Source organism: Streptomyces sp. NPDC053542, assembly GCF_044544685.1.
GTDB lineage: Bacteria > Actinomycetota > Actinomycetes > Streptomycetales > Streptomycetaceae > Streptomyces.
In genome coordinates, this window is the sequence record NZ_JBITXL010000007.1 from 169477 (window position 1) to 224381 (window position 54905).

The following is a 54905-nucleotide window of genomic DNA, read 5'->3' on the forward strand; positions in this document are numbered from 1 at the left end:
CGAGCTGTCCAGCACCTCCGAGACCACGGTCAACCTGCCCTACATCACCGCCTCTGCGGAGGGGCCGCTGCACCTGGACGAGAAGCTGACCCGCGCCCAGTTCCAGCAGCTCACCGCCGACCTGCTGGAGCGCTGCAAGGGCCCCTTCCACCAGGCGGTCAAGGACGCCGGGATCAAGGTGTCCGACATCAACCACGTGATTCTGGTGGGCGGTTCGACGCGGATGCCGGCGGTGACCGACCTGGTCAGGGAGCTCACCGGCAAGGAGCCGCACAAGGGCGTCAACCCGGACGAGGTCGTCGCCATCGGTGCGTCGCTGCAGGCCGGTGTCCTCAAGGGTGAGGTCAAGGACGTCCTCCTGCTGGACGTCACCCCGCTGTCCCTCGGTATCGAGACCAAGGGCGGCATCATGACCAAGCTCATCGAGCGCAACACCACGATCCCGACCAAGCGGTCCGAGACCTTCACCACGGCCGAGGACAACCAGCCCTCGGTGGCCATCCAGGTCTACCAGGGCGAGCGCGAGATCGCGGCGTACAACAAGAAGCTCGGGATGTTCGAGCTGACCGGTCTGCCGCCGGCCCCGCGCGGCGTCCCGCAGATCGAGGTCTCCTTCGACATCGACGCCAACGGCATCATGCACGTGACCGCGAAGGACCTGGGCACGGGCAAGGAGCAGAAGATGACCGTCACCGGCGGCTCCGCCCTGCCCAAGACCGACATCGACCGCATGGTGCGCGAGGCGGAGCAGCACGCCGAGGAGGACCGCCGTCGGCGCGAGGCCGCCGAGACCCGCAACCAGGCCGAACAGCTCGTGTACCAGACCGAGAAGCTCATCAGGGACAACGCCGACAAGGTCCCCGCCGAGGCGAAGAGCGAGACCGAGAGCGCGCTCGCGGAGCTGAAGGAGAAGCTCAAGGGCGAGGACACCGCGGACATCCGGCAGGCCATGGACAAGGCCGCGGCTGCCGCGCAGAAGATCGGCAGCGCCCTGTACGCACAGGGCCGGGCCGACGGTGAGACGGCCGGAAAGCGCGCGGAAGGCAGCGGTCCGGAGTCCGGTACGGAGGAAGAGGTGGTGGACGCCGAAATCGTTGACGACGACCGTTCGCAGGCGGGTTGACGATGAACCGCAGCCAGCTGTCGCCCACGGAACTGCAGCGGCTGCTCGACGAGCGGACCGGTGATCTGCAGCGGGTGAAGGCCGAGTACGACAACTACCGCAAGCGCGTACAGCGGGACCGGATGGCCCTGCGCGAGATCGCCGTGGTCAACGTTCTGCGGGCGCTGCTGCCCGTGCTGGATGCCGTGGACCGCGCCCGCGCCCACGAGCCGATGACCCCGGGCCTCAGGGAGATCATCGACACCCTGGGAACGGCGCTCGGTTCGCTCGGGCTGCAGTCGTTCGGCGAGGAGGGCGACGCCTTCGATCCGGCCCGGCACGAGGCCCTGACGCACCACGTCGTCACCGACGCCGACCGCCTGACCTGCACGGAGATTCTGCGCCCGGGGTACCGGATCAGAGGCCGCCTGCTGCGCCCCGCCCAGGTGGCCGTCACCGGCCCGCCACCCGCTGTGGAGCCGGGTGGTGCCGGTGAGCAGCGGGAGTACGCTGAAATCATCCCCCTGAGAGAGAGGCGGTGAGGCGGCCATGGACACCGGTATCGCCATCGCCGTTATCCTCGCGATGATCGTCCTGGGGGCGTTGCTGATCCACCGGCTGAACGACCAGACGACCGGACGAATCGCGGCGCACCCGCACGGCCACCGCCCGCACAGCCACCGGGACGTGCCGCGTCACCGGCGGCTCCATCGGCGGTGACGTCCCGACGGCCGCCCCTCACCGACGGGCCCCCACCCCCTGAAGCACATCCGTAGTTCCGCCGGGTCAGTCCCCCGCAGGGCGGGCGGCCCCGATCGGCGGCGGGGTGCCGACGGTGCGGCCGAAGTAGTCGGTCTTGCCCGGGTCGGTGCCGAAGCGCTTGCGCAGGTCCAGGCCCTTGCCGCGCAGGGTGTCGCAGTCGGGGACGAGCAGCCGCGCGTCGGCGGCGGAGCGGATGTCCGGCAGCGTGCCGCCGGTGAAGCAGGGACGGACGGCCAGGCCGGTGGGATGGTTGTTGATGGTTTCCTGTGAGGTTGCGGTGCGCCAGGGCGCGAGGCCGAAGTACGTACGGCCGGCCCAGTTCACGGCCCACTCACCCGTGGGCGCGCGGTAGTTGTTGCCCTGCAGGATGACGTCACGGGGGTCGAGACCGCGCTCCGCGGCGACCAGTGGGGAGCCGTCAGTGACCAGGAGGTTGTTGCGGACGGTGACGTCCTTCTCGCCGCGCTCCAGTTGCAGTGCGGGGCCCATGCCCTTCGGGGAGGCCGTCATGACCACGGTGTTCTGGTAGATCGCCAGCTTGCGGATGTCCGTGCCGTGGACGGCGAGACCGCCGTGCAGGGGCAGCTTGCGCCCGTCGTTGTCGCTGATGTTGTAGCGAATCGTGTTGTCGGTGTGTGCGCCGTTCACGTAGCGCGCGTAGGCGTAGAAACCGGGTCCGTCGTTGTGGAAGGCCAGGTTGTACTGGATCTTCGACGACGAGACGTTGGAGTCGAGCCCGAAACCGCCGCCGTCGACGCCGGAGCCGGTGTGGTTGCGGTAGGCGGTGTTGTGTTCCAGCAGTACTCCGGTGGCGTCGTACGCCCAGATGCCCACCGGACCGGCCGGCGCCTCGGCGGCGGAGCGCTTCCCGTTGTCGTGGGCGCTGGAGTCCCGCACGGTGGCATGGCGTACGCCGCCGAGGATGATGCCGTTGCCGCTGTGGGTGGTGTCGATCTTGGGGTCGCCGGAATTACGGTACGCCTCGACGTCTGTGAGGGCGATGTTCCGATGCGCGTATCCCGGCTTGTCGGGGTGGAAGGCGGGGCCGTAGGTCAACAGTCCGGAGTCCTTGTTGGCATGGAGCTTCGCACGATGGATCGTCACATCGTTGAAGCCGGTTCGGCCGGCCGCGCCGCCGACCGCGATGCCTATCCGGAATCCGGAGACATCGACCCCGGAGATTCGCACACGGTCCAGCTTCGTGTTGTCCGGGAGGTCGCTGAAGAGATTGACGCCGCTGTCGTGGGTGTAGGAGGCGCCCTTTCCGACGAGACGGAGGTCGCGGATCGTGACCCCGGCGGTGTTGTGGACGGAGACTCCCGGGGCGCCGGTAGCGGTGATCGTCGCGCGCCCCTTGCCGTACGACCCGATCACCACGGGCTCGCCCGCGTCGCCCGCTTCGCCGCGCGCGAGGGTGATGGTCCCGGTGAACCTTTCGCCGCCCTTGAGCAGCAGCTGGTCGCCGGGGTGGAGCCGTACGCGTTCGGCGCGTCCGAGGGTGCGCCAGGCGCTGCCCGGCGACGTACCGTCGTTGCCGTCGTCGCCGTGCGCGCTGAGGTAGTACGTGTGCTGAGGCGGTGAGTAGTGGGGCGTTGCGCCGCACCCGCTGGCGGCGATCACCAGGATCGCGGCGGTGAGGGCGACCGGTGCGTAGCGTGCGGAGGCCGCGGTGGCGGCGGTACGGCGCATCGTGATCACGCCTCCACAGGGGCCTGGGGCGCCCGATAGGGAACGGAGGGCTCCACGTGACGGCCCGCGAACCAGGCGACCGTGTGCCGCAGACCCTCCTCGATGGGGACCACCGGAGCCCAGCGGAGTTCCTCGCGGGCCAGGGTGATCACCGGGCACCGGCGGGTCGGGTCGTCGACGGGCAACGGGCGGTGCTCGACGCGGGAGGACGAGCCGGTCAGGGAGAGCACGAGTTCCGCGAGCTGGCGGACGGTGCGCTCGCTGGGATTGCCCAGGTTCACCGGGCCGCTGTGGTCGCTGTCGAGCATCGCGACGATGCCGCGGACGAGATCGTCGACGTAGCAGAAGCTGCGGGTCTGGCTGCCGTCGCCGTAGATGGTCAGCGGGCTGCCCGCCAGCGCCTGGCGGACGAAGGTGGACACCACCCGGCCGTCGTGCGGCCGCATCCGCGGACCGTAGGTGTTGAAGATCCGTACGATCCCCACGTCGACGCCGAGGCTGCGCCGGTACGCCATGGACAGCGCCTCCGCGTACCGCTTGGCCTCGTCGTACACGCTGCGCGGGCCGACCGGATTGACGTTGCCCCAGTACTCCTCGGGCTGCGGGTGGACCGCGGGATCGCCGTACGCCTCGCTGGTGGAGGCCAGGACGAAGCGGGCGCCGTGCCGGCCGGCCAGCCGCAGCGCGTTCTCCGTTCCCCGGCTGCCGACGGACAGCGTCTCCAGCGGCAGCCGGTGATAGTCCGGGGGCGAGGCGGGGCTGGCGAGGTGGGCCACGGCGTCCACCGCGCCGCTCACGTCGAACGCCGCCGTCACGTCGGTACGGCCGAGCCGGAAGCGGGGATCCCCGATCAGATGGGCGACGTTCGCCGGTTTACCGGTGGAGAAGTTGTCCAGGCACCACACCGTGTCTCCTCTGCGGAGCAGGGCCTCGCACAGGTGGGAGCCGAGGAATCCGCCACCGCCGGTCACTACGACCTTCATGAGATGCCCTCCATGAGTGGCGCCGGGGCGACGGTGCGCGTCGGCGCGTCCGGCACGGCCGAGTCGGACCGCGGTCGGCCCAGCGCGTGCAGCTTCCAGCCGGCCGAGGACCAGGGCTCCGCGTCGAGGCTGTTACGGGCGTCCAGGATGAGCGGGTCGCGCACCACGGCGGCGAGCGCCGCGGGATCGATCTGCCGGTACTCCGGCCACGGCGTGAGATGCAGAACCAGGTCCGCGTCCTCACAGGCCAGGGGGATGTACGGCGCGTACGTCAGGTCGGGGTGGACGGCGCGCGCGTTGTCCAGGGCCTCCGGGTCGTGCACCCGTACGGTCGCCCCTTGTCGCTGAACGGCTGCCGCGACGGCGAGGGCCGGCGAGTCCCGTACGTCGTCGCTGCCCGGCTTGAAGGCCGCTCCGAGGACGGCGATCCGCCGCCCGGTCAGCGATCCGCCCAGGAGCTGCCGTGCGCGGTCGACGGTGCGCCGCCGCTGCCGGGTGTTGATCCGGTCCACCTCGTGCAGGAACGCCACCGCCTCACCGGCGCCCAGCTCCTCCGCGCGGGCCGCGAAGGCCCGGATGTCCTTGGGGAAGCAGCTCCCGCCGAAGCCGAGCCCCGGCTCCAGGAAGCGGTCGCCGATCCGGGTGTCCGCGCCGATGGCCCGGGCGAGGACCGCGGCGTCGGCGCCGGCCGCGTCGCACACCTCCGCCATCGCGTTGATGAAGGAAATCTTGGTCGCGAGGAAGGAGTTCGCCGCCACCTTGACCAGCTCGGCCGTGGCCGGGTCGGTACTGAAGAACGGCACCCCCGCCCGCAGCATGGGCCGGTAGATCTCCCGGAGCACGGCGTCGGCGCGCCGGGAAGAGACGCCCACGACTAGCCGCTCGGGCCGCATGGTGTCCCCGACCGCACAGCCTTCGCGCAGGAACTCGGGATTCCAGGCGATCTCGGCGTCCGAGCCGGTCGCGGCCAGCCGGCTGCCGAGCCGGGCCGCCGTGCCGACCGGCACGGTGGACTTGCCCACGACCAGGCTGCCCGGGCGCAGATACGGTGCCAGGCCGTCCACAACGGCGTCGACATACCGCAGGTCGGCGGCCTCGCCGTCGGTGCGCTGCGGGGTGCCCACGCACACGAAGTGCGTCTTGGCGAACGCGGCGCCTTCCGCGAGAGAGGTGGCGAAGCGCAGCCGGCCGGAGTCGACGGCGCGGGCGAGCAGCTCGTCGAGGCCCGCCTCGCGGATGGGTGCGCGGCCCGATGCGAGGAAAGCGATCCGTTCGGCGTCGATGTCGATGCCGAGGACCTCGTGGCCGATGTCGGCCATGCATGCGGCGTGCACCGTTCCGACGTATCCGGTGCCGATGACGGTCATTCTCATGGTGTTGCTCCTTGCTACGCACGCTGCTGCGCCGGGGCGGCGTAGCCGTGGGGGTTGTGCTGCTGGAATCGCCAGGCATCCCGGCACATGGCGGCCAGGTCCCGGGTGGCGCGCCAGCCCCAGGCGCGTTCCACCGCGGTCGCGTCGGCGACGAGTTCGGTCACATCGCCGGGCCGGCGAGGCACGATCTTGTACGGGATGGGCCGCCCGCAGGCGTCGCCGAACGCGGCGATGACGTCGAGGACCGACCGGCCGGCGCCGACTCCCAGGTTGAACACCTGCATCCCGGGGGCGTCGGCGAGGTGTTCCAGCGCGACGCGATGGGCCTCGGCGGTGTCCATGACGTGGAGGTAGTCGCGGATCGCAGTGCCGTCGGGGGTGTCGTAGTCGTCGCCGAACACACTGAGCCGCTCGCGTCGGCCGATGGCCACCTGCGCCACGTACGGCATCAGATTGTCAGGAGTGCCGCGCGGGTCCTCGCCGAGCAGTCCGCTCGGGTGGGCGCCGACGGGGTTGAAGTACCGCAGCGAGAGCACGGTGAATTCCGGGTGGCGGCGGCATACGTCGGCGAGGATCTGCTCGCAGGCCCACTTGGAGGCCGCGTACGGATTCGCGGGCCGGGCCGGGGCGGTTTCGTCGAGCGGTACGCGCCCGGCATCGCCGTAGATCGAGCAGGACGAGGAGAACACCAGCCGGTGCACCCCGTGCTGCTGCATGGCCCGCAGCAGGTTGGTCGTCCCGCCGACGTTGGTGTCGTAGTACTCGACGGGCAGCCGCGTCGACTCGCCCACGGCCTTGCGGGCGGCGAAGTGCACGACGGCGTCCACGGAGTGGCGGTCGAAGACGGCCGAGAGGGCGCGGCGGTCACGGACGTCCACGTCGTGGACGGCTTTGATGCGGCGGCCCGTGAGCCTTTCCACTCGGGTGAAGACGCGCGGCGTGCTGTTGGAGAAGTCGTCGACCACGATCAGCTCGTAGCCATGGCCGAGCAGTTCGACGCAGGTATGGCTGCCGATGAAGCCGGCTCCGCCGGTGACGAGGAGGGTGGACGGGGCGCTTCCGTGCGCACCGATACTGGTCATCGCGCTCACCGGCCCAGGACGGCCGCCAGGTACGGCGGGTAGAAGGTGATGGCCGTGGCGAGCGGCAGCAGCGGCGCCACGGAGATCAGCAGGGGGACGCGGGCTGTGGCCATGGAGGTACGCAGCCGGGTACCGGCTGCGCGGGCCGCCTCACGGACGTGCAATATCGCGACCATGACGCTGACCAGCGCATATGCCGTCGCACCGAGGATGCACAGGAAGACGTATCCGATGGCGGGACCGGTCAGTTCCCCGATGATCGCCGCTGTCGAGAGGCCCACCGCGAGCCCCACATAGGGGAGCACGAGGCGTTTTGGCAGGTGCTCCAGGCCGCTGCGGTCCTTGGGCGTGACCTTGAAGTAGATGGGCCGGCGGAAGGTCTCCTGGATGATCGCCCCGAGTACACCCCAGGCCACGAACGGCCAGCGGGCGAGCATGAACAGCCACAGCTCCCAGCTCATGATGGGGGCGCCGCGTGGTCGTAGCAGCCCCCGGCGGCGCAGCAGCAGGAGGAGCAGCACCAGCCAGAGGGTCATCGCCCAGAAATGTCCGAGGAACGCCAGGTAGTTGACGCTGACCCACACCTGCCCGGTCACCGCGGCGACGGCCGGCAGGACGACGCCGGCGGCGGCGCCGAGCGCCAGCAACGGGTAGTAGATCAGGACGATCGTGAACCGCAGCCGCATATGGAGGGGCATCCGCGGCATGTGGCGCGGGAGCATCCCGAACATCATCGCCACGAGGCTGCGGGACCACTGGTACTCCTGGGTGATCATGTCCGAGAAGGTCATGGGCCCCAGGCCGTGCGCCTCGGCGTCGATCGCGAATGCGCCTTGCCAGCCGGCGGAGTTGAGCAGAAAGCTCGTGGTGAAATCCTCGGCCAGGTCGGGCCCGAGGCCACCGATCTCGCGCAGTGCCTGGGTACGCACCCCGTAGTGGGATCCGATGCACACGGGGGCCAGCCGGTCGACGTGGCCGAGCTGGAACGGGCCGTGGAACGGGGCTTCCCGGTGCAGCCGGCCGCGTGCCGCCCACGAGTCGGCCGCATTGACGTCGCAGATGCTGGGCGCGGCGACATAGCCGATGGCCGGGTCGGCGAAGGGGCGGACGACCTCCGCCAGATAGCCGGGGTGCGGCTCGTGGTCGCAGTCGAACTGGACGACGACGTCGTAGTCCCGGTAGCCCCAGTGGTCGTAGAAATAGGCGAGATTGCCTTCCTTGCACTTGGTGCGCCGCGGCCAGGTGGTCCGGTTGTACCCCGGAATGCCGCGCCGGGTGGACACGCGGACACCGTTCTCGTGGCACCACCGCTCGGTCTCCGGGGACGGGTCCTCATCGCAGAGCCAGACGTCGTACGCGTACGGGAAGTCCTGCGCCGCCATCGCCTCCAGCGTGTGGCGTGCCATGGTCCATGGCTCCGAGGGGGCCCGGGTCACGGCGACGGCCAGCCGCACGCGGGGGATCTCGGTCGCCGGATCGACCTTGGGCAGTCGCGCGACCGCGAGGAGGAAGTAACTGGCCTGGATGGAGAGGTAGAGGAGCAGCAGGCTGGTCAGGGCCAGCCCGGCCCAGGTGACACGGTGCCCCGGCTCCAGCCACCACGACCAGAAGGCCCCGAAGGAGATCAGCCAGCCGGCGGCCAGTACGCCGATGGTGACCATGTCGTGGGTGGCCAGGGTGGGGACGTACGTCGACCGGTCGGCCTTGAGTGTGCGCGGGGGACGGGCGAAAAGCGGTCCGTTGTGAGTGATCCGGGCGACGTTGCCGCCGGAGATTCTCACGATCTGGGCTTCCAGCGTCGCCAGGTCCGGAGCGGGCTCTCTGTGCGTCATGATCCGACGCTCCTGAGTGAGTAAACGGGGTACGCTGACGGCGTATGTTTACGTCGTATATGTACGACTTTGATCCCATTACTCCGTAAGGTCAAGGGGCAACCTGGAGGCGGCCATGGAGAACGACACGCAAGGCGAAGGCGGCCGGCGAGCCAGTGATCGGGGGCACTACGGGCGGCTGACCAGGGAACGCGTACTGGCCACGGCGCTTGAGGTGGTCGACCGCGACGGACTTTCCGGGCTGAGCATGCGGAAGCTCGGTGCGGAGCTGGGCGTGGAGGCGATGGCCCTGTACCGGTACGCGGCGAGCAAGAGCGAACTGCTGGACGGGCTGGTGGAGGCGTTCTGCGAGGAGTTGGAGCAGGTCCTGGGAGAGGAGCCCGAAGGCGTCGGGGAGCCGCCGCCCGGAGGAGTCGGGCAGCTGCCGACGGGTGAGTGGCGGCGGGGGCTGCACCGTATCGCGCTCGCCACCTACCGGGTCGGGCTGCGCCACCCCCACGTGGTGCCCCTGCTGGCCACCCGCCTGCTGTCCACCCCGCTGGCCCGGCGGCCACCGGCCGTGCTGCGCAGCGACGAGCGTGTCCTGGCCCTGCTGCGCGCCGGCGGCATGAACGACCGCCGCGCGGTGTCCGTCCACCGGGCCTTCACGGCGTGGCTGCTCGGATACCTCATCGTCGAGCTGCGGGCCATGGACGACGAGCCCGCCGAGCCGGACCCGGCGTTCCGGCTCGGCCTGCACCGGATGCTGGCGCAGGAACTGCCCCGGTTGCGGGCGACCGCCATCGCCATGGCCGACCAGGGCGGCCCGGAAGAGCTGGCGGCCGGCCTGGACGCACTGCTCGACCGCTTCAGCTAGGCGCTCAGCCCTTGGCGGCTGCCGGCGGACGCGACGGCCGACGCATCCGGAGACGGGGCGACCACTTCGCCGGTGCGGCGGATCTTCTGCCAGCGCAGCCGCGCACCCGTGGCGGCCGTGATGCAGGAGTGGATGAGCACCACGTACATCAATTGCCGGTAGACGACCTGCTGGAGGGGGAGCATCACCAGGCAGCGGCAGCGCTCCCGGTCGAGGCGGAACGCGTAGACGGCGCACAGGAGCTGGAAGAGGAGCAGCAGGCACCAGACCGCCAGCGACTTCCATGGGGAGAGGAAGATCATCCCGTAGAGGGTGAAGACGTCGATCACCGGCGACAGCAGTGGGGCACCGACGTGGAAGATCCCCACGAGCGGCATGCCGACCCTGCCGAAGCGGCCCGAGGGCCCGCGCTCGACGACCGAGTGGCGGTGCTTCCACAGCGCCTGCATCGTGCCGTAACTCCAGCGGTAACGCTGCCGCCACAGCAGGCGGAAACTGCTCGGCGCCTCGGTCCAGGCGACGGCGTGCTCCTGATAGACGACACGCCAGCCCGCGCGGTGCATGGCGATGGTGATGTCGGTGTCCTCGGCGAGGGTGTCCCCGCTCATGCCGCCCACCTCCTCCAGCGCCCGGCGGCGGAAGGCTCCGACCGCGCCGGGGATGGTCGGTATGCAGTCCAGGGCGTCGTACATCCGGCGGTCGAGGTTGAAGCTCATCACGTACTCGATGTGCTGCCAGGCGCCGATGAGTGACCTGCGGTTGCCGACCTTGGCGTTACCCGAGACCGCGCCGATGCGCGCGTCGGCGAAGGGCTGGACGAGTGCGGAGACGGTGGACGGTTCGAAGACGGTGTCGCCGTCCATCATCACGATGATGTCGTGGCGAGCGTGGACGATTCCGTTGTTGAGCGCCGCGGACTTGCCGGCGTTGCGCTGCCGCAGGACGCGGACGTTCGGCAGCCCGAGGGCCTCGACGATGTCCGCTGTGCCGTCGGTGGACCCGTCGTCGATCACGATGACTTCGATGGGATGCGTACTGGCGGTCAGCGATCGCACGGTATGGGCGATGCACTCCTTCTCGTTGTACGCGGGCACCAGGACCGACACCGGTTCGGTGACCGGCGGCCCCCAGGAGAACTCCTCCCGGGAGCGCTTGGGGTTGCGCTGGCGGTGGTGCCGGCCGGCCAGGACCAGCATCATGACGAAGCGGAGGACGACCAGACCGCCGACGACGTAGAAGAGGTACGCCAGCCAGGGAGCGGTCCCTATCGCCACCGCTGTCACGGTCAGCATCGCCCGGCCCTTCCAGGCGGTCGTTCCCGTGGCGTCGTGCATGGCGCTCGCGGACCCCATGGCCGTGCTGATCGTGGTGAACCGGTACCCCTTGGCCTTCATATGCGTGATGTAGGCGTCCACGCCCTTGAGGGACTCGGAGCGGTCGCCGCCCGCGTCGTGGAACAGCGTCAGGGCGCCCTTGTCGCCCTGCGGGGTGGCGTTGCGGACGATCTTCGCGACGCCGGGCTTCTTCCAGTCGTTGCTGTCGGTGTCGACGTAGGCGGTGGTGTAGCCCTTGGAGGAGAGGTATTTCAGGACCGGGAAGGCCCTGTCGTCGATGGCGTCGGGAGTGCTGGAGTACGGCGTGCGGATCAGCGAGGTGGTGACGCCCGCAGCCCCGGCCAGCGCCGACTGCGTCCTGGACAGCTCCTGATCGATGCTCGCGTGGCTCCTGTACCCGAGGTTGGCGTGGCTGAAGGTGTGCACGCCGACCTCGTGGCCCTGGTTCACCATCGTGCGTACCAGGGAGGGGTGGCGGGCGATGTTCTGGCCGATCAGGAAGAAATCGGCGCGCACGTGGTGCCGGCGCAGCAGCTCGAGCACCTTGGGCGTCCAGGAGGGGTCCGGACCGTCGTCGAAGGAGAGCACGATGGTCTTCTGCGGAAGGGAGCGGCCGACCAGCTTTCCGTGCTCCTGGCCGATGACCGGGCCGCCGTCGCGGATCGACGCGGGCACCCGGTCCCAGGTTCCGGCCTTGTTCGCCTTCGGGTCGATCTTCAGCTGCGCGTGCATGTGGCCGTTGAGCATCAGCAGGCAGGCGAGAGCGAACAGGCCGAGGACGGCGAGCAGGAACCGGGGACGGGGCAGGGCGCGCCGCACGACGCTGCCGGCGCGGCGCAGCGCCCTCGGCACACGGTGTCGTGCGATCACGGGACGCTCCCACTCCGGTATGCGGCGGACGACGCGGGCACCGGATCCGGGGCGCGGCCGGAATCACCCATGAAGGAGATGCCGATCAGAGCGGCATAGGCAAGGCAAGCGAGGGCCAGGACAATTCCGAGGACCCAGAGGAGGCGAGCCCGGCGGCCGGAGGAGGCGACGAATACCGGGTGCTCGTCGCCCTGCTTGAGCTGCAGAGTCATCACAGAGATTCCATTCAAATCGTCCGAGCCTCCCGGGTGTTGACACCGGGAAACAACGCTTTGGCTTTCTATCGAGGCGCACTGGCTCACCGGCCCGATTTCCTCAGCGCGGCGCGGAAGCCGGTGGCGGAGTCAGTGAAATGCGGGTGCGGAGGATGAGTTCGCGTCGGATTCGGGTGCGAACACGCGCGTAAAGGCCAGCTCGTCCTGGAGGATTCCGGAACAGGTGGAGTGCGGTTTCGTCGTCGCTCCCTCGGCGCACTGCTGGTCACGGTCGGTCGACCACATCGACAGCCAGGCGAGTCCTTTGCGGTCGGCGAATCGCTTCAACTGCTTGGCGTCCTCGACCGTGAACACCTCGGTCTTCACGTCATTGACGCCGACCATCGGGGTGACGGCGAGAGTCCGCCACGCCGTGGCGTCATCCTCGATCGCCAGCGCCTTTTTGATTTGCCGCTGGGCTGCGGTGGCGGCCTGGACGGCGTATTTCCCCATGTCGCCGTTGTACGAGTCGCCGTAGTGCATCGCCAGGATGTTCACCGCGGAGATGTCGACGCCGCGCTTCCGCGCATCGGTCAGCAGCCTCACTTCCTTCTGGGCCATTCCTTGCGGTTCCACCGCGAGCGTGAGGGACACGTCGAGATCCGGGTGGGTCTTCTGCAGTCGGGCGACAGCCTGGGCGCGCCGCGCATTGACTCCCGTGTCCGCCACCGCGGGCCCCTCCAGGTCGAAGTCGGCCTTGGTCAGCCCGTAGGCGTCGACCACCTTCGCGTACGCCTTCTCCAGCGCGGCCACCGAGGGGCAGGCGCGGGCCAGTTCCGTGCCTGCCTGGCCGCCGAAGGAGACCCGGACGTCTCCGCCCCCGGCGCGCAGGTCATCGATCCGCTGGGCGACGGCGCGGGACCGCAGCTGCTCGTCGCCGCCCCACTCCGGTCCGCAGCGGCCACCGTCGCTGATCACGAAGCCGAGATTGAACTGTTTGACCCCGATCTTCGTCGCGGCACGGAGCACATCCGACGTGGAGTCGATGGAGGTGAGGGCGTACGGCGCGAAGGAGGGCTGCGCGGATGCGGCACGGCCGTCCCGCCCGTTGCCCAGGTGGGCCGGGATCAGCCAGGCGAGCAGCGCCGCGACGCCCAGCGCCAGCGTCAGTCGTGCGGTCACGCCTGTGGGCCCGCGGCGCATCATGAGCCACCTCCCCCGGATACGCGGCATGCCCTGCCCGGCCCCGGGTGCCGGGGCCGGGCAGGGCATGCGGAAGAGGTGACCCGTGAGGGCCGGGGGGTGTCGCCGCCTGGGCCGCCGTCCGAGTCCGCTGTTCGGCGTCCGGACGTGGTGCGCGACGACGTCGAGCGGGGCCGCCTGCTCCGCGGGGTGGCGACCCTGCGCACGGTGGTGCGACGCACGGGTGCGGTAGCGGTCACGCGGTCGGATGCCCGCCGCCTGAGGTGAGAGCCGGGGCTGCGCAGCATGCAGCCCGAACGGCGCCCGGCGCCCGCGGCCGGCCAGTCGGTTGCGCGCCGCAGTGGGTGCGGCCCGGGCTTTTGCGCCCGGCTGTTCTGGACAGAGGTCACGATCAGCCTCTTCCTACGACTGGCCCACTCGGGCTCGACCGCTTTCTACCGTTATACACCTTTTACAGGGGCCTCAAGCATGGGCCTCGCATTTTTCTCGATCTGCTCCGCCGAGCCTCATCCGCTGGTGCGAGCAGCAGGTCAGGGCGGTGCAGGGGGCCGTCAGTCGACGAGGGTGAGGACCGGGGTGAGGGCGTGCGGGCGGGCCGTGGCGGGGAGCGGGTCGACGGGGAAGTAGCCGCAGCCGAGGGCCTGCGCGCCGCCGTCCGCGCGCCGGTCGTCGCCGACCATCAGGACGTCCTGCGGGGGCAGCCCCAGCTCGCGGCAGGCCAGTTCGAAGATCCGCGGGTCCGGCTTCTGGATGCCGTGCTCGAAGGACAGGACGTACGTACTGATCAGCGGGTCCAGGCCGTGCGACCGCAGTACGGGGCGCAGGTCCCAGCCGATGTTGCTGACCAGGCCGGTCGCCACGCCGCGGTCACGCAGCCCGCCCAGTACCTCGGCGGCGTCCGGGTACGGCGCCCACGCGGCGGGCGACTTGTGGCGGGCGTACAGCGCGTCGTACAACTCCTCGCTGGGGAGCGGGACTTGGCGGGCGAGCGTGGTGTAGAGGTCGCGATGGTGTGCGGCCGTGCGGTCCCGGATCCGCCACAGTTCCTCCAGGCCGGCGGGCAGCCGCTCGGGCGAGGAGCCGCCGGGCAGCGCGCCGGCACGGTCCAACTCCCGTACCGCGTGGCCGAATTCCGCCTCGGTCATGGTGGTACCGGTCGCGTCGAGCGCCGCGCGCAGCCAGGTGGCGACCGGCTCGATCCGCAGCAGCGTCCCGGAGAAGTCGAAGAGCACGCCCTTGTACGCCATGGTCACCATCCTGTCCTGTACGGCGGGCCGGGCCAAGGGCATGCGGGGGAGGGGCGGGTGTGGCGGGTGTGGCGGCCGGGGCGTGGGCTCAGCCGGCGCCGGGTGGCGGGGCGGCCGGGCCGGGGGGCTTGCCGGCGTCGGCTGGCGGGGTGGCCGCGGCCGTGGCGAGGCGGGTGTAGAGGCCGGCCGCGGCGGCCACCAGTGCCGCGCCCAGCAGCCAGCCGGCCAGTACGTCGGAGAGCCAGTGCACGCCGAGGTACAGGCGGGTGCAGCCGACGCCGAGCACGGACACGAGGGCCAGTACGGCCGTCACCCGGCGCCACACCACGGGAGCGCCGCGCTCGGCCAGCACCCACAGCGCCAGCCCGCCCGCGACCGTGGCGGTCATCGCGTGGCCCGAGGGGAACGAGGCGTAATGCGCGGAGTCGACCGGGTCCGGCCAGACCGGGCGCGGCCGGTCCAGCAGCGCCTTGATGCCCTGCTGGAGCAGCGTGCCGACGACGGAGGTGGCCGCCACCCACGCGGCGAGGACACGCACCCCGCGCCACACCAGCCACCCCACGAACAGCAGCAGCACCGCACGCATGGTCCAGGGGTCCCAGACCCAGTCGGTGAGGATGCGGTTCGCCTCGGTCCAGTCCGGTGACGCGCGCGCCATCTGGTGCAGGTCCCCCGCGACGGCCCGGTCCGTGTGCGCCAGCGGTGCCCAGCGGACGGCCACCAGGGCGCCGAGCGCCACGGCCGCGGCGGCGAGCCATCCCGCCGCGCACAGCGCCCGTGTGCCTGCCGTGGTCGCGGGCGGCGTGGCCGTCCCGGGTGCGCTGCCGGTGCCGGAGGAGGACGGAGTACCCATGCCCCGATCCTGGCCGAACCACCCGGGCCCCGGCCACCTCGCGCCACCTCGCAGCCGCGCTCATGTCGCGTACCGGCCCGATGACGAGGTCAGGTGAGCGCGCTCAGCCCCGGTACGAAGGTGATCAGCAGGGGGACGACCGGCGCCAGCGCGGCCACGGCGGTCATGCCGAGCCGGCGGACCGGCGTCAGGCGGGCGGCCGGGGCGAGCAGCCGGTCGACCCGCGCCGGGACCTGCGCGCACTGCGCCGGGCACGGGCCGAAGACCCCGCGGTCCTCGTTCAGTTCGACCAGTGCCAGGGCGGTCGTCAGCCGCCCGAAGCGGCGTGACGCCATGTCGTCGGCGCACAGTTCGACGAGCCGGTGCACCTGGTCCTGGAACGCCGCGAAGACCGGCACCTGCGGGAACCCCACGGCCAGCGCCGTCGCGCAGTGCAGCAGCAGATGGTGGCGCGCCCGGGCGTGGCCCTTCTCGTGCGCGATCACCGCGTCGAGCTGATCCCCGTTCAGCCGGCGCAGCGCGGCCGTGGTGACGACCAGCTGGGGCGAGAGGCCGGGCAGCCACCACGCCTCGGCGCGGTCGCCCTCCAGCACCACGAGCGGCTCGTCGGTCCGCTCCTCGCCGGGCAGCAGCGGGGAGCGCAGCGCCACGTCGGCGCGGCGCTGCTTGCGGCGCGCCCGGGCGGCCCGTACCTCCCGTGTCAGCACGACGGCGGTCCACGCGCCGCCGCACGCGAGGAGGACGGCCAGCGGGGCCGCCCAGGCGCCATAGGCGCCGAGCGCGTACGCCTCGATGACGTCGTGCGGGGCGAGCGCGAAGACGTTGCCCCGCACCGCCTCCCAGGCCGCCGCGGCGCTCAGGGCCATGGCCAGCACACAGCACAGCAGCACACCGGCGACCACGCACTGCCAGACCCACAGGGCGAGCACCGGCTCGCGGTCGGGCCAATCGGCGCGGGCCATCAGCCGCGGCGCCATCGCCGCCGCCAGCGCGCCGAGAAGGATCAGCGCGAAGGTGACCATCATGGCCGTCACCTTATGGCGGGAGGCTACTGAGAGGTACGGTCTTGCCACGGAAGTGACGCATGCCACCGGTGGCTGAGGTGTGAGGCGCGGACGGACGGGGCGTGCGGCGCTGGGAGCGCTCAGCGCCGGTGTCCGGACCCGGGCTCCCCGGCGCTTGCACCGTCGGCTTCAGCGGTTTCTAGACCGTCAGCAGCATCGTGAACATGCCGACGCTCATGGCCGTCCGGCAGGCGCTCAGCAACTCGGGCCGTGGCACGGCGCCGGGCGGGCCGCCGGCCGGGACCGCGGCGGGGGCCGGTATCAGGCGTATGCCGGACGCGACGGCGTGCACCGCGAAGTACGCGAGCAGCAGGCCCGTCAGTACGGGTATCCCGCCCGCACCGCCGTGCCCCGCATGGTCCGCGTGCCCGGCACCGGCCTGCGCCGTCGTCATCACCAGCGCCATGTACACCATGGCCAGCGAGCCCACCGCGTGATGCCGGTGGCGGGCCGCGAGGGCCCACAGGCCGGTCGCCCCGAAGGCCGCCACGAAGGCCCACGCCGACCAGCCGGGCAGCGGCACGACGGCGGCCGGCAGCGCCATCGCCGCCATGCCCAGCGCCATCAGCCCCTCGCCGCGCGCCTGCCCGCGGCGGGCCGGGTCCCGCTCCGCCCCCGCGCGCGAGCGCAGCAGGCAGTACCCGCTCGCCGCCGCGCACAGCGCGACCAGCAGCCAGCCGACCATCGTCGGTCCATGCACGGCGTGCCTCCCCGGTGCTCCGGCGCGAACGATCTCTTCCGCTCGCAGGATGCCCGCCGCCGACCGGCTTCACGGGAGCGCACAGGCGCACGAGGGAGCGCGTGTGCGATTACCGGGCGATCGCGTCCGTAGGGCGTCAGATCCCCGGCCGGTACCGCAGCGGATGGTCCGCCGGGACCTCCGTGAGGACGATCCGGTGGCCGTCCGGGTCGGCGATCCACATCTCGATCAGCCCCCACGGCTCCTTGACCGGCGGCCGCAGGATCTCCACGCCGTGCGCCGCCAGTTCCTCGTGCGCCGCCGCCGCGTCCGCGACCTGGAGCCACAGCTGGAGCGTCGGGGTGGGCGGCTCCTCGGAGCGGCCCGACACCTCCAGGAAGCCGCCGCCCAGGAAGTACACGACGCCGCGTTCGGGCCCCGTGCCGAACTCCCGGTACACCGGGAGGCCCAGCGCCTTTCCGTAGAAGTCCCGCGACCGCTCGGGGTCGGCCGGCCGCACCAGCACTCTGCTGCTCAGTACCTGCACCATGCCAAGGACCCTACGGGCTGCCCGGCTTCCGGAACACGGCGACGTGCGGTCCCGGGCCCTTGTTAGCCTCGACACCGGCCGCGCGCGCCACGCCTGACCGGGTGCGCGGCCGCCGCCCCGCCCGCCCGAGAGGACCCCCGCCCGCCATGGCCACCACGCCCGCACCCGAGCTGACCTTCCGCGCCGCCACCGACGCCGACGTCCCCGCGCTCGTCGAGCTCATCGAGTCGGCGTACCGGGGCGACGCCAGCCGGGCGGGCTGGACCACGGAGGCCGACCTGCTGGCGGGGCAGCGCACGGACCCCGAGGGCGTCGCCGCGGTGGTCGCAGCCGAGGGCAGCCGGCTCTTGGTGGCCGAGCGGGAGGGCGAGCTGGTCGCCTGCTGCCAGCTGGAACACCGCGGCGAGCACGCCTACTTCGGCATGTTCGCGGTGCGCCCCGCGCTCCAGGGCGGCGGCCTGGGCAAGGTGATCATCGCCGAGGCCGAGCGCACCGTGCGCGCCGAGTGGGGCGCCCGCGAGATGCACATGACGGTCATCCGGCAGCGCGCCGAGCTGATCGCCTGGTACGAGCGCCGCGGCTACGCGCGCACCGGCCGGATGACCCCGTTCCCGTACGGCGACGAGCGCTTCGGCATCCCGCAGCGCGACGACCTGGAATTCGAGCTGCTGGTCAAGAAGCTGGCCTGAAGCCGACCGCCGGAAAACCAGGCCGTTCGGTACGGAATGCCGTTCGGTACGGAAGCCGTTCGGTACGGAATGCAGCGCGGCCGCTACGCCGTGAAGCGCGTCGCCCGGCGGATCTCGGGGAAGTCGGTGACCACGCCGTCCAGGCCCATCCCGCGGGCGATCCGCAGTTGGTCGTGGGTGTTCACGGTCCAGGCGAGCACCCGCAGGTCGGCCGCGTGCGCGCGTTCGACCAGCTCCAGGGTGAGCCGGCGGATGTTCAGCGAGAGGTACTCCGCGCCCACGGTGCGCGCCCGGTCCACCACGTCCATGCCGTACCGGCTCGCCACCAGGCCCGTACGGACGCCGGGCAGCATCGTGCGGACGGCCGCCAGCGCCTCGTCGTGGAAGGAGATCACGTCGACCCGGTCGACGAGGTCGCGCTCGCGCAGCACGTCGGCCAGCGCGCGGGCCGCCGCCACGTCCTTGATCTCGGCCTGCAGCGGTCCCTGTACCGCCTCGACGACCTCTTCGAAGACCGGGATGCGCTCGCCCTTGCCCGCGTCCATCTCGCGCAGCGCGGCGAGGGTGTGGTCGGCGATCGGCCCGTGTCCGTCGGTCGTGCGGTCCACGTCCGCGTCGTGCATGACGACGAGCGCGCCGTCCTTGCTGAGGTGCACGTCCAGCTCGATGAGGTCGAGCCCTTCGTGTTCGGCGCGGCGGAAGGAGCGCAGGGTGTTCTCCGGCTCCACACCCATGACCCCGCGGTGTCCGATGGTCAGGAAGGACAAGGCTGCCTCGCTTCTGTGGCTGTCGGCTGTGGCTGGCGGTACGGCACCGGCCCCGGTGCCGCCGGCCGCCGCTGCCACCGGCGGGTGGCACGGCTGCCGGAAACGGCGGCCAGCCTAACGGGCCACGCTGACCACGAAGGGAACACCGGATGTCGTCGCGGCGTGCCCCGCGCAGGCACTCGCGACCCCGGGCGGGGCGCGGGCACACGAATCCGCTCACTCGTGCGTGGGCGCGTCCTGCGCGTGCTGACGGCCGCCCAGCCGCTCCTGCGCGTGCTGACGGCCGCCCAGCCGCTCCAGGTCGGCGAGCATCGCCTCGGTCAGCTCCAGCTCCGCCAGGTGCTGCCGCTCGCTCCAGCCCAGCGCGACGCGTGGGAAGTCCCACTCCGGCTCCGGACTCGCCTCGGCCAGCGCCTCCCGCACCTCCCGCAGTCCGGCCAGGGTGCGCTCCCGGTGCCGCTCCACGAGGGCGCGCAGCGTGTCCGGTACGGCGAGGTGGCCGAGCCAGACGCGCAGGAGGAGCGGGTGCTTGAGGACCGGCGGGCCGCAGTCCTGCGTGCCGTCCGCCCAGCCGGCCAGCGCGGCGCGGCCGTCCTCGGTGATCGTGTAGTGGCGCTTGGCCCGTGGCTCGTCCGGGCCCGAGCGCCGCGAGGTGACGAGGCCCAGCTCCTCCAGGCGGCGCAGCTCGGCGTAGATCTGGCTGATGGCCGGCGACCAGTAGAAGAAGCGGAGCGAGGCGTCGGCCCACTTCTTGAGGTCGTAGCCGGTGCGGCCGTCACGGAAGGAGAGCAGCCCGAGCACGGCCCAGGCGGTGACGGGGAGTCGCGGGTACGTGATGGCCCCCTGGCGGCGGTACGGCGTGCTTGCCCGGCCATTTTCGGGGCGCGGCGGGGGAGCGCGGACGCGGAGTCCGGACATCTCGCGATCCGGGACGTTCCTGATCGGCCGGTGATCGTATGAACGCGGGCTGGTGACCGGATTCGGTCGGTCACCGTAAGTACGCCACTCGAATGGCCGGTACGGCAGAAAACGCCGATTCCCGCTACCTCGACAGGAAAAACATCTTCGTTGGTGGGGGTTGAGCAGGATGATTTCCGTTGATCCCCCTTGAGGGGCGGGAGTGCGCCGGTTACGGTGTACCCACCGAACGATCTCCTGCCGGAGGGCAGTCATGACGGAAATTCTTTCGCCTGTGAGTGTCCAGGCGGGCACCTCGACCGCAGAGCGCGTGGTCGAGCACGCGGCCTGGCCCGTACTGAAGGACGCCATCGAGGCCATCAGGCCCTGGCAGTCCGCGGACGGCTCCATCGACCTGGACGCCGAGGGCGCGCCCGACGCCGCCACGGTCCGGCGCACGGTGGACCGCGCGATAGCCGCGATCGAGGCGCTCTCCCCGCTGCTGCCGCACGACGCCGCGTACCACCGCGCGCTCGTCGCCGACCTGCGCCGCTGGGCCGACGGCGGCTTCGCCGTGCCGGACTTCCTGGACTCGCTGCTCGCCTTCCAGCCGGCCCGCGACCGCGCGGACGGCCTGCAGCACCTGGTCGTCTTCCCGATGTACACGCAGAACGGCAACCCGGACCGCAACTTCGAAGCGGTCGTGCTGCGCATGGTCTGGCCCGAGTGGCTCGCGGAGCTGGAGCGCACCCGCTACGACAACCCGCTGTTCTGCGGCATCACCTTCGAGGACTTCACCGCCGGCTACGACACCAACTCCGCGGTGCTCTTCCCCGAGACCATCGCCGTGCGCGAGGCCCCCGAGCGCTTCAGCTGGGGCGGCATCTTCTGCGACCGCGAGGCCGCGCGCTTCCGCCGGGTCAGCGAGGCCGCCGTGGACGTCCTCGGCATCGACCTCCCGGACGACGTGCGCGCGATGCTCGCCGACCAGGACCGCTGCCAGCAGGCGTTCGTCCTGTGGGACATGGTGCACGACCGCACCCACAGCCACGGTGACCTGCCCTTCGACCCCTTCATGATCAAGCAGCGGCAGCCGTTCTGGATGTACGGCCTGGAGGAGCTGCGCTGCGACCTCACCGCCTTCAAGGAGGCCGTGAAGCTGGAGGCGGAGGGCCTGCCGCAGGCCAAGGACGTCCAGTACGCCGTGATCTTCGACCGGATGTTCCGCTTCCCGGTCACCGGCGACCGCGTGAAGAACTACGACGGCCTCGGCGGCCAGCTGCTCTTCGCGTACCTCCACAAGCACGACGTCGTGCGCTGGACGGACAACACCCTGCACATCGACTGGCAGCGGGCCCCGCTGGTCACCCAGCAGCTGTGCGGCGAGATCGAGAAGCTCTACCGCGACGGCATCGACCGGCCCAAGCTGGTCCACTGGTTCGCCGCGTACGACCTGGTCTCCACCTACCTCGCGCCGCACCCGGGCTCGGTCTGGGCCAAGGGCCCCGACGCGCTGGATCTGAGCCTTCCGCCGCGGAAACTCGTCGACGAGGTGCTTCCGGACGAATTCCCGTTGAGCATGTTCTATGAGGCCCTGCGCAAGAAGCTGCGTGATGTCATCGCCTCCACGAAGGGCATCACGGCCGGCGACCAGGCAGGGGCGGCGGCGTGAGCGCGGACGAGGAGCAGCGGGAGGCCGAGATGACTACTACGACCGGTAACCAGGGCGTACTGGAGGGCGCGGTCGTCGCGGTGGCCGGCGCGGCGGGCCCGGCGGGCCGGGCGGCGCTGCTGCGGCTGGCCGAGGCGGGCGCCACGGTGGTCGCCTCGGACGCGGACGCCGCACGGCTGGCCGAGGCGGTGGACGCCGCGCGGTACGCCCACGGCGGCGCGACCGTCATCGGCGACACCGTAGACCTCCTGGACCTGGACGCCACCCGGGACTGGGCGGACCGCACGGAGAAGGAATTCGGCCGGATCGACGGCCTGGTGCACCTCGTGGGCGGCTGGCGCGGCTCCGCGTCCTTCGCGGAGACCGACCTCGCCGACTGGGACCTGCTGGAGAAGCTGCTGATCCGCACCGTCCAGCACACCTCGCTGGCCTTCGAGGGCCCGCTGAAGCGCAGCGGCAACGGCCGCTACCTGCTCATCAGCGCGGCGGGCGCGAGCAGGCCGACGGCCGGGAACGCCGCCTACGCCGCGTCGAAGGCGGCGGCCGAAGCCTGGACCCTCGCCCTGGGTGATGCCTTCCGCAAGGCCGGGGGTGACGGCGGCCCGCACGCGGCGGCTGCCATCCTGGTGGTCAAGGCGCTCGTCAACGACCAGATGCGCGCCGAGCGACCGAACGCGAAATTCGCGGGCTTCACGGACGTGACGGAGCTGGCAGAGGCCATCGTCGGCGTCTGGAACCGGCCCGCCCACGAAGTGAATGGACAGCGTCTGTGGCTGACCCCCAAGCCGTGACTGCCGGCAAGACCGACGCGCGGCGCCACCACGACCCCTCGGTGCGCGGCTTCGCCAGCGACAACTACGCCGGCACGCACCCCGAGATCCTCGAAGCGCTCGCCCTCGCCAACGGCGGTCACCAGATCGCCTACGGCGGGGACGAGTACACCGAGAACCTCCAGCGCGTCATCCGCAGCCACTTCGGGCAGACCGCCGAGGCGTTCCCCGTCTTCAACGGCACCGGCGCCAACGTCGTGGCCCTCCAGGCCGTGACCGACCGCTGGGGCGCGGTGATCTGCGCCGAGTCCGCGCACATCAACGTCGACGAATGCGGGGCGCCGGAGCGGGTCGGCGGCCTGAAGCTGCTGACCGTCCCCACCCCGGACGGCAAGCTCACTCCCGAGCTCATCGACCGCGAGGCGTACGGCTGGGACGACGAGCACCGGGCCATGCCGCAGGCCGTCTCGATCACGCAGAACACCGAACTCGGCACGGTCTACACCCCCGAGGAGATCCGGGCGATCTGCGAGCACGCCCACGAGCGCGGCATGGTCGTGCATCTCGACGGCTCCCGGATAGCCAACGCCTCGGCGTCGCTGGACGTTCCCATGCGGGCGTTCACCAACGCCGTGGGCGTGGACATCCTGTCGCTGGGCGGCACGAAGAACGGCGCGATCTTCGGCGAGGCCGTGGTCGTCATCAACTCCGACGCCGTGCGCGCCATGAAGCACCTGCGGAAGCTGTCGATGCAGCTGGCCTCGAAGATGCGCTTCGTGTCCGTACAGCTGGAAGCGCTGCTGGCCAAGGACCTGTGGCTGCGCAACGCCCGGCACGCCAACACGATGGCGCAGCGGCTGGCCGCCGGGGTGCGCGCGGTCGAGGGCGTGGAGATCCTGTACCCGGTCCAGGCCAACGCCGTCTTCGCGCGGCTGCCGCACGACGTGAGCGAGCGCCTGATGAAGCGGTACCGCTTCTACTTCTGGGACGAGGCGGCCGGCGACGTCCGGTGGATGTGCTCGTTCGACACCACCGTCGAGGACGTGGACGGCTTTGTGGCCGCGCTCCGTGAGGAGATGGGCAGGCCGTAACGCCGGGCACGCCGGCGCAGGATACGCGACGCGCGGTTCAGTGGGTTGTACTTTTCGGTGCAGCTTGCTGAACCGCGTTCGTGCGTGCTGGAATGCCTGCCATGAGCATCTCCGTCACCGTCTCCGATGACGTCCGGGCGCTGGCGCCCGGCTTCGCCCACCTCGTCGTCGAGGCCCGCGACCTGGTCAACGGGCCCAGCGACGAGGCCAGTTCGGCGCTGCTGGACGAGGCGGCGGCCCGGCTCGCCGCACGGCTGGGCGGCGCGCCCCCGCACCATGAGCCAGGTATCGCCGCCTGGCGTGCCGCGTACACCGCCTTCGGCGCCAAGCCCTCGCGCACCCGCAACTCCGCCGAGGCGCTGGCCCGGCGGGCCCTGGCCGAGGGCGGCCTGCCCCGCGTCAACCGCCTCGTCGACGTCTACAACGCGATCAGCGTCGCGCACGTCGTCCCGGTCGGCGGCGAGGACCTGGACCGTATCGAGGGCGGCATGCGCCTCGTGCGCGCCGTAGGAGACGAGCCGTTCGAGACGGCGGCCAGCGGCGAGGCCGTGACCGAGTACCCCGAGCCGGGCGAGGTCGTCTGGCGGGACGGCGTCGGTGTCACCTGCCGCCGCTGGAACTGGCGCCAGGGCGTCCGCACCCGCCTCACCGAGGACTCCACCAGCGCGCTGTTCCTGCTGGAGCGGATGGCGCCGATGACCCTGGACGCGCTGGAGGAGGCGGGCGCGGAACTGGTCGAACTGCTGGAGAAGTTCTCCCCGGGCGCGCGCATCGAGCTGGGCGAGATCCGCCGCTGAGGCGCGCCTACGGGACCGCTGAGGCGCGCGCTACGGGACCGCTGAGGCGGGACCGCTGAGGCGCGCGTACGGGCGCGCCCCGGAGGATCAGCCCGCCGTCCGCGGTGCCGGTGCCGTGCCGCCCAGGTGGGCCGGTACCCACCAGGTGTCGTCCGGTCCCTTGGGGCGTACGGGGTAGGCGCGCTGGGCCGCCTCCAGCAGGTCCTGCACGCGGAGGCGCAGCCGGTCGGTGATCTTCTCGCTCTGCTCCTCGGCGGGCGCCTCGATCGGCTCGCCGACCCGGATGGTGATCGGGAAGTGGTTCCGCCCCAGGTCGCGCTTGTGGCCCTTGGTCCACAGCCGCTGCGTGCCCCACAGCGCCATCGGGATCAGCGGCACGCCGGCCTCCTGGGCCAGCCGGGCCGCACCGGACTTGAAGTTCTTCAGCGTGAAGGACTCGGAGATGGTGGCTTCGGGGAAGACCCCGATGATCTCGCCGCCGCGCAGCGCGCTCAGCGCGTGGCGGTAGGCGTGCACACCCTGCGCGCGGTCCACGGGGATGTGCTTCATCGCGCGCATCAGCGGCCCGGACACCTTGTGCCGGAACACCGAGTCCTTCGCCATGAAACGCACCAGCCGCTTCGCGGGCAGCGCGGCCAGGCCGCAGAAGATGAAGTCCAGGTAGCCGATGTGATTGCTCACCAGCACCGCGCCGCCGCGCCGCGGGATGTTCTCCGTCCCGGCGATGTCGAACTTCAGGTCCAGCGCCTTGAACGCCGTGCGGGCGAAGCCGATGACGGGCGGATAAACAAGCTCTGCCATGGTCGGGGGGTCCCCTTCTGTGCCTGGGGAGGGGCTCTCCCGGCGGGAAGTTACGCAGCCGTAGCTTTGCGGCTTTGGGCAGATCGTGCCCGATGAAGGGCGTCCGGGCTACCGCCGGGCCGCTTCGGGCCGGGAGATCCTCGTCACGTCCGCGTCTGGTGGATCCCCGTCGCGTACCCCGATAACCGCTGATCAACCGGGTTCTCGGGACCGACGGTACACCGGCCGGGAATCATCGCCGGCGCGCCTACGCTGGCACCAGGGGCAGGTACGCGACGGAAGGCCGAAGGTGGCAGGGCAGTTGGCAGGGCAGCAGGGGACGGAGCGGCTGACCGCGGAGCGGATCGGCGCCGGACTGGGGGAGCGGGCCACGCTCGTACAGTTCTCCAGCGCCTTCTGCCAGCCGTGCCGGGCCACCCGCCGCACGCTGGAGGACGTCGCGGGCATGGTGCCGGGCGTGACGCACGTCGAGGTGGACGCCGAGGCCCATCTCGACCTCGTACGCGAACTGCGCATCGTGCGTACCCCGACGGTCCTGGTCCTGGACGCGGCCGGCACGGTCGTGCGCCGCGCCGCGGGCCAGCCCCGCAAGGCGGACGTCATCGCGGCCCTGGGTGCCGCGGTCGGCACCTGAAGCCGTGCGCGCGACCCGTACACGCTGCGTGATTGTGGTCGCACCTGCCCGTGAGCACTTGACTGCATCACGCACGCATCGTCAGTCTGACGTCATGCGGCCTGATCCCCTTCTGTACGGACGTGTCCACGTGGACCTCCTGCGCACCGCGAGCGCGCGCTGTCCGGGCGCTTGAGCAGCGACGACAGCAGTACCGCTCCGGCTCGTACACCACAGCAGAAGGACACGTTCATGACCGTCTCGTCCGACCTCGCCGCACCCCAGCTGGCCTCTCCCGAACTGCTGCGCTCGGTCTTCCGGCGGCACGCGGCGGGCGTCGCCGTGATCACGGCGCAGGACCCGCACACGGGCCCGGTCGGCTTCACCGCCACCTCCCTCACCTCCGTCGCCGCCGAACCGCCCCTGATCTCCTTCGGGGTGGGCACCGGCAGCTCCAGCTGGCCCGTCATCGCGGAGGCGGAGTACGTCGGCGTGCACATACTCGGCGAGGACCAGCACGAGCTGGCCGCCACCTTCGCGCGCAGCGGCGCCGACCGCTTCGCCGCTCCCACCTCTTGGCACACCGGCCCCCAGGGTGTGCCGGTCCTCGATGGCGTGCTCGCCTGGCTGGTCGGCCGGGTCGTGGCGCGGGTGCCCGCGGGGGACCACCGGATCGTGCTGGCCGAGGCCGTCGTCGGGGACCCGACGGGGCCGGGTCGGCCGTTGCTGTACCACCAGGGAAGCTTCACCGCCCTACGTGACTGACACCCCGTCCGGCAGCCCCGACACGCCAGGTCGGGGCCGTTGGCAAGGTCACAGTTCGACGCGCTTGCCATCGGGGAAATGCATAGGTGTACTGGCGAGTAATATTTCGGTCGGCGCGGGGACGCGTACCCGACCGGGAGCCGCCCCAACAGGCGCCTATGCTGCCAGCACAAGGCAGTTGTGAAGCGACGAAGCAGGTAGGAGAGCCGGCGTGAGCCTGAGGATCGTTGTCTGTGTGAAGTACGTGCCCGACGCCACCGGCGACCGGCACTTCGCCGAGGACCTGACCGTCGACCGCGACGACGTGGACGGTCTGCTCTCGGAGCTGGATGAGTACGCCGTCGAGCAGGCTCTCCAGATCAAGGAAGCGGCCGACGACGCCGAGATCACGGTGCTCACCGTCGGCCCCGAGGACGCCAGCGACGCGCTCCGCAAGGCGCTGTCGATGGGCGCCGACAAGGGCGTGCACGTCGAGGACGAGGACCTGCACGGCACCGACGCGGTGGGCACCTCGCTGGTGCTGGCCAAGGCCATCGAGAAGACCGGCTACGACCTGGTCGTGTGCGGTATGGCCTCCACCGACGGCACCATGGGTGTCCTCCCGGCGATGCTGGCCGAGCGCCTGGGCGTCCCGCAGGTCACCCAGCTCTCCGAGGTCTCCGTCGAGGGTGGCGTCGTGAAGGGCCGCCGGGACGGCGACACCGCCACCGAGCAGCTGGAGGCGTCGCTGCCGGCCGTCGTGTCGGTCACCGACCAGTCCGGTGAGGCGCGTTACCCCTCCTTCAAGGGCATCATGGCCGCCAAGAAGAAGCCGGTCGAGGAGCTGGAGCTGGACGACCTGGACATCGACGCGGACGAGGTCGGTCTGGAGGGCGCCTGGACCAAGGTCGAGGACGCCACCGAGCGTCCGGCGCGCACCGCCGGCACGATCGTCAAGGACGAGGGCGAGGGCGCCAAGCAGCTCGCCGAGTTCCTCGCGGGCCAGAAGTTCATCTGAGCCTCGGGCCAGAAGTTCATCCAAGGCCCCTGCGGCCGGGGTTCGCCCCGGCTCGGTCGCCCCTCAACCGCCTCATTCTTTCCCGCAGGAGTGCAATCCCATGGCTGAAGTCCTTGTCTTCGTCGACCACGTGGACGGTGCCGTCCGCAAGCCCACCCTCGAACTGCTCACCCTCGCCCGCCGCATCGGCGACCCGGTCGCCGTCTCCCTGGGCAACGGTGCCGCCGACACCGCCGCCGCGCTCGCCGAGCACGGTGCGGTCAAGGTCCTGACCGCGGACGCCCCGGAGTTCGGCGAGTACCTCGTCGCCCCGAAGGTGGACGCCCTCCAGGCCGCCTACGAGGCCGTGTCCCCGGCCGCCGTGCTGCTGCCGTCCTCCGCCGAGGGCAAGGAGATCGGCGCCCGCCTGGCCATCCGCATCGGCTCCGGCATCATCACCGACGCCGTCGACCTGGAGAACTCGGACGAGGGCCCGGTCGCGACCCAGTCGGTGTTCGCCGCCTCCTTCACCACCAAGTCCCGGGTCTCCAAGGGCACCCCGGTCATCACCGTCAAGCCCAACTCCGCCGCTCCGGAGGCCGCTCCGGCCGCCGGTACGGTCGAGGCGCTCGCGGTGACCGTGGCCGACTCCTCCAAGGGCACCAAGGTCGTCTCCCGCACTCCGCGTGAGTCGACCGGCCGTCCGGACCTGACCGAGGCCGCGATCGTGGTCTCCGGTGGCCGTGGTGTCAACGGTGCCGAGAACTTCCCGGTCATCGAGGCGCTCGCCGACTCCCTCGGCGCGGCCGTCGGTGCCTCGCGTGCCGCGGTGGACGCGGGCTGGTACCCGCACACCAACCAGGTCGGCCAGACCGGTAAGTCCGTCTCGCCGCAGCTGTACATCGCGGCCGGTATCTCCGGTGCGATCCAGCACCGTGCCGGTATGCAGACCTCGAAGACCATCGTCGCCATCAACAAGGACGAAGAGGCCCCGATCTTCGACCTGGTCGACTACGGCGTCGTCGGCGACCTCTTCAACGTCGTCCCCGCGCTGACCGACGAGGTCAAGGCCCGCAAGGGCTGACCCGTCCTGCGACACCCCGCCGGGCCCCGTACGCGCACGCCGCGTACGGGGCCCGGCGTTTGGGAGAAGGGCGTGAACCGTGCGCAGCGGCAAGATGGGTGTTGACCTGGCCTGACGGCGCGGATAGCTTCACTATGCGGAGTTTCGCTTCCATGAAGCGAAACTTGCCTAACTCTTAAGCGAATCTGGGATGGAAACGTCCCCCTATCGGGAGGGTGTCGAATGCCGCAGCAGGAGACCGTGGCCACGAGCCTTGCGAGCACGGTACGCGAGGAGATCGGAGCCTCTCTGGCCGCGGTCGACGCGGACCTCGCGCGGCGCTATCCAGGGGATCCGGGCACCCGCCAGCCCGTCCACACGGTCTACGTACCCGGTGACATCTTCGCCGCCGACACCATCCGCTCCTGGGGCGAGGCGGCGCGCACCGCGCTGGACGAGCACGCCCCGGACGCCGCGGCCCTCGCCTCCGTACTCGGCATCTCCGACGAGCTCGCCGGACCCGTGTACGACCGCGTACGGGCCAAGCTGGAGCGCGAGCCCATCGAGGACCTGCGCGTCGACTTCGAGGACGGCTACGGCGCGCGCCCGGACGCCGAGGAGGACGAGGCGGCGGCCCGCGCCGCGGCGACGATCGCCGCCGCGTACCAGGACGGCACGGCCGCCCCGTACATGGGCATCCGCATGAAGTGCATGGAGGCCGCCGTCCGCGACCGCGGCATCCGCACCCTGGACATCTTCCTCACCGGCCTGATGAAGGCCGGCGGCCTCCCCGAGGGCCTCGTCCTCACCCTCCCCAAGGTCACCTACGCCGAGCAGGTCACGGCCATGGTCCGGCTGCTGGAGGCGTTCGAGAAGGAGCACGGCCTGGCCGCGGGCCGCATCGGCTTCGAGATCCAGATCGAGACCACCCAGTCGATCCTGGGCGCCGACGGCCGCGCCACCGTCGCCCGCATGATCGAGGCGGCCGAGGGCCGCGCCACCTCGCTGCACTACGGCACCTTCGACTACAGCGCCTCCTGCGGGGTCAGCGCGGCGTACCAGTCGCTGGACCACCCGGTCGCCGACCACGCCAAGGCGGTCATGCAGGTCGCGGCGGCCGGTACGGGGGTCCGGCTGTCCGACGGTTCCACCAACGTGCTGCCCGTCGGCTCCACCGAGCAGGTCCACGACGCCTGGCGCCTGCACCACGGCCTCGTACGCCGCTCCCTGGCCCGCGCGTACTACCAGGGCTGGGACATGCACCCGGCCCATCTGCCGACCCGGTACGCGGCCGTGTACGCCTTCTACCGCGAGGGCCTCGAAAAGGCCGCGGCGCGCCTCGCCGCGTACGTCGCCAAGGCCGGCGGCGCCGTCATGGACGAGCCCGCCACGGCCAAGGCGCTCAGCGGCTACCTGCTGCGCGGCCTGGACTGCGGCGCCGTCGACATCGCCGAGGTCGCCCGGCTCACCGGCCTGACCCGCGCGGACCTGGACGGCCTGGCGGGCCGGCCGACGCAGGCGGGCTGACCCGAGGGGACAGTCCCCTGGGGCTGATCCGAGGGATCAGTCCCGCAGAGCGGCCAGCGTGGCGGACAGGTCCGGGGCGCCGGCCCGGTTGTACGGCAGCTTCGCCAGTACCCGGGCCATGCCGCAGGTGTCGGTGAGCGCCGAGAAGACCAGCCCGCCGGCGATACCGGCCGACAGCAGCCGGGCGGCGGGCCACCGCCGCCCGGCGAGCAGCCCGGTCAGCACCAGCGACCCGGCGGCCAGCCGCACCTGACGCTCCATCGCCCAGGCCGGGCGCGCGACGTCGGCGCCCGCCGGGCGGCGCACCTCGAGCCCGTGCTGCACCCAGCCGCTGGTGCCGCCGGTCAGGTTGGCGGCCGGTATGCCCTCCTCGGCGAGGGCGGCGCACGCCTGCGCCGAGCGGTTGCCGGAGGCGCAGACCATGAGCAGGTCGGCCCGCGCCGCCGCGCTCCGCAGCGCGGGCACGGCCTCGCCGAGGCGGTCCAGGGGGACGTTGTGCGCGCCGGGCAGGTGCCCGGAGGCGTACTCCCCGGGCGTCCGTACGTCGATCACGGTCAGCTCGTCGAGCCGCGCGCCGGCCTCGTCGGGGGTGAGGGCGGTGGGGGTGGTGGTCATGAAGTTCGCTGCCTTTCGTGTGTCTCTTGTGTGGCTTTTGTGGGGGGCAGGGGGCTGTCGGGGAGCCGGCCGCCCGGTCACGTCACCGCGTCGGTCACGTCACCGCATCGATCACCATGAACGCCGCGACCGCCAGCAGTACTCCCGCGAACGCCCGCTGCAGCAGTGGCCCCGACGCCTTCGCGGCCAGTCGCTTGCCGTCCCAGGCGCCCAGGACCGCCGTGGCGGTGAACGGGGCGATGACCGCCCAGTCCAGCCCGCCCATGGTCGTTCCGCGGGTGGCCAGGGAGGCCAGCGAGTTGGCCGAGATGACCAGCAGGCTGGTGCCGACCGCGGCCTGCATCTCGAAGGCCAGCACGGTGACCAGCGCGGGTACGGCGAGGAAGCCCCCGCCGACGCCCAGCAGCCCCGTCAGCGCGCCCAGTCCGGCGCCGCTGCCCGCCGCCCTGGCCGGCCGTACCGACGGGGTGCCCTGCGCGGCGGCTTCCGACCGCGCGCCGCGCAGCATACGCAGCGCCGCCAGCGCGGCGACGGCGGCGAAGGCCACCGTCAGCAGCCACTGCGGCAGGCGGGCCGCCGCGGCACCGGCCAGCGCCGCCGGCAGCAGCCCGGCGGCCGCGAACAGCGCGCCGGCCCGCCACCGTACGTTGCCCGCGCGGGCATGGGCGTACAGGGCGGTGAGCGAGGTGGCGGTGACGATCAGGAGACTCGCGGTGGTCGCCGCCGCCGGGGTGAAGCCGAGGAGGTAGATCAGCGCGGGGACGGCGAGCACGCTGCCCCCGCCGCCGAGCGCGCCGAGCGCCAGGCCGACCACCGCGCCGGCGGCCAGGGCCAGAAGCAATCCCGTCATCGAGCCGGATCGGCCTCCGGCCCGGCGAGGCCGTCTCCGAGGTCCCGGCCGTCGGCGAGCACGAGGCGGAGCCCGGCCGGCGCGGCCGCGTCGAACCGGTCGTCGACGGCGACGACCTCCCGCCCGGCCGCGTCCAGCAGGGACGCGGCGATCGCCGCCCGCATCCCGCCCGCGCAGTGCACCCACACCACGCCCGCCGGTACCTCTCCGATGCGGTCGCGCAGCTCGTGGATCGGGATGTGCAGCGAGCCCTCGATGTACGCCCCGGCGCGCTCGGAGTCGCGCCGTACGTCCAGTACGACCAGTTCCTGACCGGCCGCGGCGCGTGCGAGGTCGGCGAAGGTGACCCGCGGGAAGGAGCGCAGCTTCTCGCCCTCGCGCAGCCAGCTCTCCGGGGCGCCGGTGGCCGCGGCCGCCGGCCGGTCGATGCCCACCCGCGCCAGCTCCCGCTGCGCGTCGGCTATCTGTTCCGGCGTCTCGGCCAGCAGCGTGACCGGCTTGCCCCAGGGGATCAGCCAGGCCAGGTAGGTGGCGAGCTTGCCCTCGCCCTCGAAGTTGAACGAACCGGCGAGGTGTCCTTCGGCGTACGCGACCCGGTTGCGCAGGTCCACCACCCACTCACCGGCCGCCAGCCGCCGCGCGAGCTGCTCGGCGTCGGCGGGCTCCGGCGGGGTGAGGTCCACGGGCGCGGGGCCTGCCGCGTTGGCCGGGCCCATGTGCGCGTAGTACGCCGGTACGTCCTCCAGGCCGGCCAGCAGCTCCGCGACGAAGGTGTCCACGTCCTGGGTGAACGCGGCGTTGTTCCGCCGCTCCGCGCCGATCGTCGTGGTGTCCCCCTCGGCCTGCGCCGACGAACAGAAGCTGCCGAAGCCGTGCGTCGGCAGCACCGGCACCGCGTCGTCCAGCTGGTCGGCGAGGCGGTGCGCCGAGGCGTACTGGGCACGGGCCAGCCGCTCGGTCAGCCGCGGCTCCACGAGGTCGGGGCGTCCGACCGTGCCGATCAGCAGCGAGCCGCCGGTGAACGCGGCCACGCCGCTGCCCGCGTCCTCCAGTACGTAGGAGGTGTGGTGCGGGGTGTGTCCGGGGGTCGCCACCGCCCGCAGGACCAGGCCCTCGTCGACCGTGACGGTGTCGCCGTCGGCGATCGGCGTGCGCGCGAAGGAGACCGCCGCTTCGGCCGGGACCAGGTAGCGGGCGCCGGATATGCGTGCCAGGTCCAGGCCGCCCGTGACGTAGTCGTTGTGCACGTGGGTCTCCGCGACGTAGGCGATCCGGACCCCGCGCCGGGTGGCGGCCGCGAGGACCTGGTCGATGTCGCGTGGCGGGTCGATCACCACCGCGGCCGAGCGCCCGCCCGCCAGATAGCTGCGGTTGCCCAGCCCCTCGAATTCCAGGGTGTCGACGAAAAACACGGCAGCGCCCCTTCCTTCCGTATCGAGAAATGTATACCCCTGTGCGTTTACCCCCGGGGGTATCTGTACTCACCATAACAGGCGGTACCCCCGGGGGTATTCCAGGCGGCGTGAAGAGGGCGGGTGATGACTGAAGAAAGGCGCTAGGCGGGCGGCAGTTCGCCCGAGCCGCGGGGGATCAGGCGGGTGGGGATGACGCGCTGCTGCGGCGGCTCGTCGGCGCCGTCCAGGCGGCGGAAGAGGAGGGCCGCGGCGGTGCGGCCGAGGCGGGCCGCGTCCTGCGCGACGACGGTGATGCCGGGGCTGATCAGATCGGCCAGTTCGAAGTCGTCAAAACCGACCAGGGCGACCGGGTGCGTGTGCTCCGCCAGGACGCGTACGACGGTGACGGTGACGCGGTTGTTGCCCGAGAACAGCGCGGTGACCGGGGCCGGCCCGGCGAGCATCGCCCCGGCCGCCGACCGCACCCGCTCCGGCGCCGTCGACCCCAGCGCCACCCACGATTCGTCGACCGGCAGTCCCGCCTCCTCCATCGCCGCCCGGTAGCCGCGCAGCCGCTCCACGGCCGTGTGGATGCGCGGCTGGTCGCCGATGAAGCCGATGCGGCGGTGGCCGTGCGCGATGAGATGGGCCACCGCGTCCCGCGCGCCGCCGAAGCTGTCGGAGAGGACGACGTCCGCTTCGATCTCCCCGGCCGGCCGGTCCACGAAGACCGTGGCGACGCCGGCCGCTATCTCCGGTTCCAGATAACGGTGGTCGGTGCCGGCCGGAATGATCACCAGGCCGTCCACCCGGCGGGCGCACAGCGCGAGCACCAGCTCCTGCTCGCGGGCCGGGTCCTCGGCGCTGGAACCGTTGATCAGCAGCGCACCGTGGTCGCGCGCCACCTCCTCCACGGCCCGGTTCAGCGGCCCGTAGAAGGGGTCCGCGAGGTCCTCCAGTACCAGCCCGATGCTGGCCGTGCGGCCCTTGCGCAGCACGCGCGCCGAGTCGTTGCGGCGGAAGCCGAGCGCGGTGATCGCCTCCTGCACGCGCCGCTCGGTGTCGGGCGTCACGCCCGGCTCGCCGTTGACCACCCGGGAGACCGTCTTGAGGCCGACGCCGGCGCGCGCCGCGACGTCCTTCATCGTGGGCCGGGTGCCGTAGCGGGTGGTGCTGCGGGCGGTGTCGGTCACGGTGCGGCGGTCCTGTTCCCTGGGTCGGTGGCTGCCTGCTCGGGAGGCAGTGGCTGCCCGTTCCGGTGCGGTGCCGGGCATCTCTGGGCGTGGCGTCGAGCATAACGTCTGGACAACGTTGTCAAAACTGGCGAGACTGGCGTTCTGCACGCCGGGGCGGCCGCCCCGGGCCGCCCGCCGACCAGGAGATTCCACGCCGATGCAGACCGACCTCAACGCAGCCCTGGACATCGGCGGTACGAAGATCGCCGGGGCGCTGGTCGACGACCGGGGCCGGATGCTCGTACGGGCGACCCGCCCCACCCCCGCCCAGGAGGACGGCGCCGCCGTGATGGGCGCGGTGCACGGGGTGCTCGACGAGCTGACCGCGGCGCCCGAGTGGTCCCGGACGTCCGTCGTCGGCATCGGCAGCGCCGGGCCGGTCGACGCGCAGACCGGCACCGTGAGCCCGGTCAACATCCCCGGCTGGCGCGACTTCCCGCTGGTCGCGGGCGTGCGCGAGCGGACCGGCGGGCTCCCCGTCGTGCTGGTCGGCGACGGCGTGGCCATGACCGCCGCCGAACACTGGCAGGGCGCCGCACGCGGCCACCGCAACGCGCTGTGCATGGTGGTCTCCACCGGCGTCGGCGGCGGCCTCGTCCTGAACGGCCGCCCCCACCCGGGCCCCACCGGCAACGCGGGCCACATCGGCCACATCAGCGTCGACCTCGACGGCGACCCCTGCCCCTGCGGCGGACGCGGCTGCGTCGAACGCATCGCCAGCGGTCCGAACATCGCCCGCCGCGCCCTCGCGGAGGGCTGGCAGCCGGGCCCGGACGGCGACGCGACCGCCGTCGGGGTGGCCGCGGCCGCCCGCGCCGGGGATCCCGTGGCGATCCGCTCGTTCGACCGCGCGGCGCAGGCCCTGGCGGCCGGTATAGCGGCCACCGCCACCCTGGTCGAGATCGAGATCGTGGTGATCGGCGGGGGAGTGGCCGGCGCCGGCGAGGTCCTCTTCGCGCCGCTCCGCCGCGCCCTGCACGACTACGCCACCCTCTCCTTCGTCCGCGGCATCAAGGTCGTACCGGCCCAGATGGGCACGGACGCGGGCGTGGTGGGCGCGGCGGCGGCCGCCCAGCAGTACCGGGCGGGTGCCTTGGCGGCCACGTCGGTGTGAATCCCTGACGACCTGGCGCGGGGTCTCCCCGCGCTCCGGTCTTCGTTACCGGAACGAGCCCGCGAGCCCTCTTGTCGCCACCCCCGCCCGCCCCGACGCTCCTCTCAAGCAAGCACATTCTGAATCGCGCGAGAGGCGGCGCCCCATGACGAACGCACAGATGTGGGCCCTGATCATCGGATTCGTCTCCCCCCTCCTGATCTCGGTCGTCAACCGGCCCCAGTGGAGCAGCGCCGCCCGTTCCGCCGTACAGATGGCCGTCTCGGTCCTCGTCGGCCTCGGCAGCGCCTATTTCGCCGGCGACTTCGCGGGCAAGGACGTCATCAGCAGCATCCTCATCGCCTCCGTGGCCGCCATCAGCGCCTACAAGGGCATCTTCAAGCCCACCGGCGCCGCCCCCACCCTGGAACGCCTCACCTCCCCGGCTCCCCGCGCCGCCTCCCCGGCTCCCCGCGCCTGACCGCGCCGGGCGGTGATCTCCGGCGCCGGGACACGGCCCAGGGGTTGACAGCGACGCGGGGCGACCCCGCGGGAGCGCCCGTATATGGCGCGTTTCCGTGGCAGGGTGTTGCGGGCAACTCACAGGGGTCTAGGGATGAGGGGGAACCGTGATCGTCTGGCTGAACGGCGCGTTCGGTGCGGGCAAGTCCACCGCGGCACAGGAACTCTTGGACCTGCTCCCCGGGAGCACGCTCTACGATCCCGAACTGGTCGGCCGCGGGCTGAAGGAGATGCTCCCGGCCAAACGGCTGGACGATGTCGACGACTACCAGGACCTGCCGTCCTGGCGCAGACTCGTCGTCGACGCGGCCGCCGCGCTGCTCACGGAGGTACCGGGGCCGCTCATCACGCCGATGACGCTGCTGCGGCAGGAGTACCGGGACGAGATCTTCGGCGCGCTGGCCGCACGCCGTATCCCGGTGCGGCACATCCTGCTGCATGCGGAGGAAACGATCCTTCGGGAGCGGATCGCCCTGCGGGACGAGCCGGTACGGGAGGAGTCCCCGCGGGACGGTTCCGCACGGGGCCCGGGCGCAGCCGTCCAGGAGCCGGTACGCGAGCGGAGCCTGGCGCACCTGGAGCCCTACCAGCAGGCGCTGGCCTGGATCCGCGGCGACGCGCACGTCATCGACGTCTCGGACCTCGGGCCGCGGCAGACGGCCGAGCGCATCGCCGAGGCCGTACGGACCGGCGGCGGCGCCACCGACATCGTCCAGACGCCCGAACCGACCGCCGAGACCCTGGCCGCCGGCGTACTGCTCTTCGATGAGGAGGACCGGGTACTGCTGGTGGACCCGACGTACAAACCCGGCTGGGAATTTCCCGGCGGGGTCGTGGAACCGGGCGAGCCGCCGGCCCGGGCCGGGGTACGGGAAGTGGCCGAGGAACTGGACATCCGGCTCCCCACGATGCCGCGCCTGCTGGTGCTCGACTGGGAGGCGCCGGTGCCGCCCGGATTCGGCGGCCTGCGGCTGCTGTTCGACGGCGGGCGGCTGCCGGACGAGCAGATACGGGACCTGCTGCTGCCGGGCTCGGAGCTGCGCGACTGGCGGTTCGTCACCGAGGACGAGGCCGAATCGATGCTGCCGCCCGTGCGCTGGAACCGCCTGCGGTGGGCCCTGCGCGCCCGCGCACAGGGACGCCCGCTCTATCTGGAGGCGGGCGTTCCTGTGGGGTGACGACCGGCGTGGGGGAGGCGGGGCGGGTCGGGCCCGCCCCTTGTGCCGCTAGGCCCCCGCCTTGCTCCCCGCGTACCGCTGCAGGAACAGCGCCTCCGCCAGCGACAGCCGCTCCAGCTCTTCCGGAGACACGCTCTCGTTCACCGCGTGGATCTGCGCCTCCGGCTCGCTCAGCCCGATGAGCAGGATCTCCGCCTCCGGGTACAGCGCACCGAGCGTGTTGCACAGCGGGATGGAGCCGCCCATGCCGGCGGACTGCATCTCCGTACCGTCGTACGCCTCGCGCAGCGCCGCCGCCATCGACTCGTACGCCGGGCTGCTGAGATCCGCGCTGAACGGCTGGCCCTGGCCGACCTGCTCGACCGTGACGCGGGCGCCCCAGGGCGCGGCCGACTCCAGGTGCGCGGTGAGCAGCTTGGTGGCCTCGGCGGCGTCCTGGCCCGGCGGCACCCGCAGGCTCACCTGCGCCCGCGCGCTCGCCTGTACCGACGGGGTGGCGCCGACGACCGGCGGGCAGTCGATGCCGATGACCGTGACGGCCGGGCGGGCCCAGATGCGGTCGGCGACGCTGCCGGAGCCGATCAGCTCCACGCCGTCCAGCACCTTGGCGTCCTTGCGGAACTCCGCCTCGTCGTACTGGAGTCCCTCCCACGTACCGTCCGCCGCCAGCCCGTCGACCGTCGTGGAACCGTCCTCCGCGCGCAGCGAGTCCAGGATGCGGATCAGCGCGGCGAGCGCGTCGGGCGCGGCGCCGCCGAACTGCCCCGAGTGCAGATTGCCCGCCAGCGTGTCCACCTGGACGCGCAGCATCGTCATACCGCGCAGCGAGGCGGTGACCGTGGGCAGGCCGGCGCGGAAGTTCCCGGTGTCACCGATGACGATGGCGTCGGCGGTCAGCAGGTCGGGGTGCGCCTCGGCGTACCGCTCCAGGCCGCCGGTGCCCTGCTCCTCCGAGCCCTCGACGATCACCTTCACGTTGACCGGTACGCCGCCGTGCTCCTTGAGCGCGCGCAGCGCCGTCAGGTGCATGATCAGGCCGCCCTTGCAGTCGGCGGTGCCGCGGCCGTACCAGCGGCCGTCGCGCTCGGTCAGCTCGAAGGGCGGGCTCAGCCAGGCGCTCTCGTCCAGCGGCGGCTGCACGTCGTAGTGCGCGTACAGCAGGACGGTGGGGGAGCCGGCCGGGCCGGGCAGGAAGCCGTAGACGGACTCGGTGCCGTCCGGCGTCTCCAGTACGGTGACGTCCTCGAAGCCCTCGGCCCGCAGCGCACCCGTTATCCACCGGGCCGCCGCCTCGCACTCGCTCTTCGGGAACTGCGCGGGGTCGGCGACCGACTTGAAGGCCACCAGCTCGGTCAGTTCGGCCCTGGCGCGGGACTGCAGCGCGGCGACGGTGGTGGCGAGCGGGCTGTCAGGCATGGGAACGCTCCTTTTGGGCGCGACGTTGTCCTGTCGGGACGGTGACCGGGGTGGCGCGGCTCCCGTCCGTGAGTGTCCGTACGGAACGGGTCCGTGCGTGCCTACGTTGCGCGTCCGTACGTAGGGGATGGTGCCTCCGATCTTCCCACAGGCACCGCCGCGATCAGCGAGCCGTAGGATGCGGGCGGTACGCGCACGGCACGGGCGGTACGCGCAATGGTGCGGGCGGTACGGCAGCCAGGGATCCATGCCAGGGATTCGTACCAGGGATCGATCGGGAGTAGCAGCACAGGTGAGCAGCGAGAGCGCAGCCCAGGACGGCCGGATGGTGTGGGACGTGGTGGTGGTCGGCGCGGGGCCTGCGGGCGCCTCGGCGGCCTATGCCGCGGCCTGCACGGGACGCCGCGTACTCCTCCTGGAGAAGGCCGAACTTCCCCGGTACAAGACCTGCGGCGGTGGCATCATCGGCCCCTCGCGCGACGCGCTGCCGCCCGGCTTCGACCTGCCGCTGCGGGACCGCGTGCACGCCGTGACGTTTTCCCTGAACGGCAAGCTGACGCGGACCCGCCGCTCCCGGCAGATGCTCTTCGGCCTCATCAATCGCCCCGAGTTCGACGCCCAGCTCGTCGAGTCCGCGCAGAAGGCGGGCGCCGAACTGCGTACGGGCGTCACGGTCAGCCGCGTCGAGCAGCACGGCAGCGCCGTTCCCGACCGCCGGACGGTCGCCGTCGTACTGAGCGGCGGCGAGACGGTGCTCGCGCGTGCGGTGGTCGGCGCGGACGGCAGCGCGAGCCGGATAGGCGCGCACGTCGGGGTCAAGCTCGATCAGGTGGACCTCGGCCTGGAGGCGGAGATCCCGGTGCCGCCGACGGTCGCCGAGGACTGGGCGGGGCGGGTGCTCATCGACTGGGGGCCGATCCCGGGCAGTTACGGGTGGGTCTTCCCCAAGGGGGACACACTGACCGTCGGCGTGATCTCCGCGCGCGGCGAAGGCGCGGCCACCAAGCGGTATCTGGAGGACTTCATCGCGCGGCTGGGGCTCGCGGGCTTCGAGCCGTCGATCTCGTCCGGGCACCTGACGCGCTGCCGTGCCGAGGACTCGCCGCTCTCGCGGGGGCGCGTGATGGTCTGCGGCGACGCGGCCGGGCTGCTGGAGCCGTGGACGCGCGAGGGCATCTCCTTCGCCCTGCGCTCGGGCCGGCTCGCGGGGGAGTGGGCGGTACGGGTGGCCGAGGCGCACGACGCGGTCGACGCACGCCGCCAAGCACTCAACTACGCCTTTGCGATCAAGGCGGGGCTGGGCGTCGAGATGGGCGTCGGCCGCCGGATGCTCGCGGTCTTCTCGCGCCGCCCGGGCCTGCTGCACGCCGCGATCACGGGCTTCCGCCCGGCGTGGAACGCCTTCGCGAAGATCACCCGCGGCACGACCACCCTGGCAGAGCTGGTACGCACACACCCGCTGGCCCATCGGGCGCTTTCGGCGTTGGATCGCGAGTAGCCGGTACTCGGTTGATGCGAGTGGCCGACCGGTACTCGGTTGATGTGAGTGGCCGACCGGTGCTCGGTTGATGTGAGTGGCCGACCGGTGCTCGGTCGGTGCGAGTGGCCGACCGGTGCTCGGTCGGTGTGAGTGGCCGACCGGTGCTCGGCCGGTGCGAGTGGCCGGTGCTCGGTCGATGAGCGGTTGGTGGGTGGTGAAGTGGGTGATGAAGTGGGTGGTGACCGGGCAGGGGAGCATCCGGTCGGGGCGATAGGGGGTCACTCGGCCGGGGTGATGCGGAAGACCGGGTGGTGCGGGGCGGCGGCGAGCAGCGCGTCGTCGGCGGATTGGGCGGTGACCTCGCCGAAGTACTGCTTCACCTCCCAGCCCCAACGCTCCAGATACGCCCGCAGAATCGCGGGCGTCTCGGCGGGCGGCAGCTCCACGGCGGTGAACGCGCGGGTCCTGCGCCCCACCCGCAACTGCCCGCCGCCCGCCGCGCGCAGGTTGCGGACCCACTCGCCGTTGCCACGCGCCGAGACGAGGTACTGAGCGCCCTCGAAGGCCAGCGGATTCACCGGCACCCGCCGCCACTCCCCGCTCTTCCGCCCGCGAACGGCGAGATCCGCACTCCCGGCCAGACTGATCCCCCGCCGAGCCAGCCAGCCGACGAGGGAGTTGAGCCGGACACCCAGCCGGCCGGGCTTGAGGTAGCGGGGGGCGCCCTGCGGGCGCGGCTGCGGCGGTTGATTGCCGTTCACGTGCGTCTCGTTCACGTGGGTCTCGTTCATGGTGATCCCTTTGTCCGGGAGGGCGAGGGCGAGGGCGAGCGGCGTCGCGCCGCGCGGCGAGAGCAGTGCTCTCGTTAATGAGCAGTGTGCACGGCCCGGCGCGCCATGGCAAGAGCACTGCTCTCTCTTCGCGCCGCCGCTCTCGTTCCTGGTCGGTGTTCTCGACATGGCACACTGCTCCCCATGACTGCGATCAGGGGAGCCAGGGAGCGGGCGCGCGGTGAGATCACCGCTGCGATCAAGGACGAGGCCCGCAAGCAGCTCGCCGCCGAAGGCGCCGCGAAGCTCTCGCTGCGCGCCGTGGCCCGGGAGCTCGGCATGGTCTCCTCGGCCCTCTACCGCTACTTCCCGAGCCGCGACGACCTGCTGACGGCCCTGATCCTCGACGCGTACAACGCCTTGGGGCAGGCTGCCGAGACCGCGCTCGCCGGCCGGCGGGGCAGTGCGGACGCGGCCCCGGCCGCCCGGTGGACCGCCGTGTGCCGCGCCGTACGGGAGTGGGCGCTCGCCCACCCCCACGAGTACGCGCTGATCTACGGCTCACCCGTACCCGGCTATCACGCCCCCAGGACCACCGCCGAGCCCGCCGGCCGGGTGGCGCGGGCGCTCATCGAGGTCGTACGGGACGCCTACGCGGCAGGCGCGCTGCGCGAGCCCGATGACCCGCTGCCGGACGCCGTGGTCGGGGACATGCTGGCGCTGGTCGCGGAGCAGGGCGTGGAGCTGCCCGCCGGGGTGGTGGCCCGGCTGGTCGGCGCGTGGGCGCAGCTGTTCGGGCTGGTGGGCTTTGAGCTCTTCGGGCAGTTCAACCGGGTGGTCGAAGCGCGGGAGGAGTTCTTCGAGCAGGCGGTACTGCAGCTCGCCCGGTCGGTCGGCCTCCCCACGCCTGCCCGCTGACCTGCCTGGCCTCTCCTCCTCTCCGTACTCCTCACAGCGAGCTCGACCTCCTCACCGCCATACCTCCTCTCCGTACTGCTCACAGCCCCGTACTCCCCACGGAGTACCGGCCGGCACCGCGCTCGGCGGACGCCCTGGGGGCAGGGGGCGGGCTAGCGTGGCGGCATGGACAAGGGACGGCCGTCGTGGGTGCGGCACTGCCTCGGGTGGCTCGGCCCCGCGCGCGGGGCCACCGCGCGGCGCATGCCCTGGCGTTCGACCTTGCTGATCACCGTGTTCGTACAGGTCGGTACGCGCTTTGCCGCGCACGGGCAGCCGGACCGGGCGGCCCTGGACGGCGTCGCGGAATTCCTGCTGCTCGCGGGCTCCCTCCTCCTGCTCCTGCGTCATCGTTTTCCGCGCGTCGTCGCGTTCGGTACCGCGATCGCCGCGCTGCTCTACCTAGGTGGCGGGTATCCGTACGGTCCGGTCTTCCTGCCCGTGGCGGTCGGGTGCTTCGCCGCTGTCGTGGCGGGGCGGCGCGTCGCGGCCTGGAGCGCGGTGGGGCTGCTGTGGGCCGGGCATCTGCTCGTCGCGCACTGGCTGTACCGATGGCTGCCGCCGGCCGCCGACGGCGCCGCGCCGTGGGGGCAGGAGCTGATCGTCGCCGGCTGGGCGGTGGCGATCGTCGCCGCGTCCGAGCTGGGCCGCGTACGCCGCGAACAGCTCGCGCACGCCCGGGCCGAGCGCGCGGCGGCGGAGCGGCGCCGGGCCGACGAGGAACGGCTGCGGATCGCACGGGAGTTGCACGACGTCCTCGCGCACAGCCTCTCCGTCATCAACGTCCAGGCCGGCGTCGGGCTCGCCCTGCTCGACGACGACCCCGAGCAGGCCCGCACGGCCCTGACGACGATCAAGGGAGCCAGCAAGGAGGCGCTCGGCGAGGTCCGGCAGGTGCTCGACACGCTGCGCGCGCAGGGGCGGGCGCCCAGGTCGCCGGCGCCCGGACTCGCCCGGCTGCCCGAGCTGACCGAGCAGGCGAAGAGCGCGGGACTGGACGTGGCCGTGTCGGTCGAGGGCCGGGTGTCCGGGCTGCCGCCGGGCGCGGACCTCGCGGCGTTCCGTATCGTCCAGGAGGCGCTGACGAACATCGTCCGGCACTCCGGGGCCCGCAGCGCACGTGTCCACCTGGCACGGGCCGCGGACGCGCTGGAGCTGCGCGTCGACGACGACGGGCCGGCCACGGGAGCGGGACCGTCCGGCGGCGGGAACGGCCTGGTCGGCATGCGTGAACGCGCCGCCGCGCTCGGCGGCGAGGTCCAGGCGGGCCCGCGCGCGGACGGCGGCTTCGCCGTACGTGCCACGATCCCGCTGCGGGGGAGCGGTGATACCCGCCGGGCGGATGGGGCGGACGGGGCGGCCGGCGAGCAGGACGGCGGGTCGGCGGCCCGTGCGGCGGGCGATGACGAGGAGGAGAGCGCATGATCCGGGTACTGCTCGCCGACGATCAGGTGCTGGTGCGGGCCGGCTTCCGGGCGCTGCTGGACGCGCAGCCGGACATCGAGGTGGTCGGTGAGGCCGCCGACGGGGAGGAGGCGCTGACGGCCGTACGGGAGCGGCGGCCCGATGTCGTCCTCATGGACATCCGGATGCCGGTCGTGGACGGGCTGGCCGCGACCCGGGGGATCACCGGGGACGAGCGGCTGGCCGGAGTGAAGGTGGTCATGCTGACCACCTTCGAGCTGGATGAGTACGTGTTCGAGGCGATCCGCTCGGGCGCCTCCGGGTTCCTCGTGAAGGACACCGAGCCGGACGAACTGCTGCGCGCCGTACGCGCCGTGGTCGCCGGGGACGCGCTGCTGTCCCCGGGAGTGACCCGGCGGCTGATCGCCGAATTCGCCGCCCGTTCGAAGGAGCCGGCCGCGGCCGAGGGGCTGGCCCAACTGACCGAGCGGGAGCGGGAGGTGATGGCGCTGGTCGGCATGGGGCTGTCCAATGAGGAGATCGCGCGCCGGCTCGTCGTCAGCCCGCTCACGGCCAAGACGCACGTCAGCCGCACGATGGTGAAGCTCGGCGCCCGGGACCGGGCCCAACTCGTCGTGCTGGCCTACGAGTCGGGGCTCGTACGCCCCGGCTGGCTGGGCTGACGCCACCGCCACAGGACCCGCACCACCCGGTGGACAAGGGCCCCACCGCCGACCAGTGCCGATCCCATGAGCCAGGAGCCGCGCCACGAGGCGGGCAGCGCGTCCCAGAGGACGGGCGCCGCGCAGATCAGGAAGGCGAGGGCGCCCACGAGCGCACCGGTCACCACGGCGAACACGATCTCGACGGTGACGGCGTCCCGTTGGGCCTGCGAGCGGGTCGGAGACACCGTAAGAGTCTGTCATGCGCACGGGATTGCCGCTGCCCTCCGGCCGCTCATAGGCTGAGCGCTTCCGGCCGGTCACCGACCGGAACCAGCGCATGCACGGCAGTGGCGCACGCCTCGTGTCGCAGCTACTCGCGCCGGAAGAGCCGGAAGAACTGGTGCCGGAAGAAGGCGAGCGGTCATGAGGCAGTGGGACGTTGCCGTGCGGTCGGGTGCGCGGCTCGGCGAGGGGCCGACGTGGGACGCCGCACATGCGCGGCTGATCTGGGTCGACATCCTCACCTGTCGGGTGCACACCTACGATCCCGCCACCGGGCGCCGCACGGTCATGGTCACCGAACAGCACGTGGGCGCCGCGAAGCCGCGCGCGACAGGCGGTCTGGTCGTCAACCTCCGGGACGGAGTGGGCCTCTACGACGCGGCCGGGAAGTTCTCCTGGCTGGCCTACGAAGCAGTGCCGGGGCGGCGCGGCAACGACGCGGCCGTGGCGCCCGACGGCGCGCTCTGGGCCGGGACCATGCCGTACGACGAGGCGCCGGGCGGCGGCACGCTGTCCCGTGTCGCCCCGGACGGCAGCACGGTGCGGGTGCTCTCGGACGTCACCGTCAGCAACGGCATCGGCTGGAGCCCGGACGGCCGGCTGATGTACTACATCGACACCCCGACCCGGCGGATCGACGTCTTCGACGCGGCCGCCGGTGACGGGGGCGCCGCGGAGCGGCTCGCGGACAGCCAGCGGCCCTACGTGGAGATCGAACCGGGCGCCGGCTTCCCGGACGGGCTGTGCGTGGACGCGGAGGGCTGCGTCTGGGTGGCGCTGTGGGACGGCGGGCAGGTGCGCCGCTACACGCCCGACGGCACCCTCGACCGTACGGTCGAACTGCCCGTCCGGCGCCCGACCGCCTGCGCCTTCGGCGGCCGTGACCTCACCGACCTCTACATCACCACGGCTCAGGAGGACACGCCGCGGCATCCCCTGGAGGGCTCGGTGCTCGTCGTCCCGGGCGCGGGCCAGGGGCTCGATCAACCGGCCTTCGCGGGCTGACCCCGGCCGTCCGCGCCCCGCGCGGGGCCCGTGGGCCGCTCGCCGGCGGCCCACGGCCGCGATCAGATCGCGAACAGCTCCTGCCAGAGCCGGGGGAAGGAACCGTCGCCGCCCAGCGTCACCGTCACCGCCTCCGAACTCTGCCACGGCAGGCGGTTCCACAACATCGCGTAGAGGTCCGCCGCGGGGCCTTCGAGCACACAGTCCGGTGCGGAGCCGGTCGGCTGGCCCGCCGCGCCGTCCTCGTCCCCGGTCGCCGTCTCCCGCTCCGTACGAGGCGGCGCGTCCGAAAGGCGCACCCGCCAGGCGGCGTTGCTCGTGCCGGCGGCGCCGGGCGCGTCCGTGGTGCGTATATACAACTCCTTCTCGGGCGTCGTGCGCACGCGGGCGCGGTCACTCGCGAGGAAGCCCATCAGCAACTCGTCGATGCCGTCCGCGGCGAACGCGGGATCGACGGCGGAGAAGCCGGCGCCGAGCGCCGCCTCGGCGTCGATGCGGTGTATCGCCGTCTCATGGGCCTGCCGGCGGGCCCAGAACTCCAGGGGCGAAGGGGCGGGCAGGAAGGTCCAGCACGCCAGGTCGGCCGGGGTCGCCGCGAGCGCCGAGACCAGGGCGGCATGGCCCTCGCGCACCCATTCCACCAGCGCCGTGCCGTCCAGGTCGGGCGCCTCGGGCGGCCGCACGCGCCCGTCCGTCCCGTCCGTGACATATCCCGTCGCCCAGCGGTGGACGCGGCCCATGTGCAGGAGCAGGTCGCGGACCTGCCAGTCGGGACAGGACGGGACCGAGGCGTCGGGGCCGGCCTTGTCCGCGGCGTCCGCCAGCAACCGGCCGTCCCTGCGGAGCATTTCGACGAATTCAGTGATCTCCATGCCAACGAGTGTCCCAGCCGCCACTGACAATGGCCTTGGGCGCGGCGGGCCGGCCGCGCAGACTGCGGTGGACCAGACCCAGCAGCAGCGCGTTGACCAGCGCCGCGAGGCCGATGGTGGTGATGGAGTACCAGGCCGGAGCGCCCGCGTCGCTCCACATCGCGTCCCCCGCGAACCACAGCGGGAAAAGGGTCGGGGAGGTGAGCAGCGCGGCCCAGACGCCGGACATCGAGGCGTCCGGATGGTCGACGAAGAGCGAGTCGACGACGGCGAAGACCATCGCCGCCGCGACCAGGGCCAGGTAGATGCGGGAGACGGGATTGCCGAACGTCAGCCGCGCCGCGTCGCGCAGCCAGGGAGCCTGGTGCGCCCGCTGCCGGGGCGTCTCGGGGTCGCGGTTCCGGAGTGTCGCCTTCATGTGTCCCCCCAGGGGCGGTCCATGTGCAGATGCAGAGGTACGTGTCCAGTCGTACGTGCTCCGGGCGGGACGGACATCCGTGTTCGTACTCACATACGGGGGTCCGTACTCAAGTATCGAGCCGGAAGCCTGGGCTGTCAGTGCGTGATTCCGGCCGCGTGGGCGCCGGGCCGGCCGCGCACCCCCTGGGGCGAGCGGGCGGGTGGCCTTACACGGTGCCGGCGCGGGGGTAGCGTCTCGGTGTGCGGCGCGCGACCGGCGGTTTTCCGGGAGGCGGCGGGCCGTGTTTTGTTCATACCGGATACAAAGTCAGAATGGACGGCGTGACCCACACACGGACGACCAGGCTGGAGCGGGGCCGCGGCGCGCTCGGGCCCGCGCTGGAGCTCGTACACACCGGGCGCGCGCCGACGCGTGCCGTGCTGACCTCCGAACTCGGCGTGACGCGCGCGACGGCCGGTGCGGTGGCCGCCGAGCTCGAAGCGCTCGGCCTCATCACCGTCGACGCGCACCCGACCGCCGCCGCCGGCACCCAGGGACGCCCCTCGCACCGGTTGTTCATCGCCGACCAGGGGCCCGTCGTGCTGGCCGTGCAGATCCACGCCGACGGCTACCGGGTCGCCCTGGTGGGCCTCGGTGGCCGGATCGTGGCCACCACGTCCGGATGCGGCACCATCCCCGCCGACCCGGCGCGCATCCTGTCCGAGGCCGTACGCGCCGGCTCCGGGCTGCTGCGCGACTCCGGGCGGCAGTGCCTGGGGGCCGGGCTCGCCGTGCCCTCCGCGGTCGCCGAGCCGGACGGTGAGGCGCTCAACCCGCTGCACCTCGCCTGGCCCGCCGGCGCCCCCGTACGGGCGCTGTTCCTCGAGGCGCTGGCCGAGGCGAAGGTGCCGGGCGTCACCGAGCACGTCGGTTTCAGCGGCAACGATGTCAACCTCACGGCCCTCGCCGAACACCGCCACGGGGCCGGACGCGGCGCCCGCGACCTGCTGTGCGTGGCCTCCGGCCACCGCGGCGTCGGCGGCGCGCTGGTGCTGGACGGCCGGCTGCACAGCGGAAGTTCCGGCCTGGCCCTGGAGGTCGGGCACCTCACCGTCAACCCCGAGGGCGCCCCCTGCCACTGCGGCAGCCGCGGCTGTCTCGACGTCGAGGCGGACCCGCTCGCCTTCCTCGGCGCCGCGGGCCGTACGCCGGGCCCCGAAGGCTCGCTGCTCAAGCAGGCGACGGATCTGCTGCGCGAGGAGTACGCGGACGCCTCCGTACGGGCGGCCGGAGAGCTGCTGATCGACCGGCTCGGCCTCGGTATCGCGGGGCTGGTCAACATCCTGAACCCCGACCGCATCATCCTCGGGGGCCTGCACCGGGCGCTTCTGGAGGCCGACCCCGAGCGGCTGCGCGCCGTAGTGGCGGACCGCAGCCTCTGGGGGCGCAGCGGTGGCGTACCGATACTGCCCTGCACGCTGGACCACAACGCCCTGGTGGGCGCGGCCGAGCTGGCCTGGCAGCCGGTGCTGGACGACCCGTTGATCGTCCTGGAGAGCGAACGCACCGGCTGACGCGTGCGGGGGCGCCGCGGCTCAGGCCCGCCACTCCGTGGCGAAGGCGCGCGCCGGATTGACCGTCAGCATGCGCTCCACCGCCTCCTTCTCCAGGGTGAGTTCGAGGCGGCGGCGCAGCCCGAGGACGACGTACGGCATCCCCGGCCCGCCGTCGACCGAACGGGCCCCGGCCGTGGTCGTGTCGCCGCCCAGCAGGACGCGGTCGCCGAACCCCGCGTCGACCAGCGCGGCCAGCGCCTCAGGGAGCCGCCAGTCCGTCGCGTGGTGCGCCCGCGAGGGGCCGTCGAAGGCCAGGTAGGCGCCGGCCTCGGCGGCCGTGCGGTGGACGGCCGCGTCGGGGAAGCGGTTGAGGTGGCCGAGTATCACGTGCTGCGGCGGTACTCCCGCCTCGTCGCACAGCAGGTCGAGCACGTCGAGTGCGCCGGTGCCCAGCTCCAGGTGGACGCCGATGGCGGCCCCCGTGGCGTGGTGCGCCTCGGCCGCGGCGGACAGCGTGTGGCGGGCGTGCGCGTCCAGACCGTGGAAGTCGCCTGCCACCTTGATGAGGCCGGCCCGCGGGCCGCCGGGTCCGCCGATGCCCTCCGTCAGCTCGGCGACGAACAGCCCTGCCAGATCCTTGCGGACCCGTTCGAGCGTCTCCGGTGCGTAGTGCGCCGCCTGATGCAGCCCGGTGGCCGCCACGATGCGCACGCCCGACTCCCGGGAGAGGCGTGCCAGTTCGGAGGCGCGGCGCCCCATCCCGTACGGCGTCCACTGCGCCACTGTGCCGCCGCCCGCCTCCCGGAAGGCGCGCAGCTCGGCGGCCGCGGCCCCGGTGTCCGCCAGTTCCTGGCCGGGCAGCTGGGGCGTGGCGAGAAAGAGATGGTCGTGCGCGTCGAACCGGCCGCGCAGCGCCTCCGGGGGCAGATCACCCAGCACGGTACGGAGGACGGGGGCAGGGGCGGCCCCGGTGGGGCGGTGAGGTCTGACCATGAGGGCACTTTACATACCAGTAGTTACAGTGGGGCACCGCTGTCCCCGTTGCCGGGTGTACTCCCCAAGGGGTAGTCCCGGTGCCGCTGTCCGTACGACGACGGGAGGCGTCCGGCGGATCAGGCTCGAAGAGAACGCGGAAACCGCGTGACCGGCGTGACCTTCGAGGAGCTGAACATCATGGACGTCCTGGCGACACCTTGGTCCGGCGGCGGTCCCGGGCCCTGGATCCTGTTCTTCCCGCTGCTGTGGGCGATCGCCGTCATCGGTGTCGTCACCGTGCTGCGGCGCACCGTATGGCGCGGGCGGGGGCCCTGGCAGCGGTCCGGCACGGCCGCTCATGCCGAAACCGGTCCGTCGCCCCTCTCCGTACTGGGCCACCGGTTCGCCTCCGGTGAGATCGACGAGGACGAGTACTGGCGGCGGCTCTCGGTCCTGGACGAGCAGTTCGGGACGCACGGCAAGGGCCGGGGAGGCGTGACGTGACCGTCCCCGGGGGCGCGGCTCGTGTGCGTACGGACGGCTGAGCGCCCGGCCCCCTCGGGGACCGGGCGCTCAGCCCACTCGTGCGCCGCGTGCGGGTGTGTGCACTCCGCCGGCTGCTTCTGTGCGCTCCGCCTCGGGTGGTTCCGGCAGACGGCTGAGCGCGGGGCCCGGCTCCTCGCGGCCACGGGTGAGCGCCGGCAGCGTGAACCACACGACCTTGCCGGTGTCCTCCGGGCGGGCGCCCCAGCTCTCGCTCAGCTCCGCGACCAGGGTCAGGCCGCGGCCCCCGGTATCCAGCGGCCCGGCCACCGCGGGCTGCGGCAGCCTGGGATCGAGATCGCGGACCGACACCGTCAACTGATCCAGCAGGACCGACAGTTCGACCGTGCACTGCTTGCTGGGCAGGGCGTGCTGGTGGACGTTGGCCAACAGCTCCGTCACTCCCAGGGTCGCGGAGTCGATCAAGGCGTCGAGACGCCAGTAACGTAGCTGTGCCGATACGATTCTGCGCATCTGGCCGATGCGTGCCGGCAGGGCTTGGAGCTCTACCGCGCAGTGCCTGCTGGGCTGCCTGATCACGACCGCGACTCCCCTGATGAGGCCGGGCGCGCCCGCCGCTACGGAAACGCGAGGACCGGGTCCGGCGATATCCCGTTCACCTGTAGTCACCAGTGGTGAACTCTTGGTGATGTGAGTCAGTCCAGGGTCGGCCCGCTCCCGTACTCCCGCAACCGCAGAGGGTCCGCAACCCCAGCGCGCCCCACCGGTCTTCACCCGAATGCAGTCGCCGTACCGCCGCCCGCGGACCCGTACGATCCCCGCGCACACTTCCGTACGTGGCCCGCAGGCGCGGTCGTCCGGGCGTAACGTCCGTCGCTCCGGTACGGCGGGTCAGGTGCGGGCGCCGGCGGCCCGTACGACGTCCAGGAAGCGCTCGGGGGCGCCCATGGTCAGGGAGTAGCGGTGGCCGTTGAGCGTGGCGAACGCCCGATCCCGGGCCAGCAGCCGCGGCCGGTGCGCCTGGACCGACGTCAGCGGCGCGCTGTCGATCTCCGTGCCGTAGCTCGTCAGCAGTGCCAGCCTGCCGTCCCTGATGATGACCTGACCCGCTCGGGTCAGCGACCGCAGCCAGCGCTCGATGCGCACACCGGTCGCGTTGAACTCCGGCTCCCTCATGGAGCACCGCCTCCTCACGCACTTGGCGACGGGAAAAGGCCCGCGCCCTTATGAAGTCTGCCCGGATCGCGGCCCGGGCACCAGTTCCCCTGGTCGTGGGCCTGCGAACACCAGTACCCCGAGGGCTTCTTGGAGCTGCTCAAAGGGTTGTTTATGCAGGTGAGAAGCGTGTGGCGGATGGTTATGATCGAGCTGGGCCCGGTGGTCACGGCGGGCCGGACGACCGCGAGGAGCACGTCGATGAGCACCGCACAGCACACGGACGGGCGGGACGGCGGCCTCGCGGGGGCCGGCGGCCGGTCCTGCGACCTCCCGGCCGCCCCCGAAGGCGGGCCGCTGCCCACCCTTGATGTCGACCGCACCGACTCCGATTACCGGGGCTGGCTCAAGGAAGCCGTGCGCAAGGTCCAGGCGGACGCCAACCGCAGCGCCGACACCCACCTGCTGCGCTTTCCGCTGCCCGAGCAGTGGGGCATCGACCTGTACCTGAAGGACGAGTCGACGCATCCGACCGGCAGTCTGAAGCACCGCCTGGCGCGCTCCCTCTTCCTCTACGGGCTGTGCAACGGCTGGATCCGCCCCGGCAAGCCGGTCATCGAGGCGTCCAGCGGCTCCACGGCCGTCTCCGAGGCGTACTTCGCGAAGCTCATCGGAGTGCCGTTCATCGCGGTGATGCCCGCGACGACCAGCCGCGAGAAGACCCGCCTGATCGAGTTCCACGGCGGCACCTGCCATCTTGTTGCCGACCCGCGGACCGTGTACGACGTCTCCGCCCGGCTCGCGGCCGAGACCGGCGGGCACTACATGGACCAGTTCACCTACGCCGAGCGGGCCACGGACTGGCGCGGCAACAACAACATCGCCGAATCGATCTTCCAGCAGCTGCGCCTGGAGCGGTACCCGGACCCGGCGTGGATCGTGGCCACCGCGGGCACCGGCGGTACCTCGGCGACCATCGCCCGCTACGTGCACTACATGCAGCGCGACACCCGGGTGTGCGTCGCCGACCCGGAGAACAGCTGCTTCTTCGACGGCTGGCTGAACGGCGACGCCGAGACGGACTGCCGCACGGCCTCCCGTATCGAGGGCATCGGGCGGCCGCGGATGGAGCCCAGCTTCGTGCCCGGCGCGATCGACCGGATGATGAAGGTCCCGGACGCGGCGAGCGTGGCGGCCGTACGGGCGCTGGAGACCGCCATCGGGCGCAAGGCGGGCGGCTCGACGGGCACGGGGCTGTGGAGCGCGCTGAAGATCGTCTCCGAGATGGTCGCCGCGGGCCGTACGGGCTCGGTGGTCACCCTCCTGTGCGACCCCGGCGACCGCTACCTCGACAAGTACTACTCCGACGCCTGGCTGGCCGAGCAGGGGCTGGACATCGCGCCGTACGCCCGGACCCTGCAGACCTTCCTCGCCGAGGGCACCTGGCCGGCCTGAGAGGGCTCTGACGGGCTCTTCGGCGACCGGGCCGCCCGGGGCCCGGCGCTTCGCTCACACGCCGCTGTGGCGCCGCTCAGACGCCGACGAGGCGCCGGTCCAGCTGCCGCATCGAATCACGGAACGCGCGGCCCAGCATCGGGCGGGACAGCTGCATCATCGAGCGGAACGGCGCGGGGCCGTCGGCGGCGAACGTCCAGCGCACGAGCGTGCCGCCGGACACCGGGGTGAGCCGCCAGTCCTCCAGCAGGGCACGCAGGCCCGGCGCGTTGGTCTCGTCGACGCGGTAGGCGTAGTGCTCGGGGCGCTCGGCGGCCAGGATGCTCTCCACGAAGCGGGTGCCGCCCGTCAGCCGGACCGAGCGGCCCTTGCCGCCGTCGGTCGGGGTGATCCGCGAGACCCCCGTGAACCACGCGCTCCAGGAGCCGACGTCGTCCGCGAGCGCGGCGTACACCGCTTCAGGGGGCGCGGAGACCTCGGCCGCGAAGACCATGCGCAGCGGCGCGGATTCGGCGAAGTCGAGCCCGACAGGGCTCAGTCGGTGCGTCATGGGACGAGCACCCCCTACACACGGTGATGAGATCAGGACCGACCGTCGAACAATCCGGCGTCGCACACCATAGCTGGGGCCTCGTCAGATGTCTGCGTCGTCTTCCGGCTCACCGGCCACCACCAGCCGCGGCGGCAACTCCGCGAACTCCGCCCGGACATGGGCCGGCAGCCCGGGATCGGTGACCAGCACGTCCACCTGGTCCAGCGAGGCGAACGAACTCAGGCCCACCGTGCCCCACTTCGTGTGGTCCGCGACCACCACGACCCGGCGCGCCGACCGCACGAAGTGGCGGTTGGTCTCCGCCTCGGCGAGATTCGGTGTCGACAGTCCGGCCTCGACGGATATGCCGTGCACCCCGAGGAAGAGCGCATCGAAGTGCAGCGAGCGGATCGCGGCGTCGGCCACCGGGCCGACCAGCGTGTCCGACGGCGTCCGCACGCCACCGGTCAGCACGACCGTGGCCGCTCCGGGGCGCGGGCCGCCGGCGCCGGCCGCCGCCCGCTGCGCGGCGTAGAACACATCGGCCACCCGGACCGAATTCGTCACCACCGTCAGGTCCGGCACGTCCAGCAGCTGATGGGCCAGCGCGAACGCCGTCGTGCCGCCCGCCAGCGCGATCGCGCTGCCCGGCGCCGCCATCTGGGCCGCCGCCTCGGCGATGGCCTCCTTCGCCGACAGCTCCAGAGCGGACTTCGCCTCGAACCCCGGCTCGTGGGCGCTCGGCTCGCTCACGGGGACGGCGCCGCCGTGCACCTTCTCCACGACGCCCTGGCGGGCCAGCGCGTCCAGGTCCCGACGGACCGTCATGTCCGAGACGCTCAGCTTGCGGGTCAGCTCATTGACGCGGACGCCGCCGCGCCGCCGCACCTCGTCGAGGATCAGGGCGCGCCGCTGCTCGGCGAGGAGATTCTGGTTGTCACTCACCCGGCCTGTCCCTTCGTCCCGGCTCACGGCGCGCCCAGGTCACAGAAGCGCTGCTGTTCGGGGACATCCTCGCACGAGGCACTGACAGTGACTCCCCGGCCCGGATGGGGTGAATGCGGCGCTCCGGCGGGCAAGAAAGAATCCGGGACGCACATCGACGTACGGACATCGGGGGAAGCACAGTGGACACCACGCACCAGTCCGCGCCCACAGCCACTACGGAGGCGGGCGGAGACGAGGGCGCCGCCGCGCACAGACCACGCCGGATCGCCCTGGAACTGCTGGTTCACGGCGTCGGCGGCACCACGCCCGCGGAGATGCTCGACGACCCACGGGTCGTGCGCGTCACCGGTGACGACACCGCCGCCATCTACCGCCGCGCCGCCGACGCGGACGCCGAGGAGCGCCCCGCCGACGAGCGCGAGGGCGATCCCGAGGAGCCGGTCCGCGAGGCGTACTGCTGGTCCAACCTCACCTCGGGCAACGGCAGCCGCGCCCTCTGGCTGATCCTGCTGCCCTTCATGGTCGCGAACCTCGCGCACTGGATGCGCCCCGCGGCCCCGCGCGGCCACCTTGCCCAGCGCCTCTACGACGTCCTCGTCCGCATCCTGGCGCTCACCCTCACGGTGCTGCTCGCCGCCGGGGCCTGCGAGGTGGCCCTGGACCTGCTCGCCTGGCAGTGCGCGGGCAGCCTCTCGTGCTCGGCGGACCGCTCCTGGCTCGGCTTCCTCAGCACCGCGCAGGACGGCTGGTGGAGCCTGCCGGGCCGCCGCCTCGTGGTCGCGAGCGCCTTTCCGCTGCTTCTCGTGGGCCTGCTGTGGTGGCTCTCGCACCGCACCTGGAGCGCGTACGAGTCCGCCTCCCCGCCGCCGCGCCGCCCCGGCACCTCCCGCGACACACCGCCCTCCGAGCGTCCCACGCTGTGCCTGGACGGCTTCTGGTACGGCCGCCGGGTCGTCGCCCGGCTGCGCTCCGCGCACGCCGCCGCGGGACTGCTCACCATCGCCACCGCGCTGCTCCTGACCGCGCACGACGCCGACGGCCGGCCCGGCGCCGGCGCGTGGCTGCGCTGGACCGGATACGCGCTGGCCGCGCTGGTCGCCGTCCTGGCGGTCCTCAGCGTGGTCATCGTCTGCCGTACCGCGCGCAGCGAGGCGGAGCCCGACGTGGAGACCGACCGGCCGGTCGTCAGGTGCCTCCCGTACGCCGCGCTCGGCGCGCTGGGCCTGACCGCCGTGCACACCGCCTGGGCGCGCCCCGGCTGGACCTCCGCCGGGCACCTCCCCGGCGACGGCATCTTCGCGGTGCTCGCCGTCCTCCAGGGCGCGCTGGTCGTCGGGCTGCTGCTGACCGCCGGGGTGCTCCAGCGGGCCGCGCGGGGCACGGAGCGCACCGCGCTCGCGGGCCTGGCCGGCGCCTCCGTGGCGCTCCTGGCCTGCGCACTGGGCGGCGTGTTCACCGGGGGAGTGGCGCAGCGCACCGCCGACTGGCTGGACCGCGGCTCCACCCCGGGCGACGCGCACGCCCCGATGGCGGGCCCGCCC

The 54905-nt window shown here is 72.3% G+C and carries 57 protein-coding genes (2 of these 57 only partly in view); 27 read left to right on the top strand and 30 right to left on the bottom strand.

The features are described from left to right. The 3 genes in view from dnaK to ACIGXO_RS21270 are tightly spaced (at most 7 nt apart) and all read left to right on the top strand, a layout consistent with a single transcriptional unit that may run on beyond the window. Positions 1-1123, top strand: partial view of a molecular chaperone DnaK gene (gene dnaK, locus ACIGXO_RS21260; protein WP_399788918.1) — the 3' portion only. Its footprint begins 740 nt before the window's first position; 1123 of the gene's 1863 nt are visible here — the last part of the coding sequence; the start codon falls outside the window, past its left edge; it ends in the stop codon at positions 1121-1123. 2 nt (positions 1124-1125) lie between these two features. Then, positions 1126-1644, top strand: coding sequence for a nucleotide exchange factor GrpE (grpE, locus tag ACIGXO_RS21265; protein ID WP_399788922.1), 519 nt, complete (start codon positions 1126-1128; stop codon positions 1642-1644). A 7-nt stretch (positions 1645-1651) separates the two neighbouring features. Next, positions 1652-1822 carry a hypothetical protein gene (locus tag ACIGXO_RS21270; protein WP_399788925.1) on the top strand — a complete coding sequence of 57 codons (171 nt, stop codon included), beginning with the start codon at positions 1652-1654 and terminating at the stop codon, positions 1820-1822. 66 nt (positions 1823-1888) lie between these two features. On the opposite strand, the gene ACIGXO_RS21275 is transcribed toward ACIGXO_RS21270, so the two are convergent. Genes ACIGXO_RS21275 through ACIGXO_RS21295 form a run of 5 tightly spaced genes read right to left on the bottom strand, consistent with a single transcriptional unit; the run spans position 1889 to position 8823 of the window. Then, positions 1889-3553, bottom strand: coding sequence for a right-handed parallel beta-helix repeat-containing protein (locus tag ACIGXO_RS21275; protein WP_399789679.1), 1665 nt, complete (start codon positions 3551-3553; stop codon positions 1889-1891). Positions 3554-3558: 5 nt separating this feature from the next. Beyond that, complete coding sequence (locus tag ACIGXO_RS21280) at positions 3559-4536, bottom strand: UDP-glucuronic acid decarboxylase family protein (protein WP_399788928.1); 978 nt, start codon at positions 4534-4536, stop codon at positions 3559-3561. Further along, positions 4533-5909 (bottom strand): UDP-glucose dehydrogenase family protein, encoded by a 1377-nt coding sequence (locus ACIGXO_RS21285; protein ID WP_399788931.1) that lies wholly within the window; start codon positions 5907-5909, stop codon positions 4533-4535. The genes ACIGXO_RS21280 and ACIGXO_RS21285 overlap by 4 nt, the downstream gene beginning before the upstream one ends. A gap of 14 nt (positions 5910-5923) precedes the next feature. Further along, on the bottom strand, positions 5924-6991 hold the full coding sequence (gene galE / locus ACIGXO_RS21290) for a UDP-glucose 4-epimerase GalE (protein WP_399788934.1): 1068 nt from the start codon (positions 6989-6991) through the stop codon (positions 5924-5926). A 5-nt stretch (positions 6992-6996) separates the two neighbouring features. Continuing rightward, positions 6997-8823 carry a glycosyltransferase family 2 protein gene (locus ACIGXO_RS21295; RefSeq protein ID WP_399788937.1) on the bottom strand — a complete coding sequence of 609 codons (1827 nt, stop codon included), beginning with the start codon at positions 8821-8823 and terminating at the stop codon, positions 6997-6999. A gap of 115 nt (positions 8824-8938) precedes the next feature. On the opposite strand from ACIGXO_RS21295, the gene ACIGXO_RS21300 reads away from it, so the two are divergent. Further along, positions 8939-9679, top strand: a complete 741-nt coding sequence (locus ACIGXO_RS21300) for a TetR/AcrR family transcriptional regulator (RefSeq protein WP_399788940.1) — start codon at positions 8939-8941, stop codon at positions 9677-9679. Here the strand turns inward: ACIGXO_RS21300 and ACIGXO_RS21305 are convergent. The 8 genes from ACIGXO_RS21305 to ACIGXO_RS21340 all read right to left on the bottom strand — a co-directional run bounded on the left by ACIGXO_RS21305 (position 9676) and on the right by ACIGXO_RS21340 (position 17673). Beyond that, on the bottom strand, positions 9676-11883 hold the full coding sequence (locus tag ACIGXO_RS21305) for a bifunctional polysaccharide deacetylase/glycosyltransferase family 2 protein (RefSeq protein WP_399788943.1): 2208 nt from the start codon (positions 11881-11883) through the stop codon (positions 9676-9678). The two genes, ACIGXO_RS21300 and ACIGXO_RS21305, sit on opposite strands and share 4 nt — an antisense overlap. Continuing rightward, entirely contained in the window at positions 11880-12095 is a 216-nt protein-coding gene (locus ACIGXO_RS21310; protein WP_399788946.1) for a hypothetical protein, read from the bottom strand. Before ACIGXO_RS21310 ends, ACIGXO_RS21305 begins: the two co-directional genes overlap by 4 nt. 132 nt (positions 12096-12227) lie before the next feature. Beyond that, entirely contained in the window at positions 12228-13259 is a 1032-nt protein-coding gene (locus ACIGXO_RS21315) for a chitinase (RefSeq protein ID WP_399788949.1), read from the bottom strand. A 572-nt stretch (positions 13260-13831) separates the two neighbouring features. Then, entirely contained in the window at positions 13832-14527 is a 696-nt protein-coding gene (locus ACIGXO_RS21320) for an HAD family hydrolase (RefSeq protein ID WP_399788951.1), read from the bottom strand. An 88-nt stretch (positions 14528-14615) separates the two neighbouring features. Next, positions 14616-15380, bottom strand: a complete 765-nt coding sequence (locus ACIGXO_RS21325) for a phosphatase PAP2 family protein (protein WP_399788954.1) — start codon at positions 15378-15380, stop codon at positions 14616-14618. Positions 15381-15469: 89 nt separating this feature from the next. After that, positions 15470-16405 (bottom strand): M56 family metallopeptidase, encoded by a 936-nt coding sequence (locus tag ACIGXO_RS21330; RefSeq protein WP_399788956.1) that lies wholly within the window; start codon positions 16403-16405, stop codon positions 15470-15472. Positions 16406-16583: 178 nt separating this feature from the next. Then, on the bottom strand, positions 16584-17144 hold the full coding sequence (locus tag ACIGXO_RS21335) for a DUF5134 domain-containing protein (protein WP_399788959.1): 561 nt from the start codon (positions 17142-17144) through the stop codon (positions 16584-16586). A 136-nt stretch (positions 17145-17280) separates the two neighbouring features. Next, positions 17281-17673: a VOC family protein gene (locus ACIGXO_RS21340; RefSeq protein WP_399788962.1), complete on the bottom strand. Its 393-nt coding sequence runs from the start codon at positions 17671-17673 to the stop codon at positions 17281-17283. Between the two features lie 146 nt (positions 17674-17819). Between ACIGXO_RS21340 and ACIGXO_RS21345 the strand changes: the two genes are divergently transcribed. Beyond that, positions 17820-18362 (top strand): GNAT family N-acetyltransferase, encoded by a 543-nt coding sequence (locus tag ACIGXO_RS21345; protein ID WP_399788965.1) that lies wholly within the window; start codon positions 17820-17822, stop codon positions 18360-18362. A gap of 83 nt (positions 18363-18445) precedes the next feature. On the opposite strand, the gene ACIGXO_RS21350 is transcribed toward ACIGXO_RS21345, so the two are convergent. After that, positions 18446-19129: a glycerophosphodiester phosphodiesterase gene (locus tag ACIGXO_RS21350; protein ID WP_399788968.1), complete on the bottom strand. Its 684-nt coding sequence runs from the start codon at positions 19127-19129 to the stop codon at positions 18446-18448. A 216-nt stretch (positions 19130-19345) separates the two neighbouring features. Beyond that, positions 19346-20047 carry a PadR family transcriptional regulator gene (locus tag ACIGXO_RS21355; protein WP_399788971.1) on the bottom strand — a complete coding sequence of 234 codons (702 nt, stop codon included), beginning with the start codon at positions 20045-20047 and terminating at the stop codon, positions 19346-19348. Between the two features lie 253 nt (positions 20048-20300). Here ACIGXO_RS21355 and ACIGXO_RS21360 point away from each other — a divergent pair, with 253 nt between their 5' ends. From ACIGXO_RS21360 to ACIGXO_RS21375, 4 genes are all read left to right on the top strand, one after another. Continuing rightward, a complete protein-coding gene (locus tag ACIGXO_RS21360) occupies positions 20301-21698 on the top strand; it encodes a DUF6421 family protein (protein WP_399788973.1) in 1398 nt (465 codons plus the stop codon). Between the two features lie 29 nt (positions 21699-21727). Next, entirely contained in the window at positions 21728-22489 is a 762-nt protein-coding gene (locus ACIGXO_RS21365) for an SDR family NAD(P)-dependent oxidoreductase (protein WP_399789682.1), read from the top strand. Next, complete coding sequence (locus ACIGXO_RS21370; protein WP_399788976.1) at positions 22486-23559, top strand: threonine aldolase family protein; 1074 nt, start codon at positions 22486-22488, stop codon at positions 23557-23559. The genes ACIGXO_RS21365 and ACIGXO_RS21370 overlap by 4 nt, the downstream gene beginning before the upstream one ends. Positions 23560-23660: 101 nt before the next feature. Then, a complete protein-coding gene (locus ACIGXO_RS21375) occupies positions 23661-24356 on the top strand; it encodes a B3/4 domain-containing protein (protein WP_399788980.1) in 696 nt (231 codons plus the stop codon). Positions 24357-24443: 87 nt separating this feature from the next. Here ACIGXO_RS21375 and ACIGXO_RS21380 read toward each other — a convergent pair whose 3' ends face one another. Continuing rightward, positions 24444-25157, bottom strand: a complete 714-nt coding sequence (locus ACIGXO_RS21380) for a lysophospholipid acyltransferase family protein (protein ID WP_399788983.1) — start codon at positions 25155-25157, stop codon at positions 24444-24446. A 289-nt stretch (positions 25158-25446) separates the two neighbouring features. Between ACIGXO_RS21380 and ACIGXO_RS21385 the strand changes: the two genes are divergently transcribed. From ACIGXO_RS21385 to ACIGXO_RS21410, 6 genes are all read left to right on the top strand, one after another. Further along, on the top strand, positions 25447-25791 hold the full coding sequence (locus ACIGXO_RS21385; RefSeq protein ID WP_399788986.1) for a thioredoxin family protein: 345 nt from the start codon (positions 25447-25449) through the stop codon (positions 25789-25791). Between the two features lie 94 nt (positions 25792-25885). Then, on the top strand, positions 25886-25966 hold the full coding sequence (locus ACIGXO_RS21390; RefSeq protein ID WP_382467491.1) for a putative leader peptide: 81 nt from the start codon (positions 25886-25888) through the stop codon (positions 25964-25966). Between the two features lie 56 nt (positions 25967-26022). Further along, positions 26023-26535, top strand: coding sequence for a flavin reductase family protein (locus tag ACIGXO_RS21395; protein WP_399788989.1), 513 nt, complete (start codon positions 26023-26025; stop codon positions 26533-26535). A gap of 211 nt (positions 26536-26746) precedes the next feature. Beyond that, positions 26747-27532, top strand: a complete 786-nt coding sequence (locus ACIGXO_RS21400) for an electron transfer flavoprotein subunit beta/FixA family protein (protein WP_399788992.1) — start codon at positions 26747-26749, stop codon at positions 27530-27532. 100 nt (positions 27533-27632) lie between these two features. Continuing rightward, positions 27633-28595, top strand: a complete 963-nt coding sequence (locus ACIGXO_RS21405; RefSeq protein ID WP_399788995.1) for an electron transfer flavoprotein subunit alpha/FixB family protein — start codon at positions 27633-27635, stop codon at positions 28593-28595. Between the two features lie 222 nt (positions 28596-28817). Continuing rightward, positions 28818-30101, top strand: coding sequence for a DUF6986 family protein (locus tag ACIGXO_RS21410; protein ID WP_399788997.1), 1284 nt, complete (start codon positions 28818-28820; stop codon positions 30099-30101). Positions 30102-30137: 36 nt separating this feature from the next. Here ACIGXO_RS21410 and ACIGXO_RS21415 read toward each other — a convergent pair whose 3' ends face one another. From ACIGXO_RS21415 to ACIGXO_RS21430, 4 genes are all read right to left on the bottom strand, one after another. Then, a complete protein-coding gene (locus ACIGXO_RS21415) occupies positions 30138-30716 on the bottom strand; it encodes a rhodanese-like domain-containing protein (RefSeq protein WP_399789000.1) in 579 nt (192 codons plus the stop codon). Positions 30717-30810: 94 nt separating this feature from the next. Continuing rightward, entirely contained in the window at positions 30811-31566 is a 756-nt protein-coding gene (locus ACIGXO_RS21420; protein WP_399789003.1) for a sulfite exporter TauE/SafE family protein, read from the bottom strand. Further along, positions 31563-32978 (bottom strand): rhodanese-like domain-containing protein, encoded by a 1416-nt coding sequence (locus ACIGXO_RS21425; RefSeq protein ID WP_399789005.1) that lies wholly within the window; start codon positions 32976-32978, stop codon positions 31563-31565. The genes ACIGXO_RS21420 and ACIGXO_RS21425 overlap by 4 nt, the downstream gene beginning before the upstream one ends. A gap of 143 nt (positions 32979-33121) precedes the next feature. Further along, positions 33122-34153, bottom strand: a complete 1032-nt coding sequence (locus ACIGXO_RS21430; RefSeq protein WP_399789008.1) for a LacI family DNA-binding transcriptional regulator — start codon at positions 34151-34153, stop codon at positions 33122-33124. A gap of 199 nt (positions 34154-34352) precedes the next feature. On the opposite strand from ACIGXO_RS21430, the gene ACIGXO_RS21435 reads away from it, so the two are divergent. The 3 genes from ACIGXO_RS21435 to ACIGXO_RS21445 all read left to right on the top strand — a co-directional run bounded on the left by ACIGXO_RS21435 (position 34353) and on the right by ACIGXO_RS21445 (position 36988). After that, the gene (locus ACIGXO_RS21435) at positions 34353-35309 is read left to right on the top strand and encodes an ROK family protein (RefSeq protein ID WP_399789011.1); all 957 of its coding nucleotides are present in this window, start codon (positions 34353-34355) and stop codon (positions 35307-35309) included. 145 nt (positions 35310-35454) lie between these two features. Beyond that, a complete protein-coding gene (locus ACIGXO_RS21440; RefSeq protein WP_399789014.1) occupies positions 35455-35769 on the top strand; it encodes a hypothetical protein in 315 nt (104 codons plus the stop codon). A gap of 148 nt (positions 35770-35917) precedes the next feature. After that, positions 35918-36988, top strand: coding sequence for an NUDIX domain-containing protein (locus ACIGXO_RS21445; protein ID WP_399789017.1), 1071 nt, complete (start codon positions 35918-35920; stop codon positions 36986-36988). Between the two features lie 48 nt (positions 36989-37036). Here ACIGXO_RS21445 and ACIGXO_RS21450 read toward each other — a convergent pair whose 3' ends face one another. After that, positions 37037-38404: a dipeptidase gene (locus ACIGXO_RS21450; RefSeq protein WP_399789020.1), complete on the bottom strand. Its 1368-nt coding sequence runs from the start codon at positions 38402-38404 to the stop codon at positions 37037-37039. Positions 38405-38696: 292 nt separating this feature from the next. On the opposite strand from ACIGXO_RS21450, the gene ACIGXO_RS21455 reads away from it, so the two are divergent. Next, positions 38697-39902 carry a geranylgeranyl reductase family protein gene (locus tag ACIGXO_RS21455; protein WP_399789024.1) on the top strand — a complete coding sequence of 402 codons (1206 nt, stop codon included), beginning with the start codon at positions 38697-38699 and terminating at the stop codon, positions 39900-39902. Between the two features lie 260 nt (positions 39903-40162). On the opposite strand, the gene ACIGXO_RS21460 is transcribed toward ACIGXO_RS21455, so the two are convergent. After that, positions 40163-40675, bottom strand: coding sequence for a nitroreductase family deazaflavin-dependent oxidoreductase (locus tag ACIGXO_RS21460; protein ID WP_399789026.1), 513 nt, complete (start codon positions 40673-40675; stop codon positions 40163-40165). A gap of 183 nt (positions 40676-40858) precedes the next feature. On the opposite strand from ACIGXO_RS21460, the gene ACIGXO_RS21465 reads away from it, so the two are divergent. From ACIGXO_RS21465 to ACIGXO_RS21475, 3 genes are all read left to right on the top strand, one after another. Beyond that, on the top strand, positions 40859-41572 hold the full coding sequence (locus ACIGXO_RS21465) for a TetR/AcrR family transcriptional regulator (RefSeq protein ID WP_399789029.1): 714 nt from the start codon (positions 40859-40861) through the stop codon (positions 41570-41572). A 165-nt stretch (positions 41573-41737) separates the two neighbouring features. Continuing rightward, the gene (locus tag ACIGXO_RS21470) at positions 41738-43036 is read left to right on the top strand and encodes a sensor histidine kinase (protein WP_399789032.1); all 1299 of its coding nucleotides are present in this window, start codon (positions 41738-41740) and stop codon (positions 43034-43036) included. Next, complete coding sequence (locus tag ACIGXO_RS21475) at positions 43033-43698, top strand: response regulator (RefSeq protein ID WP_399789035.1); 666 nt, start codon at positions 43033-43035, stop codon at positions 43696-43698. The genes ACIGXO_RS21470 and ACIGXO_RS21475 overlap by 4 nt, the downstream gene beginning before the upstream one ends. Here the strand turns inward: ACIGXO_RS21475 and ACIGXO_RS21480 are convergent. Then, positions 43659-43925 (bottom strand): DUF6332 family protein, encoded by a 267-nt coding sequence (locus tag ACIGXO_RS21480; RefSeq protein WP_399789038.1) that lies wholly within the window; start codon positions 43923-43925, stop codon positions 43659-43661. The genes ACIGXO_RS21475 and ACIGXO_RS21480 overlap by 40 nt on opposite strands. Positions 43926-44103: 178 nt before the next feature. Between ACIGXO_RS21480 and ACIGXO_RS21485 the strand changes: the two genes are divergently transcribed. Then, positions 44104-44967 carry an SMP-30/gluconolactonase/LRE family protein gene (locus tag ACIGXO_RS21485; RefSeq protein ID WP_399789041.1) on the top strand — a complete coding sequence of 288 codons (864 nt, stop codon included), beginning with the start codon at positions 44104-44106 and terminating at the stop codon, positions 44965-44967. 62 nt (positions 44968-45029) lie between these two features. Here ACIGXO_RS21485 and ACIGXO_RS21490 read toward each other — a convergent pair whose 3' ends face one another. Together ACIGXO_RS21490 and ACIGXO_RS21495 are read right to left on the bottom strand one after the other, a co-directional pair. Beyond that, entirely contained in the window at positions 45030-45839 is an 810-nt protein-coding gene (locus ACIGXO_RS21490; protein WP_399789043.1) for a maleylpyruvate isomerase family mycothiol-dependent enzyme, read from the bottom strand. Beyond that, positions 45826-46257, bottom strand: a complete 432-nt coding sequence (locus tag ACIGXO_RS21495; protein ID WP_399789046.1) for an SCO4225 family membrane protein — start codon at positions 46255-46257, stop codon at positions 45826-45828. Before ACIGXO_RS21495 ends, ACIGXO_RS21490 begins: the two co-directional genes overlap by 14 nt. Positions 46258-46580: 323 nt before the next feature. Between ACIGXO_RS21495 and ACIGXO_RS21500 the strand changes: the two genes are divergently transcribed. Beyond that, complete coding sequence (locus ACIGXO_RS21500; protein ID WP_399789049.1) at positions 46581-47813, top strand: ROK family protein; 1233 nt, start codon at positions 46581-46583, stop codon at positions 47811-47813. Positions 47814-47834: 21 nt separating this feature from the next. On the opposite strand, the gene ACIGXO_RS21505 is transcribed toward ACIGXO_RS21500, so the two are convergent. Next, positions 47835-48788 carry a phosphotriesterase gene (locus ACIGXO_RS21505; RefSeq protein ID WP_399789052.1) on the bottom strand — a complete coding sequence of 318 codons (954 nt, stop codon included), beginning with the start codon at positions 48786-48788 and terminating at the stop codon, positions 47835-47837. A 180-nt stretch (positions 48789-48968) separates the two neighbouring features. Here ACIGXO_RS21505 and ACIGXO_RS21510 point away from each other — a divergent pair, with 180 nt between their 5' ends. After that, positions 48969-49274, top strand: a complete 306-nt coding sequence (locus ACIGXO_RS21510; RefSeq protein WP_399789685.1) for an SHOCT domain-containing protein — start codon at positions 48969-48971, stop codon at positions 49272-49274. A gap of 69 nt (positions 49275-49343) precedes the next feature. Here ACIGXO_RS21510 and ACIGXO_RS21515 read toward each other — a convergent pair whose 3' ends face one another. Both ACIGXO_RS21515 and ACIGXO_RS21520 read right to left on the bottom strand, forming a co-directional pair. Continuing rightward, on the bottom strand, positions 49344-49853 hold the full coding sequence (locus ACIGXO_RS21515) for an ATP-binding protein (RefSeq protein WP_399789055.1): 510 nt from the start codon (positions 49851-49853) through the stop codon (positions 49344-49346). 312 nt (positions 49854-50165) lie between these two features. Beyond that, positions 50166-50450, bottom strand: a complete 285-nt coding sequence (locus ACIGXO_RS21520) for a hypothetical protein (protein WP_351598559.1) — start codon at positions 50448-50450, stop codon at positions 50166-50168. A gap of 240 nt (positions 50451-50690) precedes the next feature. Between ACIGXO_RS21520 and ACIGXO_RS21525 the strand changes: the two genes are divergently transcribed. After that, entirely contained in the window at positions 50691-51884 is a 1194-nt protein-coding gene (locus tag ACIGXO_RS21525; RefSeq protein WP_399789058.1) for a PLP-dependent cysteine synthase family protein, read from the top strand. A 76-nt stretch (positions 51885-51960) separates the two neighbouring features. On the opposite strand, the gene ACIGXO_RS21530 is transcribed toward ACIGXO_RS21525, so the two are convergent. Beyond that, complete coding sequence (locus ACIGXO_RS21530) at positions 51961-52434, bottom strand: SRPBCC family protein (RefSeq protein ID WP_399789061.1); 474 nt, start codon at positions 52432-52434, stop codon at positions 51961-51963. 84 nt (positions 52435-52518) lie between these two features. Next, a complete protein-coding gene (locus tag ACIGXO_RS21535; protein WP_399789063.1) occupies positions 52519-53361 on the bottom strand; it encodes a DeoR/GlpR family DNA-binding transcription regulator in 843 nt (280 codons plus the stop codon). A 317-nt stretch (positions 53362-53678) separates the two neighbouring features. Between ACIGXO_RS21535 and ACIGXO_RS21540 the strand changes: the two genes are divergently transcribed. Continuing rightward, positions 53679-54905: the 5' portion of a hypothetical protein gene (locus ACIGXO_RS21540; protein WP_399789687.1), read on the top strand. Its footprint extends 1089 nt past the window's final position; the window shows 1227 of its 2316 coding nt (coding positions 1-1227); its start codon is at positions 53679-53681; its stop codon lies off the right edge, out of view.

Coding starts and splice junctions, on each gene's coding strand:
- grpE (WP_399788922.1), top strand. CDS start 1,126: ATGAACCGCAGCCAGCTGTCGCCCACGGAACTGCAGCGGCTGCTCGAC.
- ACIGXO_RS21270 (WP_399788925.1), top strand. CDS start 1,652: ATGGACACCGGTATCGCCATCGCCGTTATCCTCGCGATGATCGTCCTG.
- ACIGXO_RS21275 (WP_399789679.1), bottom strand. CDS start 3,553: ATGCGCCGTACCGCCGCCACCGCGGCCTCCGCACGCTACGCACCGGTC.
- ACIGXO_RS21280 (WP_399788928.1), bottom strand. CDS start 4,536: ATGAAGGTCGTAGTGACCGGCGGTGGCGGATTCCTCGGCTCCCACCTG.
- ACIGXO_RS21285 (WP_399788931.1), bottom strand. CDS start 5,909: ATGAGAATGACCGTCATCGGCACCGGATACGTCGGAACGGTGCACGCC.
- galE (WP_399788934.1), bottom strand. CDS start 6,991: ATGACCAGTATCGGTGCGCACGGAAGCGCCCCGTCCACCCTCCTCGTC.
- ACIGXO_RS21295 (WP_399788937.1), bottom strand. CDS start 8,823: ATGACGCACAGAGAGCCCGCTCCGGACCTGGCGACGCTGGAAGCCCAG.
- ACIGXO_RS21300 (WP_399788940.1), top strand. CDS start 8,939: ATGGAGAACGACACGCAAGGCGAAGGCGGCCGGCGAGCCAGTGATCGG.
- ACIGXO_RS21310 (WP_399788946.1), bottom strand. CDS start 12,095: ATGACTCTGCAGCTCAAGCAGGGCGACGAGCACCCGGTATTCGTCGCC.
- ACIGXO_RS21320 (WP_399788951.1), bottom strand. CDS start 14,527: ATGGCGTACAAGGGCGTGCTCTTCGACTTCTCCGGGACGCTGCTGCGG.
- ACIGXO_RS21325 (WP_399788954.1), bottom strand. CDS start 15,380: ATGGGTACTCCGTCCTCCTCCGGCACCGGCAGCGCACCCGGGACGGCC.
- ACIGXO_RS21330 (WP_399788956.1), bottom strand. CDS start 16,405: ATGATGGTCACCTTCGCGCTGATCCTTCTCGGCGCGCTGGCGGCGGCG.
- ACIGXO_RS21340 (WP_399788962.1), bottom strand. CDS start 17,673: ATGGTGCAGGTACTGAGCAGCAGAGTGCTGGTGCGGCCGGCCGACCCC.
- ACIGXO_RS21345 (WP_399788965.1), top strand. CDS start 17,820: ATGGCCACCACGCCCGCACCCGAGCTGACCTTCCGCGCCGCCACCGAC.
- ACIGXO_RS21355 (WP_399788971.1), bottom strand. CDS start 20,047: ATGTCCGGACTCCGCGTCCGCGCTCCCCCGCCGCGCCCCGAAAATGGC.
- ACIGXO_RS21360 (WP_399788973.1), top strand. CDS start 20,301: ATGACGGAAATTCTTTCGCCTGTGAGTGTCCAGGCGGGCACCTCGACC.
- ACIGXO_RS21365 (WP_399789682.1), top strand. CDS start 21,728: ATGACTACTACGACCGGTAACCAGGGCGTACTGGAGGGCGCGGTCGTC.
- ACIGXO_RS21375 (WP_399788980.1), top strand. CDS start 23,661: ATGAGCATCTCCGTCACCGTCTCCGATGACGTCCGGGCGCTGGCGCCC.
- ACIGXO_RS21380 (WP_399788983.1), bottom strand. CDS start 25,157: ATGGCAGAGCTTGTTTATCCGCCCGTCATCGGCTTCGCCCGCACGGCG.
- ACIGXO_RS21390 (WP_382467491.1), top strand. CDS start 25,886: ATGCGGCCTGATCCCCTTCTGTACGGACGTGTCCACGTGGACCTCCTG.
- ACIGXO_RS21395 (WP_399788989.1), top strand. CDS start 26,023: ATGACCGTCTCGTCCGACCTCGCCGCACCCCAGCTGGCCTCTCCCGAA.
- ACIGXO_RS21405 (WP_399788995.1), top strand. CDS start 27,633: ATGGCTGAAGTCCTTGTCTTCGTCGACCACGTGGACGGTGCCGTCCGC.
- ACIGXO_RS21410 (WP_399788997.1), top strand. CDS start 28,818: ATGCCGCAGCAGGAGACCGTGGCCACGAGCCTTGCGAGCACGGTACGC.
- ACIGXO_RS21415 (WP_399789000.1), bottom strand. CDS start 30,716: ATGACCACCACCCCCACCGCCCTCACCCCCGACGAGGCCGGCGCGCGG.
- ACIGXO_RS21420 (WP_399789003.1), bottom strand. CDS start 31,566: ATGACGGGATTGCTTCTGGCCCTGGCCGCCGGCGCGGTGGTCGGCCTG.
- ACIGXO_RS21435 (WP_399789011.1), top strand. CDS start 34,353: ATGCAGACCGACCTCAACGCAGCCCTGGACATCGGCGGTACGAAGATC.
- ACIGXO_RS21440 (WP_399789014.1), top strand. CDS start 35,455: ATGACGAACGCACAGATGTGGGCCCTGATCATCGGATTCGTCTCCCCC.
- ACIGXO_RS21450 (WP_399789020.1), bottom strand. CDS start 38,404: ATGCCTGACAGCCCGCTCGCCACCACCGTCGCCGCGCTGCAGTCCCGC.
- ACIGXO_RS21460 (WP_399789026.1), bottom strand. CDS start 40,675: ATGAACGAGACCCACGTGAACGAGACGCACGTGAACGGCAATCAACCG.
- ACIGXO_RS21465 (WP_399789029.1), top strand. CDS start 40,859: ATGACTGCGATCAGGGGAGCCAGGGAGCGGGCGCGCGGTGAGATCACC.
- ACIGXO_RS21470 (WP_399789032.1), top strand. CDS start 41,738: ATGGACAAGGGACGGCCGTCGTGGGTGCGGCACTGCCTCGGGTGGCTC.
- ACIGXO_RS21475 (WP_399789035.1), top strand. CDS start 43,033: ATGATCCGGGTACTGCTCGCCGACGATCAGGTGCTGGTGCGGGCCGGC.
- ACIGXO_RS21485 (WP_399789041.1), top strand. CDS start 44,104: ATGAGGCAGTGGGACGTTGCCGTGCGGTCGGGTGCGCGGCTCGGCGAG.
- ACIGXO_RS21490 (WP_399789043.1), bottom strand. CDS start 45,839: ATGGAGATCACTGAATTCGTCGAAATGCTCCGCAGGGACGGCCGGTTG.
- ACIGXO_RS21495 (WP_399789046.1), bottom strand. CDS start 46,257: ATGAAGGCGACACTCCGGAACCGCGACCCCGAGACGCCCCGGCAGCGG.
- ACIGXO_RS21505 (WP_399789052.1), bottom strand. CDS start 48,788: ATGGTCAGACCTCACCGCCCCACCGGGGCCGCCCCTGCCCCCGTCCTC.
- ACIGXO_RS21510 (WP_399789685.1), top strand. CDS start 48,969: ATGGACGTCCTGGCGACACCTTGGTCCGGCGGCGGTCCCGGGCCCTGG.
- ACIGXO_RS21520 (WP_351598559.1), bottom strand. CDS start 50,450: ATGAGGGAGCCGGAGTTCAACGCGACCGGTGTGCGCATCGAGCGCTGG.
- ACIGXO_RS21525 (WP_399789058.1), top strand. CDS start 50,691: ATGAGCACCGCACAGCACACGGACGGGCGGGACGGCGGCCTCGCGGGG.
- ACIGXO_RS21530 (WP_399789061.1), bottom strand. CDS start 52,434: ATGACGCACCGACTGAGCCCTGTCGGGCTCGACTTCGCCGAATCCGCG.